The organism is Geobacter metallireducens GS-15 (assembly GCF_000012925.1).
Lineage (GTDB): Bacteria > Desulfobacterota > Desulfuromonadia > Geobacterales > Geobacteraceae > Geobacter > Geobacter metallireducens.
The window spans coordinates 229,400-284,383 of the sequence record NC_007517.1 but is presented as its reverse complement, the minus strand read 5'-3'; the positions used below and the strand labels follow the sequence as shown (position 1 = coordinate 284,383).

The 54,984-nt window shown below is 61.1% G+C and carries 62 protein-coding genes and 2 riboswitches (2 of these 64 only partly in view); of the genes, 17 read left to right on the top strand and 45 right to left on the bottom strand.

Features of this window, described 5'->3' with window-relative positions; translation table 11 throughout:
- Positions 1-187, top strand: the final stretch of a protein-coding gene (locus tag GMET_RS01275; protein ID WP_004513570.1) for a trimeric intracellular cation channel family protein. Its footprint begins 431 nt before the window's first position; 187 of the gene's 618 nt are visible here — the last part of the coding sequence; its start codon lies off the left edge, out of view; the stop codon is at positions 185-187.
- Positions 188-221: 34 nt separating this feature from the next.
- On the opposite strand, the gene GMET_RS01270 is transcribed toward GMET_RS01275, so the two are convergent.
- The 10 genes from GMET_RS01270 to GMET_RS01225 form a co-directional block, all read right to left on the bottom strand.
- Entirely contained in the window at positions 222-1,037 is an 816-nt protein-coding gene (locus GMET_RS01270) for a protoheme IX farnesyltransferase (RefSeq protein ID WP_004513569.1), read from the bottom strand.
- Positions 1,034-1,942: a cytochrome c oxidase subunit II gene (gene coxB / locus GMET_RS01265; RefSeq protein WP_004513568.1), complete on the bottom strand. Its 909-nt coding sequence runs from the start codon at positions 1,940-1,942 to the stop codon at positions 1,034-1,036. The genes GMET_RS01270 and coxB overlap by 4 nt, the downstream gene beginning before the upstream one ends.
- A 9-nt stretch (positions 1,943-1,951) precedes the next feature.
- Positions 1,952-2,248: a cytochrome C oxidase subunit IV family protein gene (locus GMET_RS01260; RefSeq protein WP_004513567.1), complete on the bottom strand. Its 297-nt coding sequence runs from the start codon at positions 2,246-2,248 to the stop codon at positions 1,952-1,954.
- A 192-nt stretch (positions 2,249-2,440) separates the two neighbouring features.
- On the bottom strand, positions 2,441-3,043 hold the full coding sequence (locus tag GMET_RS01255) for a cytochrome c oxidase subunit 3 (RefSeq protein ID WP_004513566.1): 603 nt from the start codon (positions 3,041-3,043) through the stop codon (positions 2,441-2,443).
- The gene (gene ctaD, locus GMET_RS01250) at positions 3,040-4,665 is read right to left on the bottom strand and encodes a cytochrome c oxidase subunit I (protein ID WP_004513565.1); all 1,626 of its coding nucleotides are present in this window, start codon (positions 4,663-4,665) and stop codon (positions 3,040-3,042) included. Before ctaD ends, GMET_RS01255 begins: the two co-directional genes overlap by 4 nt.
- On the bottom strand, positions 4,652-5,476 hold the full coding sequence (locus GMET_RS01245) for an SCO family protein (protein ID WP_238378961.1): 825 nt from the start codon (positions 5,474-5,476) through the stop codon (positions 4,652-4,654). The genes ctaD and GMET_RS01245 overlap by 14 nt, the downstream gene beginning before the upstream one ends.
- Positions 5,477-5,696: 220 nt before the next feature.
- The gene (locus GMET_RS01240; RefSeq protein WP_004513563.1) at positions 5,697-6,569 is read right to left on the bottom strand and encodes a bifunctional 5,10-methylenetetrahydrofolate dehydrogenase/5,10-methenyltetrahydrofolate cyclohydrolase; all 873 of its coding nucleotides are present in this window, start codon (positions 6,567-6,569) and stop codon (positions 5,697-5,699) included.
- A gap of 115 nt (positions 6,570-6,684) precedes the next feature.
- Entirely contained in the window at positions 6,685-7,671 is a 987-nt protein-coding gene (locus GMET_RS01235; protein ID WP_004513562.1) for a serine/threonine protein kinase, read from the bottom strand.
- A 78-nt stretch (positions 7,672-7,749) separates the two neighbouring features.
- Positions 7,750-9,258 carry a B12-binding domain-containing radical SAM protein gene (locus GMET_RS01230; RefSeq protein WP_004513561.1) on the bottom strand — a complete coding sequence of 503 codons (1,509 nt, stop codon included), beginning with the start codon at positions 9,256-9,258 and terminating at the stop codon, positions 7,750-7,752.
- Positions 9,259-9,330: 72 nt separating this feature from the next.
- Complete coding sequence (locus GMET_RS01225; protein WP_004513560.1) at positions 9,331-10,095, bottom strand: DUF4350 domain-containing protein; 765 nt, start codon at positions 10,093-10,095, stop codon at positions 9,331-9,333.
- A 268-nt stretch (positions 10,096-10,363) separates the two neighbouring features.
- Between GMET_RS01225 and GMET_RS01220 the strand changes: the two genes are divergently transcribed.
- The 4 genes from GMET_RS01220 (at position 10,364) to GMET_RS01205 (ending at position 14,409) form a co-directional block, all read left to right on the top strand.
- Positions 10,364-12,022 carry an ArnT family glycosyltransferase gene (locus GMET_RS01220; RefSeq protein WP_011365640.1) on the top strand — a complete coding sequence of 553 codons (1,659 nt, stop codon included), beginning with the start codon at positions 10,364-10,366 and terminating at the stop codon, positions 12,020-12,022.
- A gap of 19 nt (positions 12,023-12,041) precedes the next feature.
- Positions 12,042-12,788 carry a dolichyl-phosphate beta-glucosyltransferase gene (locus GMET_RS01215; RefSeq protein ID WP_004513558.1) on the top strand — a complete coding sequence of 249 codons (747 nt, stop codon included), beginning with the start codon at positions 12,042-12,044 and terminating at the stop codon, positions 12,786-12,788.
- Between the two features lie 101 nt (positions 12,789-12,889).
- Positions 12,890-12,966, top strand: a riboswitch (cyclic di-GMP riboswitch).
- 69 nt (positions 12,967-13,035) lie between these two features.
- On the top strand, positions 13,036-13,986 hold the full coding sequence (locus GMET_RS01210) for a DUF4382 domain-containing protein (protein ID WP_011365638.1): 951 nt from the start codon (positions 13,036-13,038) through the stop codon (positions 13,984-13,986).
- 75 nt (positions 13,987-14,061) lie between these two features.
- The gene (locus GMET_RS01205) at positions 14,062-14,409 is read left to right on the top strand and encodes a transcriptional regulator (RefSeq protein ID WP_004513556.1); all 348 of its coding nucleotides are present in this window, start codon (positions 14,062-14,064) and stop codon (positions 14,407-14,409) included.
- 70 nt (positions 14,410-14,479) lie between these two features.
- Here the strand turns inward: GMET_RS01205 and GMET_RS01200 are convergent, their stop codons facing one another.
- Entirely contained in the window at positions 14,480-15,040 is a 561-nt protein-coding gene (locus tag GMET_RS01200; RefSeq protein ID WP_004513555.1) for a nucleoside deaminase, read from the bottom strand.
- 128 nt (positions 15,041-15,168) lie between these two features.
- A complete protein-coding gene (locus GMET_RS18205) occupies positions 15,169-15,414 on the bottom strand; it encodes a DUF3553 domain-containing protein (RefSeq protein ID WP_011365637.1) in 246 nt (81 codons plus the stop codon).
- Between the two features lie 418 nt (positions 15,415-15,832).
- Between GMET_RS18205 and GMET_RS01195 the strand changes: the two genes are divergently transcribed.
- Entirely contained in the window at positions 15,833-16,033 is a 201-nt protein-coding gene (locus GMET_RS01195) for a cold-shock protein (RefSeq protein ID WP_004513554.1), read from the top strand.
- A gap of 138 nt (positions 16,034-16,171) precedes the next feature.
- Entirely contained in the window at positions 16,172-16,324 is a 153-nt protein-coding gene (locus GMET_RS18710; protein WP_004513553.1) for a hypothetical protein, read from the top strand.
- A 36-nt stretch (positions 16,325-16,360) separates the two neighbouring features.
- Here the strand turns inward: GMET_RS18710 and GMET_RS01190 are convergent, their stop codons facing one another.
- Both GMET_RS01190 and GMET_RS01185 read right to left on the bottom strand, forming a co-directional pair.
- Complete coding sequence (locus GMET_RS01190) at positions 16,361-16,843, bottom strand: GreA/GreB family elongation factor (RefSeq protein WP_004513552.1); 483 nt, start codon at positions 16,841-16,843, stop codon at positions 16,361-16,363.
- Entirely contained in the window at positions 16,840-17,727 is an 888-nt protein-coding gene (locus GMET_RS01185) for a CvfB family protein (protein WP_004513551.1), read from the bottom strand. The genes GMET_RS01190 and GMET_RS01185 overlap by 4 nt, the downstream gene beginning before the upstream one ends.
- A gap of 140 nt (positions 17,728-17,867) precedes the next feature.
- On the opposite strand from GMET_RS01185, the gene GMET_RS18705 reads away from it, so the two are divergent.
- Positions 17,868-18,044 carry a hypothetical protein gene (locus GMET_RS18705; RefSeq protein ID WP_004513550.1) on the top strand — a complete coding sequence of 59 codons (177 nt, stop codon included), beginning with the start codon at positions 17,868-17,870 and terminating at the stop codon, positions 18,042-18,044.
- An 87-nt stretch (positions 18,045-18,131) separates the two neighbouring features.
- Here the strand turns inward: GMET_RS18705 and GMET_RS01180 are convergent, their stop codons facing one another.
- Together GMET_RS01180 and GMET_RS01175 are read right to left on the bottom strand one after the other, a co-directional pair.
- Positions 18,132-18,656, bottom strand: coding sequence for a glycine zipper family protein (locus GMET_RS01180; protein ID WP_004513549.1), 525 nt, complete (start codon positions 18,654-18,656; stop codon positions 18,132-18,134).
- Between the two features lie 4 nt (positions 18,657-18,660).
- Complete coding sequence (locus tag GMET_RS01175) at positions 18,661-19,041, bottom strand: hypothetical protein (RefSeq protein ID WP_004513548.1); 381 nt, start codon at positions 19,039-19,041, stop codon at positions 18,661-18,663.
- A gap of 277 nt (positions 19,042-19,318) precedes the next feature.
- Positions 19,319-19,395, top strand: a riboswitch (cyclic di-GMP riboswitch).
- A 58-nt stretch (positions 19,396-19,453) separates the two neighbouring features.
- Here GMET_RS01175 and GMET_RS01170 point away from each other — a divergent pair.
- Positions 19,454-20,299, top strand: a complete 846-nt coding sequence (locus GMET_RS01170) for a hypothetical protein (protein WP_004513547.1) — start codon at positions 19,454-19,456, stop codon at positions 20,297-20,299.
- Between the two features lie 16 nt (positions 20,300-20,315).
- On the opposite strand, the gene GMET_RS01165 is transcribed toward GMET_RS01170, so the two are convergent.
- Positions 20,316-21,278, bottom strand: a complete 963-nt coding sequence (locus tag GMET_RS01165) for an NADPH:quinone reductase (RefSeq protein ID WP_004513546.1) — start codon at positions 21,276-21,278, stop codon at positions 20,316-20,318.
- A gap of 172 nt (positions 21,279-21,450) precedes the next feature.
- Here GMET_RS01165 and GMET_RS01160 point away from each other — a divergent pair, with 172 nt between their 5' ends.
- Positions 21,451-21,861, top strand: coding sequence for a DoxX family protein (locus GMET_RS01160; protein WP_004513545.1), 411 nt, complete (start codon positions 21,451-21,453; stop codon positions 21,859-21,861).
- Positions 21,862-21,944: 83 nt separating this feature from the next.
- Here the strand turns inward: GMET_RS01160 and GMET_RS01155 are convergent, their stop codons facing one another.
- Positions 21,945-23,198, bottom strand: a complete 1,254-nt coding sequence (locus GMET_RS01155) for an ISL3-like element ISGme6 family transposase (RefSeq protein WP_004514804.1) — start codon at positions 23,196-23,198, stop codon at positions 21,945-21,947.
- Between the two features lie 257 nt (positions 23,199-23,455).
- Between GMET_RS01155 and GMET_RS01150 the strand changes: the two genes are divergently transcribed.
- Together GMET_RS01150 and GMET_RS01145 are read left to right on the top strand one after the other, a co-directional pair.
- Positions 23,456-24,175: a ZIP family metal transporter gene (locus tag GMET_RS01150; RefSeq protein WP_004512819.1), complete on the top strand. Its 720-nt coding sequence runs from the start codon at positions 23,456-23,458 to the stop codon at positions 24,173-24,175.
- Positions 24,176-24,240: 65 nt separating this feature from the next.
- The gene (locus GMET_RS01145) at positions 24,241-24,423 is read left to right on the top strand and encodes a DUF6726 family protein (RefSeq protein WP_004512818.1); all 183 of its coding nucleotides are present in this window, start codon (positions 24,241-24,243) and stop codon (positions 24,421-24,423) included.
- 84 nt (positions 24,424-24,507) lie between these two features.
- Here the strand turns inward: GMET_RS01145 and GMET_RS01140 are convergent, their stop codons facing one another.
- Both GMET_RS01140 and GMET_RS01135 read right to left on the bottom strand, forming a co-directional pair.
- Positions 24,508-25,767 (bottom strand): DUF445 domain-containing protein, encoded by a 1,260-nt coding sequence (locus GMET_RS01140; RefSeq protein WP_011365636.1) that lies wholly within the window; start codon positions 25,765-25,767, stop codon positions 24,508-24,510.
- Between the two features lie 148 nt (positions 25,768-25,915).
- A complete protein-coding gene (locus GMET_RS01135; RefSeq protein WP_004512816.1) occupies positions 25,916-26,572 on the bottom strand; it encodes an HAD family hydrolase in 657 nt (218 codons plus the stop codon).
- 175 nt (positions 26,573-26,747) lie between these two features.
- Between GMET_RS01135 and GMET_RS01130 the strand changes: the two genes are divergently transcribed.
- The gene (locus tag GMET_RS01130) at positions 26,748-27,938 is read left to right on the top strand and encodes an MFS transporter (protein WP_004512815.1); all 1,191 of its coding nucleotides are present in this window, start codon (positions 26,748-26,750) and stop codon (positions 27,936-27,938) included.
- A gap of 66 nt (positions 27,939-28,004) precedes the next feature.
- Here GMET_RS01130 and GMET_RS01125 read toward each other — a convergent pair whose 3' ends face one another.
- Positions 28,005-28,529: a GNAT family N-acetyltransferase gene (locus GMET_RS01125; protein ID WP_004512814.1), complete on the bottom strand. Its 525-nt coding sequence runs from the start codon at positions 28,527-28,529 to the stop codon at positions 28,005-28,007.
- Positions 28,530-28,708: 179 nt separating this feature from the next.
- On the opposite strand from GMET_RS01125, the gene GMET_RS19130 reads away from it, so the two are divergent.
- The 3 genes from GMET_RS19130 to GMET_RS01115 all read left to right on the top strand — a co-directional run bounded on the left by GMET_RS19130 (position 28,709) and on the right by GMET_RS01115 (position 31,246).
- Positions 28,709-29,533, top strand: coding sequence for an MFS transporter (locus GMET_RS19130; RefSeq protein ID WP_004512813.1), 825 nt, complete (start codon positions 28,709-28,711; stop codon positions 29,531-29,533).
- Positions 29,440-29,988: an MFS transporter gene (locus GMET_RS19125; RefSeq protein WP_261974632.1), complete on the top strand. Its 549-nt coding sequence runs from the start codon at positions 29,440-29,442 to the stop codon at positions 29,986-29,988. The genes GMET_RS19130 and GMET_RS19125 overlap by 94 nt, the downstream gene beginning before the upstream one ends.
- Before the next feature lie 322 nt (positions 29,989-30,310).
- Complete coding sequence (locus tag GMET_RS01115) at positions 30,311-31,246, top strand: bifunctional methionine sulfoxide reductase B/A protein (protein WP_004512811.1); 936 nt, start codon at positions 30,311-30,313, stop codon at positions 31,244-31,246.
- Between the two features lie 32 nt (positions 31,247-31,278).
- Here GMET_RS01115 and GMET_RS01110 read toward each other — a convergent pair whose 3' ends face one another.
- The gene (locus GMET_RS01110; RefSeq protein ID WP_004512810.1) at positions 31,279-31,554 is read right to left on the bottom strand and encodes a type II toxin-antitoxin system RelE/ParE family toxin; all 276 of its coding nucleotides are present in this window, start codon (positions 31,552-31,554) and stop codon (positions 31,279-31,281) included.
- A gap of 2 nt (positions 31,555-31,556) precedes the next feature.
- Complete coding sequence (locus tag GMET_RS01105) at positions 31,557-31,826, bottom strand: type II toxin-antitoxin system Phd/YefM family antitoxin (RefSeq protein WP_004512809.1); 270 nt, start codon at positions 31,824-31,826, stop codon at positions 31,557-31,559.
- Between the two features lie 281 nt (positions 31,827-32,107).
- Between GMET_RS01105 and GMET_RS01100 the strand changes: the two genes are divergently transcribed.
- Positions 32,108-33,427, top strand: a complete 1,320-nt coding sequence (locus GMET_RS01100) for a diaminopimelate decarboxylase (RefSeq protein WP_004512808.1) — start codon at positions 32,108-32,110, stop codon at positions 33,425-33,427.
- 145 nt (positions 33,428-33,572) lie between these two features.
- Here the strand turns inward: GMET_RS01100 and GMET_RS01095 are convergent, their stop codons facing one another.
- The 22 genes from GMET_RS01095 to GMET_RS00990 form a co-directional block, all read right to left on the bottom strand.
- On the bottom strand, positions 33,573-34,397 hold the full coding sequence (locus GMET_RS01095) for a hypothetical protein (protein WP_238378960.1): 825 nt from the start codon (positions 34,395-34,397) through the stop codon (positions 33,573-33,575).
- A 495-nt stretch (positions 34,398-34,892) separates the two neighbouring features.
- The gene (locus tag GMET_RS01090; protein WP_004512806.1) at positions 34,893-35,294 is read right to left on the bottom strand and encodes a HEPN domain-containing protein; all 402 of its coding nucleotides are present in this window, start codon (positions 35,292-35,294) and stop codon (positions 34,893-34,895) included.
- Positions 35,284-35,595, bottom strand: a complete 312-nt coding sequence (locus GMET_RS01085) for a nucleotidyltransferase domain-containing protein (protein ID WP_004512805.1) — start codon at positions 35,593-35,595, stop codon at positions 35,284-35,286. The genes GMET_RS01090 and GMET_RS01085 overlap by 11 nt, the downstream gene beginning before the upstream one ends.
- A 42-nt stretch (positions 35,596-35,637) precedes the next feature.
- The gene (locus tag GMET_RS01080; protein ID WP_004512804.1) at positions 35,638-36,000 is read right to left on the bottom strand and encodes a hypothetical protein; all 363 of its coding nucleotides are present in this window, start codon (positions 35,998-36,000) and stop codon (positions 35,638-35,640) included.
- Positions 35,997-36,284 (bottom strand): toxin-antitoxin system TumE family protein, encoded by a 288-nt coding sequence (locus GMET_RS01075; protein WP_004512803.1) that lies wholly within the window; start codon positions 36,282-36,284, stop codon positions 35,997-35,999. Before GMET_RS01075 ends, GMET_RS01080 begins: the two co-directional genes overlap by 4 nt.
- 124 nt (positions 36,285-36,408) lie before the next feature.
- Positions 36,409-37,641, bottom strand: coding sequence for an LL-diaminopimelate aminotransferase (locus GMET_RS01070; RefSeq protein ID WP_004512802.1), 1,233 nt, complete (start codon positions 37,639-37,641; stop codon positions 36,409-36,411).
- A 205-nt stretch (positions 37,642-37,846) separates the two neighbouring features.
- Positions 37,847-38,647, bottom strand: coding sequence for a 4-hydroxy-tetrahydrodipicolinate reductase (dapB, locus tag GMET_RS01065; RefSeq protein ID WP_004512801.1), 801 nt, complete (start codon positions 38,645-38,647; stop codon positions 37,847-37,849).
- 114 nt (positions 38,648-38,761) lie between these two features.
- On the bottom strand, positions 38,762-39,634 hold the full coding sequence (gene dapA / locus GMET_RS01060) for a 4-hydroxy-tetrahydrodipicolinate synthase (protein WP_004512800.1): 873 nt from the start codon (positions 39,632-39,634) through the stop codon (positions 38,762-38,764).
- Between the two features lie 197 nt (positions 39,635-39,831).
- On the bottom strand, positions 39,832-40,584 hold the full coding sequence (gene lptM / locus GMET_RS01055; protein WP_004512799.1) for an LPS translocon maturation chaperone LptM: 753 nt from the start codon (positions 40,582-40,584) through the stop codon (positions 39,832-39,834).
- Positions 40,585-40,643: 59 nt separating this feature from the next.
- A complete protein-coding gene (argH, locus tag GMET_RS01050; protein WP_004512798.1) occupies positions 40,644-42,020 on the bottom strand; it encodes an argininosuccinate lyase in 1,377 nt (458 codons plus the stop codon).
- A 63-nt stretch (positions 42,021-42,083) separates the two neighbouring features.
- Positions 42,084-43,247, bottom strand: coding sequence for a hypothetical protein (locus GMET_RS01045; RefSeq protein WP_004512797.1), 1,164 nt, complete (start codon positions 43,245-43,247; stop codon positions 42,084-42,086).
- A 10-nt stretch (positions 43,248-43,257) separates the two neighbouring features.
- The gene (locus GMET_RS01040; protein WP_004512796.1) at positions 43,258-43,701 is read right to left on the bottom strand and encodes an NUDIX domain-containing protein; all 444 of its coding nucleotides are present in this window, start codon (positions 43,699-43,701) and stop codon (positions 43,258-43,260) included.
- 73 nt (positions 43,702-43,774) lie between these two features.
- Positions 43,775-44,995, bottom strand: a complete 1,221-nt coding sequence (locus GMET_RS01035) for an argininosuccinate synthase (protein WP_004512795.1) — start codon at positions 44,993-44,995, stop codon at positions 43,775-43,777.
- A 32-nt stretch (positions 44,996-45,027) separates the two neighbouring features.
- Positions 45,028-45,939 (bottom strand): ornithine carbamoyltransferase, encoded by a 912-nt coding sequence (gene argF, locus GMET_RS01030; RefSeq protein ID WP_004512794.1) that lies wholly within the window; start codon positions 45,937-45,939, stop codon positions 45,028-45,030.
- Positions 45,936-47,135, bottom strand: a complete 1,200-nt coding sequence (locus GMET_RS01025) for an acetylornithine transaminase (RefSeq protein ID WP_004512793.1) — start codon at positions 47,133-47,135, stop codon at positions 45,936-45,938. Before GMET_RS01025 ends, argF begins: the two co-directional genes overlap by 4 nt.
- Positions 47,136-47,185: 50 nt before the next feature.
- On the bottom strand, positions 47,186-48,064 hold the full coding sequence (gene argB / locus GMET_RS01020; RefSeq protein ID WP_004512792.1) for an acetylglutamate kinase: 879 nt from the start codon (positions 48,062-48,064) through the stop codon (positions 47,186-47,188).
- A gap of 127 nt (positions 48,065-48,191) precedes the next feature.
- Positions 48,192-49,316, bottom strand: coding sequence for a hybrid sensor histidine kinase/response regulator (locus GMET_RS01015; RefSeq protein ID WP_004512791.1), 1,125 nt, complete (start codon positions 49,314-49,316; stop codon positions 48,192-48,194).
- A 33-nt stretch (positions 49,317-49,349) separates the two neighbouring features.
- Positions 49,350-51,980, bottom strand: a complete 2,631-nt coding sequence (gene alaS, locus GMET_RS01010) for an alanine--tRNA ligase (RefSeq protein ID WP_004512790.1) — start codon at positions 51,978-51,980, stop codon at positions 49,350-49,352.
- A 40-nt stretch (positions 51,981-52,020) separates the two neighbouring features.
- Positions 52,021-52,488 (bottom strand): regulatory protein RecX, encoded by a 468-nt coding sequence (locus GMET_RS01005; RefSeq protein ID WP_004512789.1) that lies wholly within the window; start codon positions 52,486-52,488, stop codon positions 52,021-52,023.
- A complete protein-coding gene (locus GMET_RS01000) occupies positions 52,489-53,652 on the bottom strand; it encodes a type IV pilus twitching motility protein PilT (protein WP_004512788.1) in 1,164 nt (387 codons plus the stop codon).
- A 3-nt stretch (positions 53,653-53,655) separates the two neighbouring features.
- A complete protein-coding gene (recA, locus tag GMET_RS00995; RefSeq protein ID WP_004512787.1) occupies positions 53,656-54,675 on the bottom strand; it encodes a recombinase RecA in 1,020 nt (339 codons plus the stop codon).
- 129 nt (positions 54,676-54,804) lie between these two features.
- Positions 54,805-54,984, bottom strand: partial view of a sensor histidine kinase gene (locus GMET_RS00990; protein ID WP_011365633.1) — the end only. The gene runs 1,953 nt beyond the window's last position; the window shows 180 of its 2,133 coding nt (coding positions 1,954-2,133); the start codon falls outside the window, past its right edge; its stop codon occupies positions 54,805-54,807.

Here is a 54,984-nt window from a genome sequence, read left to right as displayed (position 1 = left end):
GCTGCAGAAGGAGGTGTACGCCTCGGCCTGCATCGCCGGCGCGGCTCTTCTCTTCCTGCTGGACCGGATCTCCTTTCCCCGCACCCTGTCCCTTCTCGCCGCCGCCATGACGGTCATCGTGGTGCGGCTCCTGGCCATCCGCTACAACTGGTCCCTCCCCCGGGCCGGGGGCGAGCGAAACGCATGAGCGTCGCGCAATATGATGAAGGAGCTGATGGAATTTACCGCTGGAGATAGAGAGCCAGGACCATCAGAAGCGGGAAGAGGTTAAGGCTGGAGAAGAGGGCACCCTCGGCTCGGGAGAATGCGAGGAGGACCAGGAGGAGAGGGAAAGCGCAAAAACCGGGTGCGGCACTGCCTCCGATGATGCCGAACAGCGGCAGCAGGAGCGTCCCTGCCGCGAATGCCCCGATCCAGACCCTGAAGACGGGTGAGCCGGCCGTAACGCCGGGAGCGAAGAGCGGGAGCCCCGCCCGCCGGTAGTCTTCTGCGTGGCGACACTGGAGCAACCAGAAGTGGGGGATCTGCCAGAGATAGAGAAGGCCTGCCACGAGTACAATCCGGAAATCGACGAGACTCCCGCCGGTTATGGTCCAGCCCACAAGGGGTGGAACAGCTCCGCTCACGGCTCCGGCCAGGAGGGAGCAGGAAGTGCGGCGCTTGAGGGGGGTGTAGATCCCCAGGTACCAGGCCAGGGCGCCGACACCGATGAGGGGGGGGAATATCCCCCCGGTCCCGGCAAGCACAACGAGGCCGGCGATGATGCTGATGCCGCCGATGGCCGTTGCCGCCCGAGGAGAGAGCTCTCCCGTGGGGAGGGGGCGCTGCCGGGTCCGCTCCATGAGGAGATCCAGGTCCCGTTCCATCACCTGGTTGAGGGCCGATCCCCCGGCAGCAAGAAGCGTCACCCCCGCCAGGGATGCGACGATGAGTGACATCGCCGCTCCCTCCGGGGCGAGGAGACACCCCGCCACTGCCGCGATGCCGTTCAGCAGCGCGAGACGGGGTCGAAGCAGCCGACTGGCCTCCGCAATCATTTGAGATCCTTCAGGAAATCCATAATTTCCTCGATATCCTTATCGGAGAGGGCTGAATAGGGGGGCATGACTGGCGGGTATCCCTTGACCACATCGGCCCCCGGCTCGCGGATCGAGCGTTTCACGTACTCCTCGTCCACGGTGATGGTCCGCTCGGCGCCACCGGTCATAACCGTCACGTTCCGCCCCCAGATCCCCTTGAAGCTTGGCCCCACCTTTCGCGACCCGTCCAGGGAATGGCAGCCGAGGCAGCCGTTCTTCTCCAGGAGCGCCCTCCCCCCTCCTTGGTTCTCCTCTTTCTCCGCCTTCGCGAGCCATGCCTGGAACTCCGCCTCGGGAACGGCCACCACCGTGGAAACCATACCGGAATGGCCGAGGCCGCAGTAGACGGAACAGAAAAGATCGTAGGTGCCGGGTTTGTCCGCCACGAACCAGACATGGTTCTTCATTCCCGGCACCACGTCGTGCTTGACCCGGAACGCGGGGACATAGAAGCCGTGGATCACATCCTCGGAGACGAGATGCACCAGCACCGGCTTTCCGACCGGCACATAGAGCGTCGGGCTGGTCTTGCCGTTGGCGTAGGTGAAGCTCCAGGACCACATGCGGGCCGTGGCCGTCACCTCCAGGGCGTCCTTCGGCACATTGCGGAGCGTCAGGTAGCCGGCCCAGCCGTAGTAGAACATCGCCATGACGATGATGGTGGGGAGGGCTGTCCAGATTATCTCAAGCCAGATGTTGCTTGCCGCCTGGGAAGTGGGTTCCGGGGCCCGGGAGCGGCGGTAGCGGATGACGAATCCCACCATGGTGGCGGTGATCCCCAGGAGAAGCACCAGGCTGACCCCGAAGATCCAGATGAAAACGGGGTCCACGGCTCGGGTTGTGGTGTAGAGGTTCGGGTCCACGGCAGTTCCTTATCGGTAGAGCACGTCGGAAAAGGTGAGGCCGATGAAAATCGCCAGGGTGACCAGGGCCACGAAGAGCAGCCAGCGGAGGAGCCTCCCCTCGTAGCGCATGTGCATGAAGAAGGCGATCACCAGCCCCCCCTTGGCGGCGGCAATGGCGAGGGAGCCCCACACATGGCCGATCCCCGGCGCGTTGAGGGCGACCCAGACCGTGAGCGCGGTCAGGGCCAAGAGCGCGATCCAGACCGTTGTCAGCGTTTTGTAGCCGATGACATGCGTAGTAGTGTCATGGGTATCACTCCCCATTGCTTCTCCTCGAATCCGGCCCGTTTGTTGCCCCCGTGAGCCTGCCGCACCCATTGCAATATTCCAGGGCTGCGGATTTTGCACCAGATCGTCGCACCCGCAGGAGAGACCGCGGAGGCGTAGCAGCGCTACGCCGCACAAGGGAGCGACGAGGACGGCGGCGAGATGGCGTAAAAGCCGCAGCCCCCCACACTACAGGACCAGGTAATAGAGGGGGAAGATAAAGATCCAGACCAGGTCCACCAGGTGCCAGTAGAGTGCCCCGTTCTCCAGCCACGCGAAATCCCCGGCATGGATCGTCCCCCGCCCCACCCGCGCCGCCACCACCGCCAGCAGCGTCCCGCCGATCAGGACATGGAGACCGTGGAGGCCGACGGTCAGGTAGTAGAGGCTGTAGAAGACCGATTCCCCCGGCGGTCCCGCTGCCAGCCGGGGCGAGCCGGGATAGATGCCGTGGCCGATTTCGTCGCTCCACTCCAGGTACTTGTTGAAGAGGAAAACGGCGCCGCAGAGGACCGTCCCCCCCAACAAATACAGAACCAGCCTCCGGCCGCTCCGCTGGATGGCGGTGACCGCCATGGCCGCCAGGAGGCTGCTCGTGATGAGAATCACCGTATTGGCCGTCCCGAACCCCAGATGCATCTCCCGCCCCGCGGCGGCAAACTCCCGGTGGTAGCGGGCCAGATAGACCCCGTAAAGAAGGAACAGCCCCCCGAACAGGAACAGCTCGGTAAAGAGGAAGAGCCACATGCCGAGCTTGGCGCCGGCTGGGTCTTTTCGGGTCTGATGACTCATGGGATGCCGGCTCCCCGGTAATCATAGGGGCCGTGAGTGACCACCGGCTCCTCCTCGAAATTCTCCGTGGGTGGGGGCGTCGGGATGCTCCACTCCAAGGTCGCCGCTCCCCACGGATTTTTCCCGACCCGCTCCCCGCTCCTCAGCCCCCGGACCAGGTTCACCAAGAGCAGCACGAGACCGGAGGCCAGGATCCAGCTCCCGATGGTGGAGACCAGGTTGAGGGGGGCGAATTCGGGGAGATAGTCGTAGTAGCGCCGTGGCATCCCCTCCAGCCCCAGCACGATCATGGAGAAGTAGAGGATGTTGAAACCGACGGACATGAGCGCCCAGGCGATAATCGCCGGTTTTTCGGCGTAGCGGCGGCCATAGAACTTGGGGAGCCAGTAGTGCATGGCGGCGAAGAAGGCGAATCCCGAGCCGCCGAAGATGACATAGTGGAAATGCCCCACCACGAACTGGGTGTCGTGGACATGGATGTCGGTTGCCGCCGCCCCCTGGATCAGTCCGGTCAGCCCCCCGATGGAGAAGAGGAAGATGAAGGAGAGGGAGAAGAGCATGGGTGCTTCCAGGGAGATGGACCCCTTGTAGAGGGTGGAGACCCAGTTGAAGACCTTGATGGCCGACGGGATGGCGACGACGAAGGTAAGAAAGGAGAATACCAGGACCGCCGTATCGCTCATGCCGCTGGTGAACATGTGGTGCCCCCAGACCAGGGAACCGGCCGCGGCGATGGCGAGGCTGGAAAAGGCGATCATCTTGTAGCCGAAGACCGGCTTGCGGGCAAAGACCGGGATAATCTCCGAGATCACCCCCATGGCCGGCAGGATCATGATGTAGACCGCGGGATGGGAGTAGATCCAGAAGAGGTGCTGGTACATGAGGGGATCTCCCCCTCGCCCCGGGTCGAAGAGGCCGGTTCCGAGGAGCCGTTCGGCGATGATCAGCACCAGGGTGATGCCGAGGATGGGGGTCGCCAGAATCTGCACCCAGGCGGTGGCGTAGAGGGACCAGACAAAAAGCGGCAGCCGTCCCCAGGTCATCCCCTCGGCCCGCAGGCGGTGGATGGTGGTGACGAAATTGACCCCGGTGGCGATGGACGAGAACCCCACGACGAAGACGCCGAACACCGCCAGGGAGACGTTGGTCCCGGTCCGGCCGCTGAAGGGGAGGTAGAAGGTCCAGCCGGTGTCGGGGGGGCCGCCGCCGGTGAAGAGCGACGTGAGGATGATTGCCGCGCCTGCCATGTAGAGCCACCACGAAAAGAGGTTCAGGCGGGGAAAGGCCACGTCCCGGGCGCCGATCTGGATCGGCATGATGAGGTTGCCGAAGGAGCCCTGGAATCCGGGGATGATGAAGAGAAAGACCATCACCACCCCGTGGACGGTGAAGAGGGCGTTGTAGGTCTGGGGGCCCATGATGGTCCGGCCCGGCGCCATCAGCTCGATGCGGATCAGAAGGCCGAGCACGACGCCCACGAGGAAAAAGCCGAACACCGAGAAGAAGTAGAGGAGACCGATCCGCTTGTGGTCGGTGGAAAAGATCCAGGAGGCGATGCCGCTCCTGCCGGTGTCGTTCCAGAAGCTGGCGGCGGGGGTCATGGTCTGGTCAGTGGGTTTCATGGCCACCTCGGGGAGACGCGGGGCGTTTTTTCCCGGTCAGGAACAGGAAGGCGAGAAAGGCCCCCGTGCTTATGATGACGATGGTGGCGCTCACCCGCAGCAGGTTGAAGACGTAGGTCTTCGCCTGGGGGTCGAAGGTGAAGCAGTACCCCACCACCTGGCGGATCGTCGCCCCCACCTTCCCGCTCCGGGCTTCCAGCAGCGCCAGGGAGAGGTCCTTGGGGAGAAAAGTCGTCCCGTAGAGGTACCGGACGATAGTCCCGTCCCGGGCGACAATAATACTCGCCACCGGGTGGATGAAATCCCTCCCCCGGCGCTCGAACCGGAAGCCGGCCGCATCGGTCAGCCGACGGATGTTCTTCGCATCCCCGGTCAGGAACCGCCACCCGTTCTCCGGGAAGGGGGCGTTCATGGATGCCAGATACGTCCGCTTGTACTTGGTGGCCAGCTCCGGCGTCTCGGTTTCATCGAAACTGACCGAGATTACCCGGTACTCCTCCCCCGGCCTCTGCCTGACATCCTTCAGGACGCTGGCGAGCCCCCCCTGGAGGAAATTGCAGACGTTGGTGCAACTGTAGTAGACGGGAAGGATGATGGTGGGGACGGTCACCAGAGCCGCCAGACGGACCGGCGCGCCGGTCTCGTCCCGAAACGTGAGGTCGAGGGGGATTTTCTCTCCCAGTCGTTCGGTGAGGCCGAACTTTGCCGCGTCACCCGCTCCGGCATCCGTGCCAAAGGGGCCGTGCTTGTGGAGATCCTCCTCCGTGTGGGCCGTTGCAGGAGCGGGGAGAAGTGCGAACGCCACCAGCATTATAGAGAGGAAGCATCGAAAGGCGGTCCATCGTGGACCGTGTAACCATGCCATGGGCCACCACCCTGTGACCGAGATCGTGTGTCCCTATACCTTACCGTTCTTCGCCCGGTTCGCAACCTTGCCCGGCAACAGTCGCCGCACAAAAATGAAAACGGCGGCCAGGGGCCGCCGTTCACGGGGGATGTCACGTTAGGGTTCCGGCGGGCGCCGGATATCCTCAGACCAGGTCGAAATTGTTCTGGTAGGCCATGAGGGTGTTGATCATGAGGGCGGCCACCGTCATGCGCCCCACGCCGCCGGGGACCGGGGTGATCCAGGAGCACTTCTTCTTCACGTTCTCGAAGTCCACGTCCCCCACAATCTTGCCGTCCTCCAGCCGGTTGATCCCCACGTCGATGACAACCACCCCCTCCTTCACCATGTCCTCGGTGACGAAGCCGGGGATGCCGACGGCCACGATGACGATGTCGGCCCGGCGCGTTTCGTCCAACAGGAGCTCCCGGGGGGTCTCGATGTGGGTCAGGGTCACGGTGGCGTTGCCGATGTCGAAGTCGTTGGAGAGCATGATGGAGATGGGCTTTCCCACGATGTTGGAGCGGCCGATGACCACGCAGTGCTTCCCCCAGACCGGGATCTCGTAGAACTGCAGCAGCTTGCAGATGCCGTAGGCGGTGGCGGGGCGGAACGCCTTCTGCCCCAGGGTCATGCGGCCGAAGTTCGTGGGGTGGAACCCGTCGATGTCCTTCTCGGGGGCAATGGCGTTGATGATGTGCTGCTGGTTGATGTGCCGGGGGAGGGGGAGCTGCACGATGAGGCCGTCGGTGGTGGGGTCGGCGTTGATCCCGCGGATCTTCTCCAGAAGCTCCGCCTCGGTGATGGTGTCCGGGAAGCGCAGGAGCGTCCCCTCGAACCCGGCATTCCCGCACGACTTGATCTTGGACTTCACGTAGGACTCGCTCGGTGCGTGCTCCCCCACGAGAATGACCGTCATGTGGGGCTTCCGGAGGCCCGACTCTTCATACCCTGCCACTTTCCTGGCGATGTCGGCAACCAGGCTCTCGGCACACTTCTTCCCGTCCAGTAATTTCATGGCAACTCATGCTCCTTTATCTATTTTCCGCATACAAATCGGGAGGTTCAAGGCTCATCTCTTTTGTAACACAGAATCAGGGATGTCACAACCGGCGACACCCCAAAGGGATGGTTCAGGGAAGCTCCAGGGGGGGCTCCGTCAGGGCCGCAACCTGCTCCCGCAGCTCGATGATCTGGTCGTTCCAGTAGCGGGGGGTGTTGAACCAGGGGAAGGTGGCGGGAAAGATGGGGTCTTCCCAGCGGCGGGCGAGCCAGGCGCTGTAGTGGAGAACCCGCAGGGCCCGCAGGGGCTCGATGAGCCTGAGTTCCCGGGAGTCGAACTCGTTGAACTCCGTGTACCCCTCCAGCAGAGAATCCAGTTGGGCGAGCTTTCGAGGGCGGTCGCCGGAGAGCATCATCCAGAGGTCCTGCACGGCCGGCGCCATGCGGGCGTCGTCGAAGTCCACGAAGTGAGGGGCGTCGCCGCGCCAGAGGATGTTCCCGGCGTGGCAGTCGCCGTGGGTCCGCAGGTACCGGACCGCCCCCATCTCGGCGAAGGTGGCGTCGACCGTCTCCAGGAGCATGCCGGTCACGGCCGCGTAGCTCTCCCGCAGGTCGGGGGGAATGAAGCGGTCCCGGATCAGGGCCACGCTTTCGCGGCCGAAGCTCTGGCTGTCCAGGGTGGGACGGTGGGCGAAGGGAGTAACGGCGCCGATGCGGTGCATCCGCCCCAGCATCCGCCCGAGGACCAGGAGGTTGTCCAGGTTGTCGAACTCCGGCGCCCGTCCCCCCTGGCGGGGATAGAGGGCGAAGCGGAACCCGCCGTGGTGGAAGAGTGTGTGGCCGGCGGCGTTGCGCCAGGGGGCCACCACGGGAAGCTCGTGGCCCGCCAGTTCGGCGCAGAACTCGTGCTCCTCCACGATCTGCTCGTCGGTCCAGCGACCGGGGCGGTAGAACTTGGCCACGAGGGGTTCCCCCTCCTCGATCCCCACCTGATAGACCCGGTTCTCGTAGCTGTTCAGGGCCAGGGTGCGGCAATCGCAGGCGAACCCCTGGCTCTCCACGGCATCCATGATGAAGGCGGGGGTAAGGGTGCTGAAGGGGTGGGTGCGGTGGGGCATGGGGCTGTCACTTCCTGAACATGGCGATTAATGGAACCACCGGCACCATACCACCAATCGCCCACGCAACCAAGGGATTCACCCGCCTGCGAAAAACGGCGCGTGGTTTGAGGTGAAAAGAGGCGGATCCCGGCGGAGAATTTCCGCCACGGCGGGGTGGCGGGTGAACTCCCGGTCCAGGAAACGTCGCACCTCCCTGCGGCCCCACCCCCGGGGGTGGCGGAACCCGGTGTAGAGGGGAAGGTCTCCCCCGTAGAAGGGCTCGGTCCCGTGGTCGATGGCCTCATCTCCAAACGCCGGCATATTGAAGACCGCCAGGTTGAGAAAGGTTATGGCCTCCCGGTGGCGAACCACAAAATCCAGGGTTCGCCGGGCGTCCTCCTCCGCCTCGGCCGGCGTGCCGAAGAGGAGGTAGCCGTAAACGGCGATTCCCGCAAGCCGCAGGTTCTCCAGCACCCGCCCTGCCGTCCCCAGATCGATCCCCTTGTGGAGCCGGTCCAGAACCCCCTGGTCCCCCGACTCCAGCCCCAACTTGAGCATGACGCACCCCGAACGCCTGAGTGCCCGGCAGAAATCGTAATCAGCCAGGGTGTCGTCAATCCGTGCAAAGCCGTACCACGGCGCGCCGGGCGGGGTGTTCGCAAGGCTGCGTAACAGTGAGGGGCTGACCGCGTTGTCCAACAGATGGATGAGGGCCGGCCGGTACCGGTCGGCAAGAGTCCGCAGCTCGTCGAGGGCCTGGGAGGCCGGGATGGGACGGTACGGGTTCCCCTCGGCCCGCTCGGGACAAAAGGAGCAGCGGTTCCACCAGCAGCCGCTGGCGGCGCTGTAGGGGAGGACGAGGCCAGGGGAGAGGTAGCCGGCAAGGGGGAGGAGGTCGTAGGCCGGCAGTGGCGGCTGCCGGCATTCCGGACGGGCGCCGAGGAGGGCCAGGAGGGGCTCTTCCCCCGGCCCGGCGATCATGTGGTCCACGAGACCGCCGAAGGGGTTGCGCCAGGCGGGGCGCCGCAGCCACGAGGTCACGAGCCCGCCGCCGAGCACCACCGTGAGATCCGGAAACCGCTGCCGGATAAAGCCGATGAGGGCAAAGGTGGTGACCGCCTGGCTCAGGTAGTTGAGAGAGATACCTACGACCCGGATGTCGTCCAGCAACTCCGGGAGGCGCCTGCTGAACCAGGGGAAGAAGGGATTGCGCTCCGGCTCCGCCGCTGCCCTGAGGAGACCGGCGCTGGAGACCGGCGAAAAGTCGGCCTGCTCATAGTCCGCGAGCCCCACCGTGGCCCCATTCTCTTTCCCTGCCACGGCCAGGAGGCGGTTCAGGTCCATAACCGCCCGTACGTAACGGTCGGGGGAACGGTAGGTTTGCCGCTCCCGCAGCGCGGCCAAGTGGCCTCCCCTCCCCTTCACAGCCCGACGGGTCCAGGTGTCGGTCCCTGGCTCGGGCTGCTCCATGAGCCAGAGGAGCCCCTCCAAGTTGGCATCGAGCACGCGGCACGGGAGGCCATTGACGCGAAGCGCCCCGGCAAGGCGGGCAATGCCGGCGGGGGGCTCGCCGGGTTTGGCAACAGGGGGATGGATGAGGAGCATGGCTCCATTATGGGGGAAACTGAAGAGAGAGGCAAGGCGGCCCGTGAAGACCGCCCGGGCTAATACCGCTGATTACCTTCCTGCCAGCCAGTGGGCCAGGTTACGGGCCAGGCGGGTGTTGTTTTCGTCCAGGTACCGGTTCTGGAAGATGGCGTCGTCGCCAAAGATGAGGATGCGACCGGAGCCGATGCTCCCTTCCGCAACCACCGTGAAGCGGTCCGCCGCATCACCGGCTGACAGTTTGCGGTTCCCGTCCAGGTCGACCCAGGCTTCGGCGCTGGTCCGGGCAAGGGAGGTCAGGCCGTTCAAGGCCCAGCCGCCATAGAGGCTGAACTGCTCCAGCCCGCTGAAGAGGGGATGGGTCGCCAGGTCCCGCACCCGGAAGGTGATGTCGTTATCGTCAATGACGTTCTGGCGCTCGTGGAGGACGCTGTTGGAGAAGTCACCCCCCACCCGGTGGATGAGCCCGGCAAGGGGGTGCCCGATGTGGAGCATGAGGGCAACCCGTCCCCCGCGCTCCAGGAAGCGGATCACCGCATCCACCTCCTCCGACGCCAGGGGCTCAAAGGGACCGGAGATCACCAACGCCGCCGCCTTGGCAAGTGATTCGTCGGTGAGACGCTCCCGACCGGTGGTTACCTGCAGCCCCTCCTCCCCAAGGGTAGCCGCCAGGCCAGAAAGGTGCAATTCACCTTTCTGCTCAACGAGAAAACGCTGGCCGTGCCCCTGGTCAACCACCACCAGCGGCCCGGCCCCCCAGGAGACAATCGCCGAAGAAAAAATCATGCAAACTGCGGCACCGACCGACAGGACCGCTCTTTTCACTGATGCGAACATGGTTACCCTCCACAAAAGGACTATTTAGGTCTTATTTGTACCATTTTAGTTTTTCGCAATGCAAGCACTATCTTACACGATGCTCAAAGATTGGCAGGAGATATAATTGCGTGCTCCCCGGCAGGCTGCCGAGAAGGGTTCCCGTCACTTTTGCGGAAACCACGATGATTGCCGGCAGACTGAACCCCTTTCCCTTTCGGATTGCCTGTGATAAAGGAATCACAGGAACCGGATGGTGTTTAATGAAAGGATAAGGGGCATTGGGGCAATGACAGGGGATAAGCGGACTTTCCAGCTGCCGGGCATAGGCAGGATAAAATCGGTCGACGCGGCACTTGTACTGCTGCTGATTGCACTTGCCGCTGCGTACAGCGTTTACGGCTTGCGGCAGTACGATGTCGTATCGGCCGACGGCGCCGGTTATGCCAGCTCGGGGAAAGCCTTTTTCAAAACCGGTGATCCCCGCTGTTTCGGGACGCTATTCCCGCCGCTGTATCCGTTTCTCGTGGGCCTGTTCAATCTGGCACTCGACAATCTCGAAACCTCGGCCAGGATGGTTTCCGTCTTTTTCAACGCCCTTACCCTGATCCCCCTCTATGGCCTCGCCCTGGACCTCTGGGGGAGGCGCGCCGCCCTGTGCGCGTCCATCCTGTTCATCACCCTCCCCTTTCTGCACGGCATGTCCGGCATCGACATCACTGAACCCACGTACACCTTCTTTGCCCTTGCCGCGGCGTGGGCATTCAGAAGATGCCTTGCCGCCCGCGGCAAAGGCACAGCTTTCGCCGCCGGAGCGCTCCTCGGAATCGCCTACCTGGCGCGCCCCGAAGGATTCATTGTCGCCGCGGCATTTGCCGGCATCCTGCTCCTACTGCTTTTTCTTCCCCCCCGGAAAGGGTGGATGGGGCAGGCCCTGCTTCTGGCGGTTTTCTGGTGCGGATTCCTGGTGCCGGCCGCACCGTACATGAATTACCTCCACAACGTGACCGGTGCCTGGCAGTTGAGCGGCAAGACGGGCCTGAACTCCAGCATTATTCGCGAATACCGGGGCGAAACCCCTCCCGACCAGCACATGCGACTCAACGAGCAGGGGCAGGAGGTAGGGGGAGGCAATTCGACGCTGCTTGACCTGATGAAGGAATCCCCGGATATTTTCTGGGGCAATATCCGCGATAATCTCCACGCCCTCCCCCGGGAACTTGCCGGCACCTTTCCGTGGTTCCTGTTTGTGCTGTCATGCATCGGGTACCTGTGGCTCCCCCGCTATGAACCGGAGGATGGGGGAGAGCGCGCGGCACCCGCCCGCCAGGGGCTCATGGACCGCCTGCTCCTGGCTTCCGTCTGCTCGCCCCTGGCCCTGTATGTGGTGTATTTTGTGCAGCCCCGGGGATTTTACGCCTATGTGCCGGTCTTCCTCATGGCAACGGGGGGCGGCCTCGCCCGGATCGATTCATGGGTCCGCCGGATTACCCCCCTGGAAACGGGAATCGTCCTCCCCATCGTTGCGGTTCTCGGGCTTTGGTACGTCTACAGCGGCATCCCCGCGCCAAAGCCCCCCTACCACTACACCCAGGACGGCGCCCGGTATGACGACAAGCAGGTCGGGCTCCGGCTAAGAAGCATCATTCCCCCGGGGGCGACAATCATAACCCGTTCCGGCAGGATCGGTTTCTACTCCCAGCGCGCCTACCTGATGCCTCCCCAGGGAAGCCTCGCTGAAATAATCGCCTTTGCCGACAAGAATCATGCGGACTACCTCATTGCGACAATCCAGCTCCTCTCCATGCGCCCCCAGCTGGAGATACTCTATCAGCCCCTTTTCGGGACGGGCGGCAATGCCCCGCCTCTTCCCGGCATTGAAGCGGTCTACATCGGCCAGGAGCCGGGCGGACTCCCCTATATTGTCTACCGGTTTGTCCGGCAGTGACATCTTGTCTGGTGGCCCCGTGAAAACTCCATTCCTGTCATTCATCATACCTGCCTACAACGAAGAGCAACGCCTCCCATCCTACCTGGAACGGGTAATCGGGTTTTTCGCGGGGCAGTCCTATTCATTCGAGATAGTTGTCGTGGATGACGGCAGCTCCGACGGGACGGCGGCGCTGGTGAAAGCGCTCATGGCGCAGCATTCCTGCCTGCGGCTGGAAGCGCTCGACCGGAACAGGGGGAAGGGGTTTGCGGTAAAAACCGGGATGAGCGCCGCGAAGGGCCAACTCCGCGTTTTTGCCGATGCCGATGGGGCAACGCCCGTCGAAGAGATCCGACGGCTGCTCGATGCCCGTGAGCAAGGGGCCGACATTGCCATCGGCTCACGGGCCATGAGGTCCGACGAGTGCATCGTACAGGGAAGGGTACACCGCAAAATCATGGGAACGGTTTTCAACGGGCTCATACGAGCCCTTGCAGTACGGGGCATTCACGATTCCCAGTGCGGCTTCAAGCTCTTCACGGCCTCTGCCGCCGAAGACATTTTCCCGCGGCAAAGGATTACCGGTTTCGGGTTTGACGTGGAACTCCTCTTCTTGGCCCGGCGTTTGGGGTATGTGGTCGTTGAGGTGCCGGTAAACTGGTCTGATGTGGAGGGGACAAAGGTTCGCCTGGTACGGGATTCCTTCCGGATGCTCGGCGAAGTGCTGCGGATACGGTTCACCAACCTTACCGGAGGCTATGGAGACATCCCCGGCAAAACATAACTAATCATTTCATCATCGTATCCTCCTCCCCCTATATCCCGCGAACGCAGCTTGACTTCACCCGGACGGCCGGTATACTTTCCATTACAAATCAACGTGATACACGACAATACTAAACCATCCGCGAGGATGGGGCGGAAAGCCCACAGGGTCTCACCGAGACAGCCGGGTTGCCGAAATGTCACCACATTTTCGACAGCCCGGTTTTTTTGTGCTATGGCACTGAAAAATCGGGGAAAGGAGATTCATGATGGTACAGATGAGATCCGCTCTGAAAACAATGGTGTTCTTTGCTGTCGCGACGCTGGCTCTGGTCCAGTTCCAGGGGTGCAGTGGCGGGGGAGGCGGAGGAGGGACAGCCTCAACCGGTACACTGAAGGTTGCCTTGACCGACAAACTGAGTGACGATTTTGCTGAAGTGAGGATAAAAATCAAAGCTGTCAAAATCGTACCGGTCGAATATGACCAGAATGCATCCGACGACGACCCCCTGCTAATCACCATTCCGCTTGCTGAACCATCCCCCAGCTTCAACGTTCTCGACCTTGCCTATGTCCAGGAACTGCTCGGCACGGTAACCCTTCCCGTGGGAACCTACAGCCAGGTCCGCCTGATCCTTGAACCAAACGTCAATGGGCAGAACCCGGTCAATTACGTTACCCTCAAATCCGACCCGAACACAAAGATTCCCCTCAAGACGCCCAGCGCACAACAATCGGGACTCAAGGTGCTTGGCAGGTTTGTGGTTGAACCGGGGGTGATCAACGCCATCGCCATCGACTTCGATCCCAACACCGCCATTGTTGAACGCGGCAACACCCCGCAAAACGAAAAATATATCCTGAAACCTACGGGAATACGGATAATCCAGATGGAGGATGTGATTCCAGCCTATGGGTCAATTTCCGGCACGGTCGTTTCCCCGTTCGCAGACTGGTCGAGCGCCACGGTGTCGGTGAAACGCCGCGGCGCCATCAACGACGTGAATCCCATCGCCGCCGGCACGATCTTCAGCAACTACACGAGCGGCACGTGGCAGGCCCCCTTTGCGGTATTTGTTCCGCCCAGCACCGCGACAGTCGCCTACAAGGCATTCGTCGCCGCCAACGGTTTCCAGCTCTATTCGTCCGCCGCCGTTTCCGTCGCATCCAAGGCAACCACCGACCTCGGCGCCATTCATCTGACCCCGACACCCTGACGCCCGATACGGGGGAGGCCATGAAAGCCTCCCCCGTTCTTTCCCCCATCAGAGGAGGTTCCCGTGGGAGGCCCCATGAAACAGATACCGCGGAAACCAGCCGTACCGCGCCCTGCCCAGGAAACGGCCCGCCACGCCGTCATGGAGCTGATTCGCGATCACCCCCTCTCCGCCAGAGAGATTTCGAGCCAGGCACATTTGGCGGAAAAGGAGGTCTATAGCCACCTGGAGCATATCCGTCTCAGCATCCACGCCAGTGGAGGATACCTGGAGGTCACCCCTGCCGAATGCCGCGCCTGCGGCTTCGTATTCGCCAAACGCGACCGCCTCACCTCCCCCGGCAAATGCCCCGTCTGCCGCGACGAGTTCATCTTCGAACCGCTCTTCGCCATCCGCCAGCGACAGGGGCACGGCCAGGAGTGAGAATACCTCCTGATTCTTCAGGATCCTATCCGAGCTGATCCGACAATCCGAAGCAACTCGCGGGCAATGGCTACCGCCGGTTGTAGAGGATACCCCCCCGCTCCCGGTAGAGTTCCAGCACCCTCTTCCCTTCTTCACGCATGAAACCCCTTTCAATCTCGATTCCACGCTCCTTCAGGTAGCAGTACGACTCAGGATACACCGGCCCCTCATCGAAGCCGATTGCCCGGGCGTCGTCGGCCGCAGCGGCACACACCAGTCTCTCCACCCCACTCCAGAGGATCCCCCCGAGGCACATGGCGCACGGTTCACAGGAGGAGAACAGCTCGAAACGTCCCCTGACTGCCAGGGTATAGGTCCCCAACACCGCTTCGGCCGCCATGATGGCCACCATCTCGGCATGGAGTACGGAGTTCATGCCTGCAACCACGAGGTTCACCCCCACACTCACCAGCTCGCCGCTTTCCCGGTTGAATATGGCCGCACCGAACGGGCCTCCGGTCCCCTCTTCCACATTGCTCCGAGCAAGACTGATGGCAAAGGCCATTTTCTCGGCATCCCCTGCAAAAATGCCCGAATTCCCCACGGACGTCCGGGCCCATTCGGGCAACGGCATCGACAGATGCAGCATCAGGTTACCCCCTTCACCCCAAAGGGCTTTCGGTCCATATCAACGATCTGCACAGAGACAGAAAAGGCGACCTATTGGTCGCCTTTTTGAATTAAGTATATATCTATTCCTAGAATAAACTCTCGTAATTATATCTTCTTTTTGCTTGCCCTGGGTGCCCGGGAAGGTTTTGCCACAACAGGAACTTCAACAGGAGGCAAATAAGAGCCAGGAGCAGCAGGCTCCAACGTACTGAAGTGAGATACTGCAATTTTCCGTTTTATACCGTCGCTGAACTGTATCATCGCCAAGGTGGATGTTATTTCCAGAACCTTACCGGCGCCCCATTCCTGGCCTCTCGGGTGACTTACAATGTTTCCGACTTTGATTGTCATTGTCTCATACCGCTTTCTTTTTGTAGAGGTGAATGAGTCATAATTCTCAACTCACAAACCTGCCCTTACGAATAAAACCCGAAAAATCACCAACACAGTCTATAACTTGTTTCTATAATATACGACAAGATTCTGAATTAGCAAGGAATCTTGACGTTAATTTATTACTTTGATATTGACACGATCATGAACAACGCTGACAACAGTCACTATTTGCGCAGTTGCACGATTATGGCAACTCGCTAATGAGAGGCATGATTACAAATTGCACCTCAGACTTGGCGCATTAAATTAATGAGGCCCATGTCCAGATAAATATAATAGATTGACTTCATCAGAACAAAGCTGTTACTGTCGAAAAAACATCCGGCATGATGCCGGACAAAAACAACAGGAAGTATCAGGAGAAAGTAAGCACATGGTAAACGGAACAGTAAAGTGGTTCAACGACAGCAAGGGTTTTGGATTTCTCGAGCAGGATAACGGTGAGGATGTGTTCTGTCACTTCTCCGCCATCGCGGGTGACGGATTCAAATCCCTTACTGAAGGCGATAGGGTAACGTTTGAAGTAACCAAGGGGCCGAAAGGTCTCCAGGCCGCGAACGTAACCAGAGTATAACAACCCTCCAGCAGACCTCAAAAGCCCCGGGAAAACCTCGGGGCTTTTTTGTTTCGGCAATTGCCGGCACCCCAAGGAATAGACACCTCGGGATCATGTCCCTCACGCCCCCTATCCCATGCGCGCAGGAGTGAATCGATGGCAAAACCCAATTTTCAGTTTCAGAAACGGCAGAAGGAATTAGAGCGGAAGAAAAAGAACGACGAAAAGCTTCAGCGCAAACTGGCAAGAAAAGACTCCCTCCCTGAAGAAGTCTCCGGACAATCCACCGAAGAGGAAGAGGCGAAATAACGAACGACAGCCAACTGATTGGCCGGACTTCAATCCTCAGCAGACCTCGACGACCGTGAAGGTTTTTCGCGTCCCCCCCATGCCCGCTTGCAACTGATCCCCGACTACTTTGCCGAGCAGGACGCGGCCCAAGGGTGACTGCGGGGTTATGACTACGATCTCCCCCTCGCCGTCGGCGATTTTGAGTCCACCCGCTTCCGGACCGAGAAAGACACGCCGTGCTTCCCCATCCTCATCCTCCAGGATAACCAGGGCCGTCAACCGGATCGGCGTTTCGTCGTCGAATTCGCGCAGTGCCAGCACCCGATAGCTCTCCAGCGCCATCCGGATCTCCTGGGCACGGTTCGCCTGCCCCTGGGCAACGTATGATGCCTCCAGCGCCGTGGTGTCGTACTTGTTGTCGGGTATGCACTCCTCGTGGGTCGCTGCCTCGTGGGCGAACCGGGCTGCGGTGGCGAGGACAGCAAGATCGGCATCGAGGGCCGCCGTAATCTGGTTCAGCAACTGCTCTTTTGTCATGGCAACGGACGGTCCCTTTCCGGGGACTGGCTGTTGGCCGTACCTTTCCCCGTCAGCCTAATTCCCTCATCGTTCAAGGTCACCAGACCGTCCTTGTAGAGACCCCCCACCGCCTTCTTGAAGCTCTTCTTGCTCATGCCCAGAGCCTTCTCGATGGCTGCCGGTGAGCTCCGGTCATGAAGGGGCAAGGTGCCGCCATGGGCAGCCAACGCCGCGAGGATGGCATCCCGTGCGTCCGACACCGCCTCGGCCCCCACCTTGCGGAGGGTGACATCGAGCCTGCCGTCTTCGCGCAGTCGCTTCACATAACCGGACAGCGGCATGCCGACAATGGCCCCGGCCGGCAGTTCGTCCCGGTAGAGGAGGGCGGGATACCGGTGATTGACAATGACCTTGGCGCCCAGGTCGGTGAACTGCCAGACGAGCAGGTCCACCGCATCCCCTTCACGCAGGTCGGGCCGCCCGCGGTCAAGGCAGTCGTCGATACGGGCATTGGCAAAAGGGCGCCCCTGCGGGTCGAGATCGACCTTCACGAGGTAGCTCCTGGCGACCTGCATCCGCTCGGGCTGGAGGCGATACGGCGCCAGCAGATCCTTTGCCAGGCCCCAGTCGAGGAACGCCCCGTGGGAACCGACCGACTTGACCGTCAGCAGCGCAAACTCACCGGCCTGGGCCAGCGGGAGACGGCACGTGGCCTGCAACTCTCCAACCCCGTCCTGATAGAGAAATACGTCCACCGGGTCACCGGGGGACGATTGGGGCGCCTCCCGCCGGGGCAGGTGCGCCAGGCGCCCGCCGGCCTCCAGCCAGACGCCTTGCTTGTCAACGCGGACGACCTTCAGGGTGTGCAGACGACAGAGTCCAGGCTGTTCAGTGTATTCCATGCTATCCTCCACGGATGTCTCAGTGCTTGTTCCACGCAGGATAGCATGGGACTCCGGGACGTTGTAAGGCTAATCTTTCCCCTCGGTAAACCTCTTCCCCGGTGGTATAATAAATTCAAGAAGAAGGGAGGCGAAGGATCATGAGAACCGAGAGATGTGATATCAAGGTTTGGAGCGGTGCCTGTGAACACGGCTCTTTCAGCGACAAAGAAGAAAAGTATCTCTGCGAAGCATGTGAGACGATTCCCAAGCTCGACCATGAAGTAAGGAGAGACGGTTTTGTCCATGTGAGCGGTGACGCTGACATGTTGAGCTAGGGAGGAAGATGGTTCGGACACAAAAGGCCATACCCTGAAACGGGTCTGGCCTTTTGCATCTGCATGCCGACAGGGGAAAACGGGAGATCAGGGAACGTAGTCAGGCGGCACGGAATACCTGTCGGGAGATGATGGCGACGGGGCGACCCTCTTCAGCCGGTACCGGTGCACCCGGCCGGGAACCTGGTTCCCCTTGGCATACATGCACTGCACGTACGCGTAATCATATTTCTGCTGCGCCTCCCATCCATACGCCTCCCCAGCGCCGGAACCAGACGCCGTCCCCACGAGCAACCCGCTGCCGGCGCCAATGGCCGCGCCCGCAGCCGGATGGCCGGCCGCGGCTCCGAGGAGCGCACCGGCGCCGGCGCCTATCGCCGTTCCCACGGCGGCACTTTGGGCGGTATTCTGGTTGACCGTCTCCTGGGCGGAGAGGCCGATCTGTTGCCCGGCCCACTGCCGGCAGGTCGCGTCTTCCACCTGGAACTGCTCGAAGGGTTTTCCCGGGGCCGGCAGTACCAGTACGCTCGGACCGGACGGCACCGTCGCACACCCCCCCAGCACCATCAATGCCGCCACTGTCGCATATCTTTGCAACCAATTGACTACCATGGCATCACTCCTCCTCTTCCTCCGGTGGATTTTCAGGAGGAACAACCTTCATCCACCCCTTTGGGCACTTTTTCACATCGGGATAGTATCCCTTCGCTTCCTTGCAATAATACCAGTAACGGGGTTCCTCCGCCTCGGGCGCGGGGGCCGGTTCGACGTAGAGATCGGATGGGGGCTGCACGATTACCGGCGGCGGATAATAGGGATAATAGCCGTAGCCGTACGGTCCCCACCATCCCGGCCACCACGCCCCCGGCCCCACATGCACGCCGAACCTCACCCCTCCTCCATGATGCCCGTAATAACCGCCCCGCGCATGGGCAGGCAGGACATTCACCATGAGCGCAACCGTCAACGCGAAGATACCGCACGCGATCCTGTACATACAAGCCTCCTTCCATCGTCGTGATTTACGCCTCGCCTCCGATTACCCATCGAGGGTTCCACGAAGACGTTATTATTATAAACGCTCGACAGATTATCGTGTTGACAAAAAATGACAACGACCATGGTCCCCCTGCGAGGGTGTATGTTCCCGATCTACCGGCAAAATCAAAATCCAGCATGCTCGGGAGGGGGAAAAGTTTGCTCCTGTCAGGTTGACATGCCGAGTGGGAGGGGGTAAAAAGGATAGCTCAACGAATCAAATCAGGTTTCAGAATAGACGACAATACTAAACCATCCGCGAGGATGGGGCGGAAAGCCCATAGGGTCTCACCGAGACAGCCGGGTTGCCGAAATATTTTTTCGGCGACCCGGCTTTTTCGTTTTCTGGAACCACGCAGGAGGTACAAATCATGAACAAGAAAATCCACAACATGGCGGTATTTATCGAATTCCTCGTCGGGTCCGGCTTGGCGATCTTTTTCCACTGGGTACTCCGCCACGAGGAGGTCGCCTACGTCACCTTTGCCGTGGGCGTGCTCCTCTCCCTCGCCACCTGGCTGCTGCGGGAAGATGTGGAGAAATCACGGGACGCCCTCATCGAGCAGTACCGGGAGGCCCACGAGATCCCTGCGGCCATCGCCCGGATTTGCGATGCCGAATGCCATGCCCGGGCCACCGAGTTGATGGCCTCGACCCGGCGGACGCTCCTCATGCTCGAAAAGGGGTACATCCCCCTGGACGATACCGAGTTCTATCTGGAAGGGGCCAAACTCTCCGACGCGGCAACCCACTCCGTCAAGGCGGTGGACCCCATGACCCCCGGGTGGGGAAACCGCGGCACCCTCCTCAACTTCTACCAGGCCAATCTCCGCGCCCTGGGGCAGGGAGTGGCCATCACCCGAATCTTCGTCGTCAACCGCGACGATCTTGCCGACCCTGAAGTGCAAAAGGTGCTCCTCGCGCAGCATGGTGACGGCGTCAACGTGCGGGTCGCCTTCCGCGACGAACTCCCCGCCGCCACCGACATCAACGGCCGGGACACCACCGGCTCCTGCAACTTTGCCATCTACGACGACCAGGTGGTGACCGATGTCTTCGCCCAGCCAGGGAAATATTACGGGCGCAAGACAGCCCAGCACGCGGAAGTGGAGCGGTATCAGCGGCTCTATGAACTGATCGGGCATAGTGCCCATCCCCTTGCGCTCGACGAAGGGAACCTCACGATCTCCTCGGAGGTGTATGCCATCGCCTCGTGAGTGCCGTCTGCCCCACTCACGGAAGCAGCACGATCTTGCCGAAGGTGCTCGACTCCATGACCGCGTGATGGGCCTCAGCCGCGGCGGCAAGGGGGAGCTCCCGGCTCACCACCGGCCTGAGGGTGCCGTTGGCCAGCCCCTCGACAAATGCCGCATGCATGCCGGCCAGTTCCTTGTCGCTGGCGTTGTAGAGGGTCATGCCAAGGATCGCGGCTTCCTTTCCCATGGCGGTGCGGGGATCGATCTCCACCCGGCCGCGGCTGCCAACCACCACCACCCGGCCCCCCTTTGCCAGCACCCCAAGGTCACGGTCCAGGTTCACGTTGGCGAGCATCTCCACGATAACGTCCACCCCCTTGCCGCAGGGGAACTCCTGCAGCCTGTCCAGATACCCCTCGACACGGTGGTTCAGGACATGGTGGGCACCCTGGGCCCTCACCAGCGCCTCGCCCTTCTCCGTGCCGGCGGTACCGATCACCCACATGCCGGCCCTCCGGGCGAGCTGCACCGCCGCAATCCCCACGCCGCCGCTCGCGCCATGGATCAGCACCGTTTCCCCTGCCACCGCATGGGCACGCTGGAACAGCGCCCGGAATGCGGCGCCATAGGGGACGCCGATGGCCGCGCCCTGGGCGAAGCTGACCCCGTCGGGAAGCGGATGGGTCTGGAATTCCTTGCAGAGGACCTCCTCCGCATAGGTACCGCTCAGGGACCAGGCGACATAGACCCGCTGTCCCACGTGCCGGTGCTTGACTTCCGAACCGACGGCACTGATGACGCCGGCCCCGTCGAGGCCGGGCGTGTAGGGAAGTTTCAGGTCAGGGCGGTACTGGCCGGAGCGGATATAGGCATCAACCGGGTTCACCCCCACGGCGTGCAGCCTGACCACGACCTCTGCCGGTCCCGGGGTCAGGGGGGCCACGTCTTCTAGCCCCATCACTTCCGGTTCGCCAAATTCACGCACTCGAATAGCTTTCATGATGATCACCGATTCCTTTATCTCTTTTGGCTCCTTTTGATTCCCATTATATCACCGCCAGCAGTGACCGGCAGAGATGCTGGTAAGCAAGCCGCATTTCCGAGGGTTGCGGCAGACACAAAAGAGACTAAAATAGTCTTAAAGCACACGCTGCCGATAAGGAGGTCTCACCATGAAATCGTTCATGTCACTATACAGTTCCTACTGCTACGCGCTGATGAGGATCGTTACCGGTTTTCTGTTCCTGTGGCACGGCTCCCAGAAGCTGTTCGCCTTCCCAATCGGAATGCCGGGTGACGTTCCCGCATTCCTCACCTACGTTGCCGGCCCCATCGAACTGATCGGGGGATTCCTCGTGATGATCGGCCTGTTCACCCACTGGGCAGCCTTCATAACCAGCGGGGAGATGGCCGTTGCCTACTGGATGGTGCACGGGACCACGGCGCTCCTGCCGATCCAGAACAAGGGGGAGCTTGCCGTGCTCTACTGCTTCGCGTTCCTGTTCATCGCCTCGCAGGGGGGCGGCATCTGGAGCATTGACTCCTCGATGCACGGTGCCAGAAGGAAGGCTCCCGGCCGCTAGGCCGGCAGTGCGAACGCTCCGCAGTTCACACCTCTGAGAGGAGAGCAATCAGGGAGAGGCTACTCTTCAGAGAAACAGGCTCTTTAGCAGAATCTGTGGTGACACAGGGGTTCTGGCAAGTCGCCAAGTGTGTGATATAGCGCCACTTGCAGGCACTTGATGGTTCGGAAACCGTACGCTTTTCTGATAGTCAGTTTTGCTTTGAGGTTCAGACCCTCTACCGCGCCGCTGGAAAGTCGGCCTTTTGCCTTGAACCAGTTGAGAATCATCGGTTTGTGGTTGCGTAACATCCTGGCAACCTTCTTCATCGGTTCCAGGTCAGTTTGCATTGTCCTGATGACCCAGTCGTCGAGGAACTTGCCAGCAAAGTCAGACCGCTGGTAGTCCCAGAACTGCTGAAAGTCCTCGCGCAGCAGATATGCCTTGATTGATGAGAGGTTGAGCTTGAGCAAATCTCCCAATCGTGACGTCTGCTTCTCGGACAGATTTTCCGGCCGTTTCAGCAGCAACCAACGGCCCTTTTCCAGGACGTTCTCCTGCTTGGCGGCCTTGAACTCCTTGGCTTCGGTGCGCCGAACCTCGTCAATCGCTTCGTTAAACTTCCGCATGATGTGGAAGCGGTCGAGGATGTTCACGGCATTGGGTGCCCGCTTGGCGATAACCTTGAGATACGGTGCCCACATGTCGCTGCAGACATACTTGAGCTTGGCGCTGCGTTCTTTGCCGAATTCCCGAAAGAAGCGCAGTAGCGTTCTTATCCGACGTTGCGGACCACACCAGAGAAGACGCCTGACGCCGGCATTGAGCTGATAGACCATCGTAAGATACTGATGGCCCTTGAAGACGGCAATTTCATCAACACCGATTTCCGTAACGCCATCAAGGTTTCTGTTTGCCAGGCCGTAATCGACAGCATACTGCACCGCCCGAAAGATGCTGTCCCAACTGGTCTTAAAGATTTCGGCAACTTCCTTCCAGGAGAGTCGCCGAGCCCACCGGGCAAGATAGACCTGGTACGAGATCGTCATTTGCTCTTTGCCATACCCCCAGGGGAGGGATTCAACCTTTACCCCATGGATTGGGCACAGAACCCGACGGGGAGCGTAGCGAAAGAAGACCTTGAACGCCCAGATCGGCACATACTCGAACAGTCGGGCCGGTTGCGTGTCGTATGTCTTGCCTCGCTTGCCACATTCCGGGCATTCGGGCTTGCTGTTGCGACGAGCCTTGATGTCAATGACCAGTGCTTCTGAGCCGCCGACTTTCGCCAGTCGGCAATCTCCGTAAATGAAGGACTTGAAACGCTCGAACTTGTTCAGTACAGTCTTGATAAGCATTGCTTCTCCCGTGTCGGACTTGATCGTTTCTCGCAAAAACAATCTTATCCTTCACGGAGGGGCAATGCCCTTATTTTTTCAGCCAACTACCCACAGATTCTGCGGACGAGGCGAGAAACAATCCTTCCTATTCTTTTCCCCGCAATGCGACAACCTTGAACGCACGCTCCGTGAATGCTTATTGTTTTCGGCGTGACATGCGTGTATCAATCGGTTTCATGCGTTCAATGATGTCTCACCCCTCAAAGAGGTGCCCCGTGACCCTGCATAATCTTCTCCTCATCTCGATTCCGGCCGTTGTCGCCCTGTGCGGGGGGTTCCTTGCCGCATTCTGGAAACCGAACCATCAGAGTCGGAGCCTCATTCAGCATTTCGCTGCCGGCGTGGTTCTGGCGGCCCTGGCAGTGGAACTCCTGCCGGAGATCGGGCGGGAACACGCGCCCGGCCCGGTGCTGATCGGGGCCTTCGCCCTGGGGAGCCTTTTCATGTACGGCCTGAAGTTCTGGACCGAGCACCTCGAACATCAGGATCAGCTGGCCGGGATACGGGCAGGCATCGGGCGGGGGCTCCTGCTGGCAACCTTCATCGACGTGGCGGTGGATGGTTTCATCATCGGCGCCGGGTTCGCCGCCGGGGGGGAGACCGGGCCGATACTTGCCATCGGCCTGTCGGTGGAACTGCTTTTTTTGGGATTGGCCCTCACCTCCGACCAGGTCAGCGATCGGCAGATCGTCCTTGTCTCAGGGGGGCTCGGGGTAACGGTACTGCTCTGCGCGGTTCTCGGGAACATCCTTCTTGCGGGTGCCTCGCACACGGCAATCGGCGCAGCCCTTGCCTTCAGCGCCGCCGCGCTTCTCTACCTCGTCACCGAGGAGTTGCTGATGGAAGCCCATGTGGTGCAGGAGAAGCCGATTTCCACCCTCGTCCTCTTCGCCGGTTTTCTCACCTTCTGGAGCATTCAGCTCATGGGGGTATAATCTAGTCGCATATATATCCAGTCGGGAGAGGAGACTCCCGACCCTACCGTCAAGGAGGAGTCGCGATGATACGAATGATGATAATTATGGGGATGCTTCTCATGCTGCAGGGGTGTGTGCTGACGAAGCTGGTATCGGTTCCCATGCGGGTGACCGGTGCGGTGATTTCAATCATTCCGGTAGCGGGCAATGCGGTCCACGACGGGATCGACAGCGCTGCCGACGTGGTCGATGACGTGCCGATCTGATTATTCGCAGAACGGACATGCATGGCGCACATGCGGTGGGCGGTCTGGCACCTGTTCAATTGAGCATAACGTCGTAGCTGCCACTTACAGCAGCAGCGAGATGGCGTGCAGCAGCAGGCCGATCACCCCTCCCACCAGGGTGCCGTTCATCCGGATGAACTGCAGATCGGAACCGATGCTCAGCTCGATCTCGTTGGTATAGTCTTCGTGTTCCCACTGCTGCATGGTGCCGGTTATGTGGCCGGCAATCGCCGTGCGCAGCGTATCCCCGTAGTGCAGCACCAGCGTTTCCAGGTGTGCGTTCAGGGACTCCTGCAGTTCCTTGTTGTGCGCCAGGGTCGTACCGAGGCCGGCAACCGCCGCCGCAACTTTCTCCCGCACCTGCGACTCGGGCTGCTGCAGATCGTTCTTCAGCCAGTTCTTGAGGTCGCTGCCGATACTCTGCGCGTAATCGCTGATGGCCTGGTTATGGACAACGTCGCGCTTGATCGCCTCGATCTTGTCGCGCAGCACCGGGTCGGTCTTCAGCCGGGCGATGAAGCCGGTCACGGCGGTGTCAAAGCGGTACCGGACCTCATGGCCGGGGTCGGCATTGACCTCCTGGATGAAGGCGTTGATCCTCTTGACGATCTTCTCCCCCGCCCCCCGGGCGAACTTGTCCCGGTTGGGAAGAAACGCCATCAGCAGCGGATATTCCTTGGCGCACATGTCGTCGATGGCCGTGGCCAGCCGCGCCTGGGCCTCCTCGCCGGCCAGCCACCCGGCACAGCGTTGCAACAGGTCATCGAGCACGACCTGGTGGCGATTGTCCTTACGCAGGGCATCGAGAACCGTTCCGGCGGAGGTCGAGACATCAAAGCTGTCAATCCGGTTACTCAGCGCGGCTCTCAGCAATCGCTGCACCCGCTCGTCATCGATAAAATCCAGGGAGTCGGCGCAGAGCCGGGTCACCCCCCTGGCCATGCCGGCGGCATTGTCCCGCGCCATCAGGTAGACGGCCAGGTGCTCGGCCGGGTTGTAGGCCCTCATTTTGGCGATCAGCGTGTCGGTGGCAAGGAACTTGTCACGGATGAAGCCGGCCAGGTTCCCGGCAATGGCGTCCTTCTTGTTCTTGATGATCGCCGTATGGGGAATCGGCACCCCCAGCGGGTGGCGAAACAGGGCCACCACCGCAAACCAGTCTGCCAGGGCGCCCACCATGGCCGCCTCCGCGAACGCGGCCACCCACTCCCAGGCGCCATGTCCCTTCTGCAGGCGGGCGATTACAAACAGGATCGCCGCGCCAATCATCAATCCCGTTGCTATGGTCTTGTTTCTGATCAATGCTTGCTTTCTGGTGTCCACACACGTTCTCCGGATCATTTTTTCGCGCCAGCCCATGACGAACGAAAGCCGCTTCATGAGGTGGAAGCGGCTTCCCGTCAGGCAGTTGATTTATGACATGGCGGCGGTGTTTTTGTCAACGCTTGGTGGAGGCGGCGCCGCGGTGGTATTACGATCCTTGCGCCTCGTCGAGCTTCAGAAGCGCCGGCAGTTCGCGGACGCCGTCCAGAAGCCAGCGGGCGGCCCCGAAATCGCCCCCCCGGTTCATGTCGCCGGGGATCGCGGCAACGACGAGCCCGGCCCGGGCGGCGGAGGTTACACCCCGCTCCGAATCCTCAATTGCCAGACAGCGACCGGGGTCGAGCCCGACCCGGGAGCAGGCGGTCCGGTATGGCTCGGGATCGGGCTTGGACGCGCCGTAGTCCTCGCGGGTGAGGATGAAATCGAAGTAGTCGAGGAGTCCGCTCTGCCGGTGCATCTGCAGGAAGTTCTCCCGGCGGCAGCTGGTGACGATCGCCATGGGGAGCCGGCCGTGGAGCCGCGCCAGGGTTTCCCGCACCCCGGACATCACCCGGGCCTCCTCCCCCAGAAGCCGGTAATAGATCCCGTCCCGCACCCGGCGCAGCGCCGTAGCCTCCTCGTCACCCAGCCCCGCGCCGGCGGCCAAGCCAAGCACGCTCTCCCCCTGGCGCAGGGAGATCCGGCGAAAGTCGTCAAGGGTAAGCGTCACCCCCGCCTGGGCCAACGCCTCGGCATTGGCCTGATAGTAGAGGTGCTCGGTCTCCATCAACACCCCGTCGTTGTCCCAGAAAATCCCCTCAAACATCTTCGTGCCCGCCTCGCCTTCCGTCCATGGGTAAACGTACGTTCCACGTTCAGCCGTCCCAACCATTGTGGTGTAAAGTCGTGCAAAACTGCAAGAGGGGAATCGACAACGGCAGCCCGTCGGCTGCCTCACGTTCCCGCTTCATAATTGGTCCGGAATGCTTCATAATGCCGCCATGACTTCGCTCCGGCGCAACATTCCCCTCCTCTACGGCTTTTCCTTCCTCCAGATGACCCTGTTCCCCATGGCAGTCATCACCCTCTTCTGGAAGGACCACATCGGGCTCTCGCTGTCCCAGATCCTGCTCCTCCAGAGCATCTTCGCCGTGGCGATGGTGGTGATGGAGTACCCCTCCGGCTACATCAGCGACCGGGTCGGCTACCGCACCGCCCTGACCCTGGCGTCGGTTCTCGGCATAGCCGGCTGGGGGGTCTACACGGTCGCCTCGTCGTTCCGGGATGTCCTCATCGCCGAGACCCTCCTCGGCATCTCCACCTCGTTCATCAGCGGCACGGACAGCGCGCTCCTCTACGAATCCCTCAAGGAGACGGGGGATGAAGCGGCATACGGCCGGTTCGAGGGGCGCTCCACCTTCTTCGGCCAGACCGGCGAGGCCGCCGGGGCGCTCTTCGCCGGGGTGCTCTACGCCCGTTATCCGCTCCTCCCCTTTGTGCTCCAGGTTGCGGTCTGGGTCCTGGCGCTCCTCCTCACCCGCGGCATGGCCGAACCGCCCCGCGAGCGGCACCACCAGGTCAACCACCTGAAGGAGTCCCTTGCCTCGGCGCGTTACGTCTTCATCGAGAACCGGCGCCTCCGGGTGACGGTCCTCCTCAGCATCGCCCTCGGGCTCTCCTCCTTCTACCCCGTCTGGCTGATCCAGCCCTACATGCGGAACGCCGGGGTTCCCCTCGCCTCCTTTGGCCCAATCTGGGCCGGGGCCAACCTCACCGTGGCCATCTTTGCCGTATTCAGCCACCGGCTGCGGGAGCAGCTCCGCGATCGCGGCATGATCTTCCTGCTGATAATCCTCGTCTGGGGCGGATACCTGGGGCTGGGGCTTGCGGCGGGAGTGTGGGGATTTCTCTTCTACTACCTGCTGACGGCCATGCGGGGGATGCGGGGGCCGTTCCTGCTGCACGTGGCTCAGGCCGAGATCCCGTCGGCCAACCGGGCAGGGATGCTCTCGCTCCAGTCCCTCTGCTTCCGGCTGCTGTTCGCCGTCACCGCCCCGCTCCTTGGCCGATTTGCCGATGCCCACGGGGTGGGGAACAGCTTCCGGCTCCTCTTCTTCGCCTACCTGCTGGTGCTGCCCCCGCTGGTCTGGTTGTTCTTGAGACAGCGGCACGGCGTCGGTTCCCATCCATAAAGGCGGCAAACTGGCCGCCTTTTAATTAATGCGTGACGGTCCCCGGAATCCGGACCTTCCCGACGATCACCGTCTCCCACGCTTCCTGCTCCGGGTAGTTCCAGTCGGTGCGGCAGCGGTTGTGAACTCGGGCTCATAGCCCACCACGAAACTGGTGGCGGTGGCGTTGCGCATGCTCAGGAAATGCGCGTTGTTCTTGTCGAAGGGGCAGATGGGCACACGGCACGGCTCAAAGCCGAACCGGCTGTAATAGCCTGGCTCACCCAGAACGAAGAGGGGCTGGCTGCTGATCGCCTCCTGTCGCAGAGCGAACCTGAGCAGCTCCGACCCCACCCCCCGCCCTTGGAATTCCGGGGCCACGGCCATGGGGGCCAGGTGCAGCCCGCAGATGTCGCGGCCATGGTAGGCGTTGGTAAAGGCGATGTAGGCGATGGCCTTCCCGGTATGGATGCACACCCATTCATGGATAACTCTGCCGTTATCATGGAGTTTCTGCACCAGTGCGGCTTCATAGTCACTGCTGGGAAAGGCGCCGCGCAGGAGCGCGTAGACCTTTGGGCGATTTTCGGTCGTCAATCTCTGTATTTTCATTTCCCTACCACTATCCTCCCTCGAGCTTCTCGACGACTTCGTTTATCAGTAAAGAATCCCATGCACAAAAATACGCTAGCGAGTCTCCGGGCGTCAATATGACTCGACAAACTATCCTCCCCCTATATACGCCCCATACCTCTCCTGACTCCGTGGGGCAGCCCTCAAGCAGATGACTGGTGGAAAAGACGCCCAACCGCTGGGGGATCGCAATCATCTGCACGCTGCTCATGGTCTGCCTCGGGACCGTGTACGCCTGGAGCTTCTTCCAGAAGCCGTTCTGCGACACCCACTGGACCAACAGCCAGGTGGCATGGGTCTTCAGCCTCGCCATCTGCTTCCTGGGCCTTGCCGCCGCAGCCGGGGGGATGATGCTGCCGAGGATTGGACCAACGAAGCTCGCCCTGGCGGGCGGGGCGCTGTTCGGGGCCGGCTATCTCCTGGCGGCCCTGGCGCTCGGCATGCATTCCCTTCCGCTGCTGTATATCGGCTACGGGGTGGTCGGAGGGACCGGACTCGGGCTCGGCTACGTCACCCCTGTCGCCACGGTGGCCCGATGGTTTCCTGACCGCAAGGGGTTTGCCACCGGCATGGTGGTCATGGGGTTCGGGTTTGGCGCCCTGCTGATGTCCAAGGTCATCGCACCTCTGCTCCTGGCGCAAATGGGCGGGGACATGGTGACGGTGTTTGCCGTCATGGGGGTGCTGTTCCTGCTGGTGACCGTTCCTGCCGCGACCTTTGTCAGGTACCCTCCAACGGGGTGGGTGCCGCCGGAATATGCCCTGCCGCGGGATCAGGCCGGAAGCGGCCCGGACGACGGTGGGAGGGGAGCCCGCGCCTGCATTCTCTCCGGGGAATTTGCGCTTCTCTGGGGGATCTTTTTCTGCAACATCACCGCGGGCTCGCTCTCATCGGCTTCCAGTCGCCGCTCTTTCAGGAAATCTGCGGCGAGGCCAGTCCGGGGCTGGGAAAAGAGGCCCTGGCGCGGTACGGCGCCACCCTGATTGCGACCAGTTCACTGTTCAACGGGGTCGGCAGGTTTTTCTGGGGGGGACTCTCGGACCGGATCGGCCGGCCCGAGACCTTCAGGCTGATCCTCGGCTCGCAGTTCCTGGCGTTCGTGCTTCTGATGCGCACCGACTCTCCCTGGCACTTCGCCCTGCTGGTCTGCTACGTGCTCCTCTGCGACGGCGGCGGTTTCGGAACCATGCCCGCGTTCGTGCTCGACATGTTCGGCGCTCGGGTCATGCCTGCCGTCTACGGCGCGATCCTCACCGCCTGGTCCGCCGCCGGCATCGCGGGCCCCCAACTGGTGGCCCTGATCAAGGACCGGTACCCGGCGGAGCTCTATCCGGGCCGGGCATCCGTCTACAGCTTCGCCATGGGATGCGGGTTTCTCCTGGTCGGGTTCGCCTTGTCGTTTCTGACAAGGTCGCGCAGAGGAAAACCCGTTGCGTAGGTTTCAGACGGCAGGATTTCTCGAATTTCTCCATCAGCTCGGTCGCTGGCCGCGAATCATGCGATGCAGGAGGCTGCCCACCGATAGGCTGCCGTCTTGCTGTAGACAATCAAATTGACAACGTCTCCAAAGCCCATCCCGGAAAGAGTGGCGCTACGGAGCTGGGATATGCCTCGATAATTGTCTATAATCTTAACATCGGGGGAAAAAGATGAAAACACGAGCATTGACGATTCTGGTATTTGTTGTTGCCTGCCTGATACTGGCAGTTGTTGCCAGGCCCCCCCGCTTCGGCGGCCGAACAGCAGAAAAGGAGACGACGATGACAGCGAGGAAATACTCTGACGAAGAGCTGAAGCAGCGCCTCACTCCGCTGCAGTACCGCGTGACGAGGAAATCGGGGACCGAGCCCCCCTTCGACAATACCTACTGGAACGAGCACCGCGAAGGGCTCTATGTGGACATCGTCAGCGGTGAGCCGCTCTTCTCATCCAGGGACAAGTTCGATTCCGGCACCGGCTGGCCCAGCTTCACCCGGCCGGTCGCCCCGAACAGCGTGAAGGAGGAGACCGACATCGGCTTCGGCACGGTCCGGACCGAGGTCCGCTCCAAAGAAGCCGACTCCCACCTGGGGCATCTCTTCACCGACGGGCCGCGGGACAAGGGGGGGCTGCGTTACTGCGTCAACTCCGCGGCGCTCCGCTTCATCCCGGTGGACGACCTGGAGAAGGAAGGGTATGGCTCGTATCTCCCCCTCTTCGGCCGGAAGGCGCCGGCAGCGGCAGTAAAGCAGGTGGCGACCCTGGCCGGAGGCTGTTTCTGGGGAATGCAGGACCTGCTGCGCAAGCAGCCGGGGGTGATCGCCACGGAGGTGGGCTACACCGGCGGCAGCGTGCCCAACGCCACCTACGAAAACCACGAGGGGCACGCCGAAGCGGTGCGGATCGAATTCGACCCGACGAAGACCAGCTACGAGGCCCTGTTGCGGTTCTTCTTCCGGATGCACGACCCGACCACCTTGAACCGCCAGGGGAACGACATCGGCAGCAGCTACCGGAGCGCCATCTTCTACCATGACGCCGAGCAGAAGCGGATCGCGGAAAAGGTCAAGGCCGAGGTGGACGCCAGCGGCAAGTGGAAGCGGCCTGTCGTCACCGAGATCGTCCCGGCCGGCCCCTGGTGGCGGGCCGAGGAGTATCATCAGGATTACCTGGTGAAGAACCCGGGAGGGTATACCTGCCACTGGGTACGGGAGTAGGGAGCAGGTACGATTACGTCATTACGGACTGACTACCGGTACACCTCGTCATGGCTGCCAATGTCGAGAAGAATGATTTCTTTTTCGGCGATCAGCAGGGTCAGGGTGATTCGGTAGGAATAGGTCAGCCTGACGGCATGACAGCCGGCAAGCTTGCCGGAAAGCTGGTGCAGCCCGAGGCCTGGCTGAAATGGATCCAGCTTGAGCGCCTCGAAGATGGCAGCGAAGCGGGGTCTCAAGTCGGGGTGTTTATTGAAGAATTTTCGCGCTTGACGGAGGAACTGTTCCGATGTGGTGACGCTGTACACGGTTACTCCCCCTCAGCGTCGAGCGCCTGCAACAGCTCGTCGGCCGAGGCAAACCGCCGCACCCGTCCCGCCTTCACATCCTCAAGCGATGCCCTCACCCTGGCCAGATACGCCTCTTCGGCCTCGGCCACCAGCTCACGGTAGCGCTCCTCGGAGAGAATTACATACTCGGGCCGGTTGTTGCGAATCACGTGGACGTCACCCGATTCGATCAAGCCGTCAACCGCCGCAATGCCGCGGCGCTTCAGCTCTTGGGCGGGAATTGTATTCATATTGGCACTCCTTTCGGCACCTTATTGAGTACTTACAGTGTGCCACAGCCTGTAACAGGCAGCAAGAAGTTTCTCCAGATTCGTCAAAGACACCGTTTGGCCGCCTTTTGAACTTGTTCTGCCCGTAATCCTCGCGTGCCCCATGGCGTTTTCTGAACGCCTGTGAAAGAGCTGTTGCGCCGCAACCATGGAAAATGCTAGAAAAGTAAATTAACATTTACATGCCGCCGTGACGGCATCTTGGAACCAAACATCACCATCACATCCATGAGGTTGATCGAATGACAATGACTTCTTTTGGTCCGACCGGACTCGACGCAACGCTTATCCCGAAGATCGCCGGGGAATGGGGAACCCCTATTTACCTCCACGATCAGCAGTACATCGAGAACAGCTGCGACCAGCTGCTTGCCATGCCCAATGCCTACGGCCTGCACGTCCGCTACGCCATCAAGGCCAACTCTGACCGCACCGTCCTGCGCATTGTCACCGGCAAGGGGCTGGACCTGGACTGCTCATCCCTGGACGAGGCCGCCCGGGCCCATGCCGCCGGCATCCCCTACAGCCGCATGATGCTCACCACCCAGGAGGTCCCCACCGGCGAGGAGCGGACCGAACTGGAAGCCATGATCAAGGTCGGCCTCAAGTACAATGTCTGCTCCACGCTGCAGTACCAGCTCATCGCCGACTTTGCCGCCCAGAACAAGATCGACCTTTCCATGAGGGTCCATCCGGGCGCCGCCGGCGGCGGCGAGAGCGCCACCCGCGACACCGGCAGCGAGTACTCCTGCTTCGGCGTCCACCTGCGCGACGTCCCGACCGTGAAGGCCCTGGCCGACGAGAAAGGGCTCCGCTTCACCCAGGTCCACGTCCATATCGGCTCCGGCGGCGCCCCGGAGAAGTGGCAAGAGAACATCGACCGGGAGCTCGGCTTCATCAAAACCTACTTCCCGGATGCAGTCACCGTCAGCTTCGGCGGCGGCCTCAAGGTGGCCCGCATGCCGGGCGAGAAGCAGGCCGACATCGCCACCCTGGGAGCCTATGCAAAGCAGCGGATCGAAGAGTTCAAGGCCGCCACCGGCCGCGAACTGATGATGGAGATCGAGCCGGGGACCTTTGTGGTGGCCAACTCGGGGCACATCGTCACTCGCATCATCGACAAGAAGTTCACCAACGAGATGAACTTCCTCATCGTCGACGGCGGCATGGAGCTACTGACCCGGCCGCTCCTCTACGGCTCCGAGCATCCCATCGCCATCGTCCGCCAGGACGGGACGCTCCTCTCCAGCGAGTACGACCAGACCCCCACGGCGGGGCTGAAGCCCTTCGGCATCGTCGGCCGCTGCTGCGAAAGCGGCGACTCGGTCCGCCTGGACAAGGAGGGGAACATCGTGCCGGTCATGATCGTTGAGCCGGAGATCGGCGACTACGTCGTCATCGGCGGCACCGGCGCCTACTCCGAGAGCATGTCGCCGGAGAACTACAACTCCCACCGCAAGCCGGGAGCCGTCATGAGGACCAAAACCGGCGAACTGGTGCTCATCCGGAAGAAGCAGGTACGGGAGCAACTGACCCAGAACGAACTGGACGTGACGCTGTAATTCATTGTCACATATGCTCAGGAAACAGAAAAGGCGGCCATTTGGCCGCCTTTCGAATTATGCATAATGTCCTCGGAATTCCCTGCCAATTAAGTAAGGTGTCCCCCGAATTCGAGTGCGGGAGCACGGCGCTCGAACTAGGTCATCAAGTCCGACGGCCCGGAAACGACTGATTCACTGTTCCATATGGCTCCCACAAAAACATTCCGTTTTCCGTATTGCCCGACCGCGAGATGTTCATGAGATTTGCCAGGGAAATGTCGCCGCAATCATCGTTGAAGTCCTTGCCGATTTTCCTGAGCAGAAAAATGATCCCCGCAGGATAGGACTCGAACCTGACGGGAATGTTTTGGGGCGGGCTGCAGGATTCCGGCGAAAATCCCTCGGGCATGTTCACCGCTTCTTCCCTCTGGGACGTATTGATGGCGATCCATCTTGAGTCGATCTTCACCAGCACGAATTGATGACCGTTTATGGTCTTCTCCATGTCCTGCTTTTCCAGGGCACGATTATAGTCATCGGCTTTGCTGGACACCACATAGCGCAGGTCTTCCGGCTTTTCCACCAGCCCGAGGGCCTTGACGACGGCGATGAATGCCCGGGCATAGTGTGTACAGCCGAAACCGGCCCTGGTTTTGATAATTTCATCGGCCGTGGGGGCAAAAAAGACGTCGGCAGGATGTTCGTTCATGTACTTTCCATGCCAGCGCTGCAGCATCTCTTTTTGCTCCGGAGAAAACTTCCAGGTGTAGAGAAATCCCAGCTTGACCTTGTCGAGAAGGTTGTAGATGAAGTAGGCATCGGGTGCTATCCGGTTGACGTCCACGCCCATTTTCGGGTCCTTGAGCACATCCACCACTTTCAGCAGTTGCGACAGACGGTCTTTGTCCGGACTGGCGTCAAGGACCGGCTTTACCGTATTGACGGCATAATCCATGACCGCCGGGGTGACGGCAAGGCGCGGTTCCATATTCTGGGCCGCTCCACCACTGGGCCCACCGGCCCCATGGACTGTTCGGGACAATAAAAACGACATGGAAAGAAAAAGAATGGCAAAACGAAATCTAAAGCGCATCCATACCATTTCAATCGACCCTCCCCTGATGCTTCTTGATAGAAGCACAAATTTCCTCCTTGCCCATGATCCCGATGATTCCGGGGACATCCCGGATTCCGGGGATTCGGGGGCGGGGATTCCGGCACGGGGATTCCGGGGGGATTCCGGGGACACCTTACTTATTTCCCTCCGGTCAGGGTCCGGGGTCAGGCTTCCAAGATGCCAAGTTACATCTCATCCCCGCCCTCTCGCACTCTGCCAAACACAACCTCGTCCCAGATTGATTGGCCTCCTCACTCCGGGCTATCTCGCTGGCACCGGTCACCTCAAGACTGAAGGGTTCGGGCACTCCCTCAATCACCCAACCCGGACCTCCCGAGCCGCTTGGGGCGGAATTCCGGGGACAGTTTATTTAACTCCAGCATCCCCAGAACCGCACAAAATCTCCTGCACTGCCTCACGAATCAACGTCGCAGCCTTGAGCGACTCCGTAGCATCATCCTCATCAGCCGTCATTCCCGGATACCTGACCTCAACCGCCATTGCCGACAGTATTCTGGCGAAGCGCAGAATCCGCTCCAATCCTGGATATTCCCCGAACAACAAATTGACCAGCGCCTCAAGATCATGGATGCGTGGTACGCGCACGCCCGTCTCCACCATAATGGCCTTCAGATATTTCTCGGCACACTGCTGGGCGTGAAAACAGACCTCATCGAAATTCGGCGCGTCATCAACCGAGGCCTCACGTTGCGCCGTGGCAAGGTCCGCATCAGCCTTGCTCGTCAATTCGGCAGTCTCAGGCTTCATACAGCACCGTGCCGCGGTCGACAATTTCGGTCAGCAGCATATCGTGCTTGGCCAAACGTTCCCGGAGCTGCTCCGGTGTACGCACCATCAAATCAAGCGGGATAGTGGCTCTGATGCGCTCCCTGATCTCAACGGCAAAACGCCACGGTTTCCCCTCGAAATCCGCAATTACCAGAAGATCGACATCCGAATCGTCCGACGGCGTACCCCAAGAATGGGAACCGAACAGGATAATTTTCCGGGGTGCGAACTCCCTGCGAATCTGATTGGAAATATTTTGAATATCAACTGAAGTAGCCATATGAATCTCCTGAAATTCCCGGCACAGCTTGTTTAACTCCCCTCACGCCGCCAAGCGGAAGGTCGCATCGATCTCGTCCCAGGGGACGAAGAACCGGCTCTCCTCGTCCTTCTCCACCAGTCCCAGCCGCTCCAGCGTCTTCACATCATCAAAGACATTGCGGTATTGCCGGTGAAGTTTCTTTGCCAGGGCGTTGATACTCACATGCCCCACGGAGTGCAGGGTGTTGAGCAGCTCGAACCGCTTCGGAGTGAGATACTTGAGAAGCGTCGGCAGATCCTCGAAATAGAGACTTTCGACCGGCTGCTCCGGCCTCCAGCCTGTATCCAGCTTGCGGGCGAATTCTCTCGCTTCGGCAAAGAATTCATCGTCAGATTTGATTCCAACCTTTATATCCCGTTTCATTTTTTCATCGCCTCCCTGACGTCTTTTTCGAAATCGGCAAACAACACTTCCAGGCTTGTGAACTGGTACGGCTGCTCCTCATCCGCAACGTGTCGATGGTCGCCCTTCCCCCGCTCGTTGTCATATCTGACCAGGCATGTGCCGGTTTCCAGGCTGCCGCAAAAGAGCCGGTACTTGAAAGGATGGCTTGACCCACTCAAGGGGGCGTCAAGCTCCCAGACCACCAGTTCGATGATCAGCCCCTCCTTGACCTTCTTGTCCCTAAAGACAAGGACCGCACCCACAACACTACCTCCTGAACATATGTCCTACAATAACATAGTCAAGCATTGCGTCAACGGGAAAAATTTCCCAGCTCCTGACCACAATATAAAAAGGGCGCCGCAACGGGCGCCCTTTCGATTCATCCTACTTCAGATTCTTCTTTATCCTCTCCACCGCCTCAATCACATTCTCGCGATGGCCGAAGGCCGAGAGCCGGAAGAACCCTTCGCCGCTGGGGCCGAAGCCGCTTCCCGGCGTCCCCACGACGTTGCACTCAGTGAGAAGTTTGTCGAAGAAGTCCCAGCTGCTCATGCCGCCCGGCGTTTTCAGCCAGATGTAGGGGGCGTTGACCCCGCCGTAGACTGTAAGGCCGGCGGCGGCGAGGCCTTCGCGGATGATCCGGGCGTTCTCCATGTAGTAGTCGATGATCTCTTTGTTCTGCTTCCATCCCTCGTCGGAGTAGACGGCGGCGGCGGCCTTCTGGACCGGGTAGGAGGCGCCGTTGAACTTGGTGGTGGTGCGGCGGAGCCAGAGCTTGTTGAAGCTGTACTTCTCCCCCGTCGGCGTGGTGCCCATCACCTCTTCCGGAACGACCACGAGGCCGCAGCGGACACCGGTGAAACCGGCGGTCTTGGAGAAGGAGCGGAATTCGATGGCGCACTTCTTGGCCCCTTCGATCTCGTAGATGGAGTGTGGGATTGCGGGATCGGTGATGAAGGCCTCATAGGCGGCGTCGAAGAAGATGACGGCATCGTTGGCGTTGGCGTAGTCGACCCACTTTTTCAGCTCGGCCTTGGTGGCCACGGTGCCGGTGGGATTATTGGGGAAGCAGAGGTAGATGATGTCCACTTTTTCCGTGGGGAGCGACGGGATGAAGCCGTTCGCCTCGGTGCAGGGCATGTAGACGATCCCCTTGTAGTACCCCTTCTCGTCGGCATCGCCGGTGCGGCCGATCATGACGTTGGTGTCGTTGTAGACCGGGTAGACCGGATCGCCGATGGCAACGACGTTGTCGAGGGCGAAGATGTCGAGGATGTTGGCGCAGTCGCACTTGGAGCCGTCGGAGATGAACATCTCCTCGGTCTTGAGGGAAACGCCCAGGGGCTTGTAGGACTTCTCGATGATGGCGTTGATGAGCCAGTCGTACCCCTGCTCCGGGCCATAGCCGGCGAAGTTGTCGATGGTGGCCAGATCGTCCACGGCGTCGTGGAACGCCTTGATGATGGCCGGGGCCAGGGGGCGGGTCACGTCGCCGATGCCGAGCCGGATGACCTTGGCCTCGGGGTTGGCGGCGGAAAACTCCCGCACGCGGCGGCCGATCTCGGGAAAGAGGTAGCCGGCCTTCAGTTTCAGGTAGTTGTCGTTGATTTTTGCCATCTTCGGTAATTCCTCCAGATTCGTTTTTATAAAGGAAATGCCGCATGGAGCGGCAAATCGGGTTCAAGGTTTTCGGTTTAACCTACGGGATGTCGATTTTTCGCCAAGGTCAAGGCGTCAAGGAAGAGCACGGAGACGTAGCAGCGCTACGTCGCACACGCGATGACGCAGAAAACGCCGAGATTGGCAAAAAGCGGCATTCCTCCTACCGAAGGCCCAGGACATCCTGCATGTCGTAGAGCCCCGGCGCCTTCCCCACCACCCACTGGGCGGCGCGAACGGAGCCACGGGAGAACATGTCACGGGTCATGGCCCGGTGGCTGATCTCGATCCGCTCGCCCATGCCGATGAAGTAGACGGTGTGTTCGCCGACAATGTCGCCGCCGCGCACGGTCTGCATGCCGATCTCTTCCTTCGTCCGCTCGCCGCAGATCCCCTCGCGGTGGTAATTGGCCACCTTGTTGTAGTCGCGGCCCAGGGCCTCGGCCACCACCTCTCCCATGCGGACGGCGGTGCCGGAGGGGGCGTCCTTCTTCTTGTTGTGGTGCAGCTCCACGATCTCCACGTCGAAGTCGTCACCCAGGGTCTTGGCCACGTCCTTCAGGATCTTGAAGCAGACGTTGACCCCGACGCTCATGTTGGGGGCCAGCACCGCGGGGATATCTTTCGCCAGTTCGGCGGCCAGGGCGCGCTCCTCGGGGGTAAAGCCGGTAGAACCGATGACGATGGCCTTTTTCTTGAGGGCGCAGGCCTCCAGGTTCTTGAGGGAAACCTTGGGGGTGGTGAAGTCGATGAGGACGTCGCACCCATCAACAACGGCATTCAGGTCATCGGAAATGGCGACGCCCAGGGCGCCGCAGCCGGCGATAAGCCCGGCATCCTGTCCCACCAGCTCGTGGCCCGGCCGCTCCAGGGCGCCGGAAACTGTGCATCCCGCCTCTTTGGCAGCAACGATAATCCTCTGGCCCATGCGCCCGGCGGCGCCGCAGACAGCGATTTTCACCATAAAAAACCTCACTTCCGCCACAGGGACACGGAGACACAGAGAAAAACCTCAGCGTCAATGCCTGGCAAACACAGCTTTCTCCGTTTCTCTGTGCCTCTGTGGCGGACTTTGAATTTAGATTAGTTCGTACTCTTTCATGATGGCCGCAAGCTTCTCTTTGTTGGCCGCACCCATGGGGCAAAGCGGGAGCCGCACCTCGTCGGAGCACTTGCCCATAAGGCCGAGGGCGGTTTTCACCGGAATCGGGTTCGACTCGATGAACATGGCATTGCCGATCTTGAGGGTTTGCAGGTGGAGCTGACGGGCCTTCTCCATGTCCCCGGCGTAAAAGGCATCTGTCAGTTCGGCCACGGTCTTGGGCATGATGTTGGCCAGCACCGAGATGACCCCCTTGGCGCCGCAGGCCATCATGGGAAAGGTGATGAAGTCGTCGCCGCAGAGAACGTCGATCTTATCGCCGCAAAGCGCCAGAATCTCAGATGCCTGCTGGAGCGAGCCGGTGGCCTCCTTGATGGCGACGATGTTTTTGTGGGGCGCCAGCCGGGCCACGGTTTCGGGGAGCATGTTGACGCCGGTGCGTCCCGGCACGTTGTAAAGGATCTGGGGTATGGCCACGGCATCGGCGATGGCGGTGTAGTGGCGAACGAGCCCCTCCTGGGTCGGCTTGTTGTAGTAAGGGGTGACGAGCAGCACGCCGTCGGCCCCGACCTCCTTGGCCTTCTGGGAAAGCTCGATGGCCTCGGCGGTGGAGTTGGAGCCGGTGCCGGCAATGACCGGAACCCGCTTGTTGACCTGCTCGATGACGGTCTTCACCACATCCATGTGCTCGTCGTAGTCCAGGGTCGAAGCCTCGCCGGTGGTGCCGCAGGGGACGATGGCGTCGGTACCGTTGGAGATCTGGAATTCGACCAGTTCCCGCAGTTTCTCAAAATCCACCTGGCCGTTATTGAACGGGGTGACGATGGCGACGATGCTTCCCTTGAACATATGAAACCTCCTATGTGGGGGCGATCTTTGTGATAGCCCGTTTTGCAAAAAATCTGTCAGTAATCCTCAGCTTGCCCAATGTATAAAAAGGTGTTTCATTGCCACACCGAAACAAAAGTGGGTATTTTTACCATGGAAGCCGTTAAAAAGTCAAAAGATTAGAAGCTTACCGGCTATGGCAGTTCCTCTCGTTCCCTTCACTCCGGTTCAGCCAGCATCCCCCTGACTTCGTTGGAAACAGCGCTTTCAACCGGCATGCCGTCGATGTCAACGACCTCCCGCACCGTGTAAACATAGGTGACACCCCGTTCCAGCCGAAGATCTTCATACTGGCGTTCTACGACCGGCGTCGGCGTAAGGAGGACCAGGGTGGAAACAGCTTCGCCGCGGCAGCGATAGACATAGGCCCCCACCGGTTTGCCGACGGTCCCGGAGGGGGGCTCCCATTGCAGCACCACACTGGTGGGTCCGGCAGCCGCAGAGAGGTGCGGAGCGGGCGGGGCGGTAACCTTTGCGCGGCGCGCCCGGTTGGAGGCGGCGCTCTCGGAGCCGTCCCTGCGGAAGGAAACCACCTTGTACTGGTAGGTCACGCCGTCTGTCAGATTGCGGTCGGCAAAGACGTAACGGTTGTTATAGAATCGCACATCCTGCGGATATTCCAGGTCCACGGTCTTCACGACGGTATAGGCCGTGGGGCACTCCTCGCAATCCTGATCGGGGGGAAGTACCGGACGGCGAAAGACCCTGAAGCCGGCCAGCTCCTTCAGCGGGCGTCCCGCCTCATCCTTGGAGGGAGCGGGCCAGGAAACATAGAACGCATCCTCCTTCTGCTCAACCGACAGGGCGCTCACCGGCGCCGGCGCGAAGCTTTCGGGGGGAACCAGCGGCCCCTTCTTGCCGCATGCCGCAAGGAGGAGCAACCCTACTATCACAAGATATCTGGCTATCATCTGTCCGTCCGTGGGGGCGGGGGATGCCCCGCCCGCTCGTTGATGGTTATCCCAAGGGATTATCTGCCCGCCTTGACCCGCGCGATCTCGGCCTTCACCCGCTCCAACGCAGTACCGCCGGTGGCGGACCGGGCATTTACCGATGCCTCGAGGGTGATGCAGCCGAAGATATCTTCCCCGATTTTATCGGAGAATCCTTGCCATTCCCCAAGAGTCAGGTCCGGCAGGTCCTTGCCGTTGGAGAGGCAGTAAGCCACGGTCTTGCCCACCACCTCATGGGCATCGCGGAACGGCATCCCCTTGCGGACAAGGTAATCGGCCACATCAGTGGCGGTGGAAAACCCCTTGGCCGCTGCGGCGCGCATATTCCCGGTGTTGATCCGCATCTCGCCAACCATGTCGGCAAATATCTTCAGGCTCCCCTTCACGGTGTCGATGGTGTCGAAGAGGGGCTCCTTGTCCTCTTGCATATCCTTGTTGTAGGCAAGGGGAAGGGCCTTCATGACCGTGAGGAGCGCCATGAGGTTGCCGTAGACCCGGCCGGTCTTGCCGCGGACCAGCTCCGGCACGTCCGGGTTCTTCTTCTGGGGCATGATGGAGGAGCCGGTGCAGAAGGAGTCGGAAAGGTCCACGAACTTAAACTCGCTGGTGGACCAGAGAATCAACTCCTCGGAGAAGCGGGAGAGGTGCATCATCAGTATCGACGAGGCAGCCATAAACTCCAGGGCGAAGTCCCGGTCCGAAACCGAGTCGAGGGAATTGCGGGTCACTTCGGGGAAGTCCAGAATCTCGGCCACATGCTCCCGGTCGATGGGGAAAGTGGTTCCCGCCAGGGCTCCGGCCCCCAGGGGAAGGACGTTCATACGCCGCAGGCAGTCCTCCATCCGCCCCTTGTCCCGGCTGAACATCTCCACATAGGCCATCATGTGGTGGGAGAAGAGAATCGGCTGGGCGGTCTGGAGGTGGGTATACCCAGGCATGATGACCCCCAAGTTCTTTTCGGCCTGGGAAATGAGGGAATCCACCAGCAGGTCGAGGTAGGCCGAAACCTCCACGATCTCGTCCCGCAGATAGAGGCGGATGTCGAGGGCCACCTGGTCGTTGCGGGAACGGCCGGTGTGGAGGCGCTTGCCGGCCTCGCCGATTTTCTCGGAGAGACGGGCCTCGATGTTCATGTGGATGTCTTCCAGGGCCACCGAGAACTTGAACTGCCCCCCCTGGATCTGGCGCAGAATCTCCTGGAGGCCGGCCGTGATCTTCTCCACATCCTCCATGGGGATAATACCCTGCTTGCCGAGCATGCGGGCGTGGGCGATGGAGCCGCGGATATCCTGGTGGTAGAGCCGCTTGTCGAAATCGATGGAAGCGGTGAACTCCTCGACGAATTTGTCGGTGGGTTCGGAAAAGCGGCCGCCCCAGAGTTTTTCGTGTGTCATGGTTATCTCCTTCAATTCAGAGCGTTTTTGCTGATATTTTCAGGAACGAGGTTTTTAATTCCCTCATCCTTCCTGCCCGATCTCGAACTCGGCCACCATCTCGTCCCCGCTCACCCGAACCCAGCCGCCGTCCGGGGACGGGCGCATGATGGTGTGCACCTTGAGGGGAACCCGCGTGGTGCGGGGGTCAAGCTCGTGGTGAAGCGGCAGGTTGAAGTAGTAGAGGCGCGTCCCCGTGCCGAACCGGAGCCGGCAGACCGGCGCGCCGCCGAAGTCGTCGGTGGAAAACTCCGAAAGCTGCACCCGCGCCAGGCGATGCCGCCGGTTGATAACAACGGACGAGCAACCGAACCCCCGGTCTTCAGGGGCATCCTCGATTCGCGTTTCGTCAGAGGTATTGCCGAAGACGGTCACCGTCTCCCGCACCCCCGGCGTATCCTCCAGGTACTCGCCGTAGAAGCCGGAAAGGACGTCCCGGTAGGCCCGGTGTTCCGGCTTCGGGTTGCACTGGACCACGAAAATGGTGTCCAGGGTCTGGCGGGTGGAGAAATAGAGCTGGTTCGCGTGGTCGATGATCTGCCGGATATTGGAGCTGTAAAGATCGCGGTAGAGATAGTCGAGGCAGATCAGGACCATGAAATTGAAGCATGAGGGGCGGCTCCGGAACAGGTAAAAGTGGCGCCCCCGGTAGAGATCGTGGAACTTGTCCAGGAACTCCTCCCCATGGAAGGGATGGCTCTTTGCCTCCAGGAAGACGCGCAGTTTCCCCGTCGCCTCCTTCACCGCCACGCAGCACCAGTTCACCGGCATTTCCAGCACGTCGCCGGAGTCAATGTCCCGGTCCACCAGCTCGATGGCCTCGGCGTTGTCCTCCCGAAACCGCTCCAGCATCTCCCGGTAGGCCTTGAGGCTCACGTGCTCCACCCCGAACATGGTCACCGAATTGGGGCGAAAGGTGCCGTCGATGATCCTGAGCATCTCGTCGAAGCGGACAACGGGGACATGGGTCTCGGGAAGCATGAGGAAGTGGAGCTTTTTCAGGTTCCCCTCCCCCCCCGCCACCAGGTCCAGGATCGACCGGACCGCTTCCCACTGGCGGTCGGGCTCCATGACAGCAAACCCCTTCTCTGCCCGGCGGATCCGGTTCGGCACCTGGGCGATCATGCAGTGGAGGTGGTGCCCCAGCGCATATTCAAGATTCACCTTTTTGTCGATGATCTGGACCATGGAGACCTCGTCACGTCTCGCAGCTGCAGAGTTCCGGGAAAATTTTCCCAAGGATGAATCTGGCCCCCTGGGGCATCTTGTAGTTTATCAATTCCCCGCGGGGAACCCAGCGGGCCTCCTCCACCTCGTCCAGATTGTGGTTGATGTCACAGTAGAGGGGGTGGCAGAGATAGTAGAGGATGATGAAGTGGTAGTTGTCCTCACCCGGCGTCACGTGCTCGAAAACGTCGACCAGGTCCTCCACCTCCACCTGAAGCCCCACCTCTTCCATAACCTCCCGCTGGAGGGCCTTGATAATCGGCTCGCCCAGATCGATCTTCCCCCCCGGCATGACCCATTCGCCCTTGAAGGGGCTCACGTTCCGCTTGGTGAGGAGCACCTGCCCGTCATCGTCCACGATGACCGCCACGACAGAGGTGACTATGTGGTCTTTCTTGAAAGTCTTCTTGGTCATGGGATAGACGAAGGGACACGGCGAACCGTGTCCCTGATGTCATGATTCAGAGATTGCGAAAAGGCGCGTTTTCCTACTTTTTCCCCTGCATGAGCGCCCTGATCCGCAGCCGCAGGGAGTTGATCTTGATGAAGCCGGTGGCGTCGGCCTGGTTGAATACCTGATCCTTCTCGAAGGTGGCGAAATCCAGGTTGAAGAGGGAGTTGGTCTCGGACTTGCGGCCTACGGTGCGGCAATGCCCCTTGTAGAGCTTCACCCGGGCCACGCCGTTCACGCACTTCTGGGAGTCGTCAATCAGGGTCTGGAGCATTTCCCGCTCCGGGGAGAACCAGTAGCCGGAATAGACCTGGCGGGCGTACTCGGGGATAAGGGAGTCGCGGATTCTCATGACTTCGCGGTCCATGGTGATCTGCTCCACCGCCGAGTGGGCCTCGCGCAGGATGGTGCCGCCGGGGGTCTCGTACACGCCCCGTGACTTCATCCCCACGGAACGGTTCTCCAGCAGGTCCACCCGGCCGATGCCGTGCTCGCCGCCGATGTAGTTCAGGTGGGCCAGAAGCTGGGCCGGGCTCATCTTCTCGCCGTCAACGGCCACGGCGTTGCCGTTCTTGAACTCGATCTCCACGAACTGGGGCTTGTTGGGGGCCTTCTCCGGCGCCTTGGTGAGCACGTACATGTTCTCGGGGGGCTCGGCCCAGGTATCCTCCAGGATACCCCCTTCGAAGGAGATGTGAAGCATGTTGCGGTCCGAGGACCAGGGACGCTTCTTGGTGACCGGGATCGGAATCCCGTTTTTCTTGGCGTAGTTCACCAGGGCCTGGCGGCTGTTGAGCTTCCACTCCCGCCACGGGACCACAACCGTGATGGCCGGGTCAAAGTGGTAGTAGGCCAGCTCGAAACGGACCTGATCGTTCCCCTTGCCGGTGGCGCCATGGGATACGGCGTCGGCTCCCTCGATCTTCGCGATCTCCATCTGGCGCTTGGCGATGAGTGGCCGGGCGATGGAGGTGCCCAGGAGGTAGTGACCCTCGTAGATGGCGTTGGCGCGGAACATGGGGAATACGAAGTCCCTGACGAACTCTTCCTTCAGATCGTCGATATAGACCTTGTCGGCGCCGGTAGCGAAGGCTTTGTCGCGGATCGGGGCAAGCTCGTCGCCCTGGCCCAGGTCGGCGGAGAAGGCTATGACCTCGCAGCCGTACTCGTTCTTGAGCCACTTGAGGATGATGGAGGTGTCGAGCCCGCCCGAGTAGGCGAGGACGATCTTTTTCACGTCTTTGTGCACTTTGGCCATGTAAGTCTCCTTTTGGATCGGAATGGGATCAGTTACTTCAACAACGAAGCCATGATGGCTTTCTGTACGTGGAGCCGGTTCTCTGCCTCGTCCCAGACGGCGGAACGGGGGCCTTCGATGACGCTGTCGGTGATCTCCTCACCCCGGTGGGCCGGGAGGCAGTGGAGAACCATGCAGTCGGGCTTAGCCAGGGCAACCAGGTCGTCGTCGAGACAGTAGCCCTTGAACGCCACCTCGCGCACCTTCTGTTCCTGCTCCTGCCCCATGCTGGCCCAGACGTCGGTGTTGACGACATCGGCGTCGCGCACGGCCTCTTTTGGATCCCGGGTGATAGTAATGGACGACGTGGCTTTCTTCTGGGCCCAGTCCCAGACAGTGCGGTCAGGCTCATACCCCTCCGGGCAGGCCAGAGCCAGGTCGAAGCCGAGGATGGCGGCGGCCTCGATCCAGGTATTGGCCATGTTGTTGCCGTCGCCGACCCAGGCGAATTTCAGCCCGTCGTATTTCCCCTTGTGCTCGATGACCGTAAAGAGATCGGCCATGATCTGGCAGGGATGGAACAGGTCGGTGAGGCCGTTTATGACCGGCACCGACGAATAGCGGGCAAACTCCTCCACAATCTCCTGGCCGTAAGTGCGGATCATGACGCCGTCACAGTAGCGGGCCATGACGCGGGCGGTGTCCCTTACGGGCTCGCCCCGCCCCATCTGGGACGTGGCCGAGGAGATGAAAAGCGGATGGGCTCCCAGCTGATGAACCCCCACCTCAAAGGAAATACGAGTCCTGGTGGACGACTTTTCGAAAATGAGGGCGACGCTTTTTCCCTCCAGTATCCGGTGGGGAATCCCCTTTTTCTGCTCTTCCTTCAGCTCCCGTGTCAGGGCGAAGAGGGCGTCGAGGGCTTCTTTGGTATACTGGTTGAGGGCAAGAAAATGCCGGGTCATTGCTTAATCTCCTCCAGAATGCCGTCAAGCACGGCGATCATTTCATTCACTTCCTGCTTGGTCACGATGAGCGGCGGCACGAACCGGAGCACCTTGTCCTGGGCCACGTTAAGGAGGACGCCACGCTCAAGCCCCTTGAGCACGATCTCGCCGGCCGGAGCGGAGAGCTCCATCCCTATCATGAGACCGATCCCCCGAACGTCGGTGATGAACGCATACTTCTCCTTGAGCCGCTCCAACTCGCCCACGAGGTATTCCCCCATTTCTTCGGCCCGGTTCAGGAGCCCCTCCTCCAGCACCGCCCGGACGGCGGCCACACCGGCGGCGGTGACCAGGGGGTTTCCCCCGAAGGTGGAACCGTGGGTGCCGGGCGAAAAGGAGGCGGCCACTTCATCTTTCGCCAGCATGGAACCGATGGGAGCGCCGCCGGCCAGGGCCTTGGCCAGGGTCATGATGTCGGGGGTCACATCAAAGTGCTCATGGGCGAAGAGCTTACCGGTCCGGCCGATCCCCACCTGCACCTCGTCGAATATGAGAAGGAGCCCGTGACGATCGCAGATTTCCCGCACCTTCCGGAAGTAGTCGGCGGAAGGGATAACCACGCCACCCTCTCCCTGGATCGGCTCCAGCATCACCGCGCAGGTTTTCGGCGTAACCGCCGCCTCCAGGGCGTCGGCATCGTCAAAGGGGACATAGGTGAATCCGTGTAGGAGCGGATCGAAGAACTTCTGCACCTTCTCCTGTCCCGTGGCGGAGATGGTGGCCATGGTCCGACCGTGGAAAGAAGCAATAGCCGTTATAATCTCATAACGCTCGACATCGCCGGTCTTTTCCCGGGCATACTTGCGGGCGAGCTTGATGGCGGCCTCGTTGGCCTCGGCGCCGCTGTTGCAGAAGAAGGCCTTGTCGGCAAAGGAGTTGCTGCAGAGCAGCTCCGCCAGCTCGATCTGGGTGGGAATATTGTAGTAGTTGGAGCAATGGATCATCTCGGCGGCCTGTTTCTGAAGCGCCGCCACCACCTTAGGGTGGCAGTGTCCCAGGTTGTTCACCGCCACACCGGCGAGAAAGTCCAGATACTCCTTCCCGTCCGCGTCCCAGACCCGGCACCCTTCGCCACGCACCGGCACCAGGGGGTACCGGCCATAGGTCTTCATGATGTATTTGTCGCCCTTTGCTATCCAATCAGCAGATTTCATTCGCATTTCCTCCAAATTTTCGTCCCGTGGCACTGTTTTCCACCCCATGCCTATCGTCGGATCTCGGTCCCGACGCCAACGTCAGTGAAAATTTCGAGGAGAACCGCGTGGAGAACCCGGCCGTCGATGATGGAGGCCTTCTTGACCCCCTCCTCGATGGCGTCGACACAGCAGGTGACCTTGGGGATCATCCCGCCGGTGATGACGCCACCGTCGATGAGTCGCGGAACGTCATCCAGGACGATGCCGGGGATCAGCTCTCCCGCCTTGTCCTTGACCCCCTCCACGTCGGTGAGAAGGATCAGTTTCTCGGCCTTGAGTGCCCCAGCCACCCGGCCCGCCACGAGATCCGCGTTCACGTTGTAGCTTTCGCCATCCTCCCCTACGCCCACCGGGGCGATGACCGGAATGAACTTGCCGTGCTCCAGGGTCTGGATCAGTTCCTGGTTCACCTTGACCACGTCCCCTACGAAGCCGATGTCCACCTTCTCCAGGGAACCGTCGCCCTGCTTCACCTCCTGGAGAAGCTTCCGACAGAGAAGGAGACTGCCGTCCTTGCCGGAGAGACCCACGGCCCGGCCGCCATGCTGGTTCAGGTACCCCACCACTTCCTTGTTGACCTGACCGGTGAGAACCATCTCCACCACCTGCATGGTGGCGGCGTCGGTGACACGCATCCCCCGCACGAATTCGGAGACGATACCGTAGCGTTTGAGGGTCTCGTTGATCTGGGGGCCTCCGCCGTGAACCACGACGGTGTTGATGCCGAGGGATTTGAGAAGGATGACGTCGAGGGCGAAGGACTTTTTCAGGGCCTCGTCGGACATGGCGTGGCCGCCGTACTTGATGACGATGGTCTTGCCGGAGAAGCGCCGGATGTAGGGGAGCGCCTCCATGAGGGTGTTGGCCTTTTCGATGAGATGCTGCACGCGGTTGAACCTCCCGTTCGTCGGAAAGTGGTGCCGGAAGGGGCTCAAGAAAGGTGCAACTATAGCAGATAGGGGGAAATAATCAATACGAAAGGCGGGTTTGCCCACCTCCGGAGTGTGAGGAAACTCAGGGCGTAATGGACGAATGGAGGGGAAGAAGGACCGTAACGCGGGTTCCCTTTTCGGGCTCGCTTTCCACGGTGATGGTGCCGCCGTGAAGCTTGACAAACTCCCGTGCGTAGAAAAGGCCGAGGCCGAAACCGCGAATCTGGCCGGCGCCCTCAAGGTCCACCTGATAGAACTTCTCGAAGATCTTCGGCAGCTCTTCCTTCGGGATCCCGATGCCTTCATCCTCCACGGTCAGGCGGCAGGCAACGTTGTCCTCACGCAGGGAGAAGGAGACAGTCCCCGTTTCGCGGGAAAACTTAAAGGCGTTGTCGATCACCTGGCCGATGGCAAAGGCGATTTTCTCCCGATCGAGGGACAGGGGGGAGAGCTGCTCCAGATCGAAGGACGCAACGACGCCCGGCTTGGCAGTCGCCTCCTTGGAAGAGGCAACCAGGGGACGAATGATTTCAGGGAGGCTGCACGGCTCCAGGTGAAGCTCTTCCCCGGCGGCCAAGAAGCGGCTGAATACCAGGAGCTCGGCGACAAGGTTCTCAAGGTATCTGGACTGGCCGCAGATGAGTTTCAGGTTCTCGCGCGAATCAGGGTCGTCCGGGTCGCAAACCCCGCTCGCCAGGTTCTGGAGAAAGAGGGAGATGGCGGTAATGGGGGTGCGAAACTTGTGCGAGATGAGGGAGAGGAAGTTGCTCTTGAGTCGATCCATGCTCTTGAGGTTGGCGAGTTCCTCCTTAAGGGCCTTCTTGTCCAGGGCCTTGTCCACCGCCGTCTTGAGCTGAAGGATGTTCAGGGGTTTGGTGATGAAGTCGTCGGCATCGGCCTTGAGGGCGTTGAGAATGATCTCCTTCTCGGCATAGCCGGTCATGACGATGACCACGATGGTGGGCTCCAGATCTTTCAGGCGGCGCAACAGCTCGATGCCGTTGATCTTCGGCATCATCACGTCGGTGAGGATGACGTCGACCCCCCCCTTCTCGAAGAGCCGCAACGCCTCCTCGCCGTCGGCCGCCTGGAGCACCCGGTACCCCTTGAGTGCCCGGGCGCAGAGGTCACGGATCACCGCCTCGTCGTCAACGACGAGGATCGTCTTGACATCCCGCTCAGCCTGGAATTTCGCCACAACGTCCATGGTGTACCACCCTCTCCCTGCCCGGCCGCCCGATCAGCCGATGAGCCCGTACACCTTACCGAGGGCCTCGGCCAGCATGTCGGGCTGGCTCCCCCCCGCCTGGGCCAGCTCCGGCTTGCCGCCGCCGCTCCCGCCGATGACCGGCGCCAGCTGCCGGATGATGTCGCCGGCCCTGATGCGGCCCGCCAGATCTTTCGTCACCGCCACGAGGAGGTTGGCCCTGCCGTCCTTCTCGCACCCAAGGGCCACAACCCCGGAACCGAGACGGTCCTTGAGGGTATCGGCCAACTCCCTCAACTTTTTCGGATCGTCCACCTCCACTTTCGTGGCCAGGACCTTCACACCGTTCACCTCCCGGACATCCGCCAAGAGATCCCCGGATTTGGCCGCATTGAGCTGACCCTGGAGCGTCTCGATCTCCCGCTGCATCTCCCGCTGGCGGGCGAGAAGTTTCTGGAGCCGGTCGATATTGTCTCCCCCCTCGGCCTTCATGAGGGCCGCGATCTGCCGCTTCTCATCCTCCAGCTCCTGGATGTGGCGCAGCGCCCCCATGCCGGTCAGGGCCTCTATGCGGCGCACCCCGGCGGCAATTCCCGCCTCGGAGAGAATCTTGAAGGAGCCGATGTCGCCGGCGGCCCGGACGTGGGTGCCGCCGCAGAGCTCGGCGCTCACCTCCCCCACCTTGACCACCCGTACCCGATCGCCGTACTTCTCGCCGAACAGGGCCGTGGCTCCGCTCTCCATGGCTTCCTCAACAGCCATCTCCCGGGCATGGACCGTATCGTTCTCCATTATGAAGGTATTGACGATCTCCTCCACCCGGCGGATTTCCTCCGGGGTCATGGCGGCAAAGTGGGTGAAGTCGAAACGGAGCCGGTCCGGCGCCACGAGGGAGCCGGCCTGCTTCACGTGTTCGCCGAGCACCCGGCGGAGCGCCGTCTGGAGGAGGTGAGTGGCGGTGTGGTTTCTGGCCGTGGCGTCGCGATCCACGGACGCAACCTTCAGGTCGCACGCCTCGCCGGTCTTGATGGTCCCCTCGACGACGGTTCCCCGGTGGACGATGAGGTCGGGATAGGGGCGGATCGTGCCGGTCACCCGCACGTGGGCCGAGCCGGTGGAGATGGTGCCGGTATCTCCGGCCTGGCCGCCGGACTCGCCGTAGAAGGGGGTCCTGTCGGTGATGATTTCCACATCTTCGCCGGCCTTCGCCTCGGCCACCTCGGAGCCACCACGGAGGATGCTGCCGATCGCTGCGTAGCTGCACTTCTCGTCATAACCCACAAAGACGCTTCTGACCCCACGGTTGTGGAGTTCCTTGTGGACGGCGGCAATCCCTTCTTCGCCGGAACCTTTCCAGTGCTCCCGGGCCTGCTCCCGCTGGCGTCCCATGCAGGCCTCGAAGCCCGGCTCGTCGATGGTGAACCCTTCGGCGCGGACGATGTCGGCCGTGAGGTCAGTGGGAAAACCGAATGTGTCGTAAAGGCGGAAGAGGGTTTCGCCGGGGATCACCGTCTTCCCCTCCCCCTTCAACTGGGCCACGGCGTCGTTCAGGATGGCGAGGCCCCGGTCGAGGGTTTCGGCGAAGCGCTCCTCCTCGGCCCGGATCACCTTTTTGATGTATTCTTCCCGCTCCAGAAGCTCCGGGTATGAGCCCCCCATCATCTCGTTCACGGCATCCACGGTCCGGTAGAGGACCGGCTCGGCAAAGCCGAGCATCTTGGCGTGGCGGGCTGCCCGGCGCATGATCCGGCGCAGCACGTAGCCCCGCCCCTCGTTGGAGGGAAGGACACCGTCGCAGATGAGGAAGGTGGTGGCCCGGGCGTGATCGGCGATGACCCGCATGGAGACGTCGTCCTTCTCATTCTCCCGGTACCGTTTTCCCGAAAGCCGCTCCACATGCCTGATGACCCCCTGGAGGAGGTCAGTGTCGTAGTTGGATTTAACCCCCTGCATGACGGTGCAGATCCGCTCAAGACCCATGCCGGTATCGACGGAGGGTTTGGGGAGCGGGGTCATGGTGCCGTCGGCGGAGCGGTTGAACTGCATGAAGACGTTGTTCCAGATCTCCATGTAGCGGTCGCAGTCACACCCGACGGTACAGTCGGGGGAGCCGCACCCTACCTCGGGACCATTGTCCCAGAAGATCTCGGAGCAGGGGCCGCAGGGGCCGGTGTCTCCCATGGACCAGAAGTTGTCCTTCTCGCCGAAGCGGAAAATCCGCTCGCGGGGAACCCCCTCCTGGTGGTGCCAGATGTCGGCGGCCTCGTCGTCATCGGTGTAGACCGTCACGTAGAGGCGGTCCTTGTCAAGCCCCAGGTCCTTGGTGAGGAACTCCCAGGCAAAGGCAATGGCCTCCTTCTTGAAGTAGTCGCCGAAGGAGAAATTGCCGAGCATCTCGAAGAAGGTATGGTGCCGGGCGGTGCGCCCCACGTTCTCCAGGTCGTTGTGCTTCCCCCCGGCCCGCACGCACTTCTGGGAACTGGTTGCCCGGGTGTACCCCCGGTCCTCCATGCCGAGGAAGCAGTCCTTGAACTGGTTCATGCCGGCATTGGCAAAAAGGAGCGTCGGGTCATTGTGGGGGATGAGGAGGGAGCTGGGGACCACGGTGTGTCCGCGGTCCTCGAAAAATTTCAGGAATCTGGCGCGTAGTTCGTTTCCGGTCATCGGTTCCTCTGTATTCTGGATTGAATTGAAAAGATAAATGTTATTCGTCGGCGGAAACCCGCAGGGCATCCAGGATGGCCGAAAGGGGATAGCCGCGACGCTGGAACCAGCCGACCACCCGCCGTTTCTCCCGTAAATCCGCCTCCCTTGGGTCGAAGGATGAGAACTTGCCGGCCAGCATCTCCCTTATGTCATCCCGCAGATCGCGCCCTTCGGTGGCCCTGGCCAGGGCCTCGGCCGCAAGCTCCCTGGGGATTCCGCGCCGGATGAGTTCCCGGCTGAGCCGCGGTCCCGCCATCCTGCCGCCGGCCATGGCCGTTTCCGCTATCCGCTCGGCCAGGCGCCGGTCGTTGAGATACCCCAACTCCCGCAGGCGGGCCACGACTGATGCAATCTCTCTTTCGTCGATCCCCTTGCGCCGCAGCTTCAGGGCCAACTCCGCCTCGCTGTGGTCACGCCGGGAGAGAATATCAAGGGCGCGGCTGAACCCGCTCCGCTCCTCCCCCATCTAAAACTTCTCGATCCCCTCGGTGGGCGTATCTCCAGCAGCCGCGGGGGGGGCTTCGTCGTGGACAAAGTTGTCCCACGTGCTGTCGGACGTGGAAGAGATGCCCGACACCTTGAGGGCGAAATCATCCGGGTTGGTGGACTGCCGGAGCGCTTCCTCGTAGGTGATGAGCTTGCCGGTGTAGAGCTGCATGAGGGACTGGTCAAATGTCTGCATCCCGTAGGTGGTGAACCCTTGGGCGATGGCCTCGGGGAGGAGCTTCGTCTTGTCCTTGTCGTCGATATATTCCTTGATGCGGGCGGTGCCGATCATGACCTCCACGGCCGGAACCCGCCCCTTGCCGTCGGCCCGGGGGACCAGCCGCTGGGATATGACCCCCTTGATGACCCCGGAGAGTTGGAGCCTGACCTGGCGCTGGTGGAAGGGAGGGAAGACGGAGATGATCCGGTTGATGGTTTCGGCGGCGTCCAGGGTATGGAGGGTGGACATGACCAGGTGCCCGGTCTCGGCGGCGTGCATGGCGGTCTCGATGGTTTCCAGGTCCCGCATCTCCCCCACGAGAACCACGTCCGGGTCCTGGCGTAGGGCTCCCTTCAGGGCAGTGGAGAAGGAAAGGGTATCGAACCCCACCTCCCGCTGGGAGAGGATGCTCTTCTTGTCCCGATGCAGGAACTCCACCGGGTCTTCGACGGTGATGATGTTGCAGGTCCGGTGCTCGTTGATGTAGTCGATCATGGCGGCCAGGGTCGTGGACTTGCCGCTTCCCGTGGTGCCGGTGACGAGGATGAGCCCACGTTCCTCCAGTGCAAGCTTCTTGATGACCGGCGGAAGGGTCAGGTTCTCAATGGAGGGGATGCCGAAGGGGATGGACCGGAAGACCATGGCCACGGTCCCCCGCTGGGAATAGATACTCACCCGGAAGCGGCCGAGTCCCGGCACCCCGTAGGCCACGTCGCACTCGTAGTGCTCCTCGAAGATCCCCTTTTGTCGCTCATTCATGATGGCAAAGGCCATGGCGCGAACCTGGTCCGGGGCAAGACGCTGTGCATTGGGAATGGGCCGCAGCCGTCCATCGATCCGGACAACCGGGGGGAGCCCCGTCTTGATGTGGATATCAGACGCTTTAGCCTTGACCGCTATGGCAAGAATATCATTGAGTTCCATGGGCTACGCCGCCTCTTCCTTCCCCCCTTTGCGGGGAATGCCGGCCGTTTCGTAAATCTTGTCCTCGATTTCGGCCACCATCTCCGGATGCTCCTTGAGGAAATTCCGGGAGTTCTCGCGTCCCTGGCCGATCCGGTCGGAGCCGTAGGAAAACCAGGCACCGCTCTTGTCGATGATCTTGCGGTCAACGGCCAGGTCCAGGAGGTCCCCCAGGCGGGATATCCCCTCGCCGTAGTAGATGTCGAACTCCACCTCCCTGAAGGGGGGAGCCACCTTGTTCTTCACCACCTTCACCTTGGTGCGGGAGCCGATCACCGCATCCCCCTGCTTGAGGGTGGCGATCTTGCGGATGTCGAGGCGGACCGAAGCGTAGAACTTGAGGGCGTTGCCGCCGGTGGTGGTCTCGGGGCTGCCGAACATGACGCCGATCTTCATCCGGATCTGGTTGATGAAGATGACGCAGCAGTTGGACTTGGAGATGATGCCGGTGAGCTTGCGCAGGGCCTGGGACATGAGGCGGGCCTGGAGCCCCACGTGGGAGTCCCCCATCTCCCCCTCGATCTCGGCCTTGGGAACGAGGGCCGCCACCGAGTCGATGACGAGGACGTCCACGGCGCCGCTCCGCACGAGCATCTCGGCGATCTCAAGGGCCTGCTCCCCCGTGTCGGGCTGGGAGACCAGGAGGTCGTCGGTCCGAACACCCAGCTTGCGGGCATAGCCGATGTCCAGGGCGTGCTCGGCATCCACGAAGGCCGCGATGCCGCCCAGCTTCTGGGCCTCGGCGGCGATGTGGAGGGCGAGGGTCGTCTTGCCCGACGACTCGGGGCCGTAGATCTCGATGACCCGTCCCCGGGGAACCCCGCCCACCCCCAGGGCGATATCCAGGGAGAGGGCGCCGGTGGGGATGGCGTCGATGTCCGGCAGGGCCTCGTCAGCACCCAGCCGCATGATGGCGCCCTTGCCGAACTGCTTCTCTATCTGGCTCAGTGCCAGCTCAATCGCCTTCTCGCGTTCCTGGGTCACGGAATTCCTCCTCTGGGGTCGTCGGCAGGGCGAAAAATCGCCACTGACCGGTATAGTTGAACAGAGATAGCACAGGTGTTTCGTCTTTTTCAACGGGTATCTTCGGGACCTGCGCCACCGCCGCGGCGGCTATCCGCCCCCCTCATCGGGAAGGTCGTCATGGGAACGGGACATGCCGGCTCCGGAGAGGGGGAGTTGGGGCTGGCAGGCACTCTCCTCCAGGGGGAGAAGCACGAAGAAGGCGCTGCCGAGACGGCCATCGGAACTTTCTCCCGGACTCTCGACCCAGACCATGCCCCCATGGGCTTC

Excerpts from the sequence above, each read along its gene's own strand:
- GMET_RS01270 (WP_004513569.1), bottom strand. The coding sequence starts at position 1,037 with ATGATTGCGGAGGCCAGTCGGCTGCTTCGACCCCGTCTCGCGCTGCTG.
- GMET_RS01260 (WP_004513567.1), bottom strand. The coding sequence starts at position 2,248 with ATGGGGAGTGATACCCATGACACTACTACGCATGTCATCGGCTACAAA.
- GMET_RS01255 (WP_004513566.1), bottom strand. The coding sequence starts at position 3,043 with ATGAGTCATCAGACCCGAAAAGACCCAGCCGGCGCCAAGCTCGGCATG.
- ctaD (WP_004513565.1), bottom strand. The coding sequence starts at position 4,665 with ATGAAACCCACTGACCAGACCATGACCCCCGCCGCCAGCTTCTGGAAC.
- GMET_RS01245 (WP_238378961.1), bottom strand. The coding sequence starts at position 5,476 with ATGCTGGTGGCGTTCGCACTTCTCCCCGCTCCTGCAACGGCCCACACG.
- GMET_RS01240 (WP_004513563.1), bottom strand. The coding sequence starts at position 6,569 with ATGAAATTACTGGACGGGAAGAAGTGTGCCGAGAGCCTGGTTGCCGAC.
- GMET_RS01235 (WP_004513562.1), bottom strand. The coding sequence starts at position 7,671 with ATGCCCCACCGCACCCACCCCTTCAGCACCCTTACCCCCGCCTTCATC.
- GMET_RS01230 (WP_004513561.1), bottom strand. The coding sequence starts at position 9,258 with ATGCTCCTCATCCATCCCCCTGTTGCCAAACCCGGCGAGCCCCCCGCC.
- GMET_RS01225 (WP_004513560.1), bottom strand. The coding sequence starts at position 10,095 with ATGTTCGCATCAGTGAAAAGAGCGGTCCTGTCGGTCGGTGCCGCAGTT.
- GMET_RS01220 (WP_011365640.1), top strand. The coding sequence starts at position 10,364 with ATGACAGGGGATAAGCGGACTTTCCAGCTGCCGGGCATAGGCAGGATA.
- GMET_RS01210 (WP_011365638.1), top strand. The coding sequence starts at position 13,036 with ATGATGGTACAGATGAGATCCGCTCTGAAAACAATGGTGTTCTTTGCT.
- GMET_RS01205 (WP_004513556.1), top strand. The coding sequence starts at position 14,062 with ATGAAACAGATACCGCGGAAACCAGCCGTACCGCGCCCTGCCCAGGAA.
- GMET_RS01200 (WP_004513555.1), bottom strand. The coding sequence starts at position 15,040 with ATGCTGCATCTGTCGATGCCGTTGCCCGAATGGGCCCGGACGTCCGTG.
- GMET_RS18205 (WP_011365637.1), bottom strand. The coding sequence starts at position 15,414 with ATGACAATCAAAGTCGGAAACATTGTAAGTCACCCGAGAGGCCAGGAA.
- GMET_RS01195 (WP_004513554.1), top strand. The coding sequence starts at position 15,833 with ATGGTAAACGGAACAGTAAAGTGGTTCAACGACAGCAAGGGTTTTGGA.
- GMET_RS18710 (WP_004513553.1), top strand. The coding sequence starts at position 16,172 with ATGGCAAAACCCAATTTTCAGTTTCAGAAACGGCAGAAGGAATTAGAG.
- GMET_RS01190 (WP_004513552.1), bottom strand. The coding sequence starts at position 16,843 with ATGACAAAAGAGCAGTTGCTGAACCAGATTACGGCGGCCCTCGATGCC.
- GMET_RS01185 (WP_004513551.1), bottom strand. The coding sequence starts at position 17,727 with ATGGAATACACTGAACAGCCTGGACTCTGTCGTCTGCACACCCTGAAG.
- GMET_RS18705 (WP_004513550.1), top strand. The coding sequence starts at position 17,868 with ATGAGAACCGAGAGATGTGATATCAAGGTTTGGAGCGGTGCCTGTGAA.
- GMET_RS01180 (WP_004513549.1), bottom strand. The coding sequence starts at position 18,656 with ATGGTAGTCAATTGGTTGCAAAGATATGCGACAGTGGCGGCATTGATG.
- GMET_RS01175 (WP_004513548.1), bottom strand. The coding sequence starts at position 19,041 with ATGTACAGGATCGCGTGCGGTATCTTCGCGTTGACGGTTGCGCTCATG.
- GMET_RS01170 (WP_004513547.1), top strand. The coding sequence starts at position 19,454 with ATGAACAAGAAAATCCACAACATGGCGGTATTTATCGAATTCCTCGTC.
- GMET_RS01165 (WP_004513546.1), bottom strand. The coding sequence starts at position 21,278 with ATGAAAGCTATTCGAGTGCGTGAATTTGGCGAACCGGAAGTGATGGGG.
- GMET_RS01160 (WP_004513545.1), top strand. The coding sequence starts at position 21,451 with ATGAAATCGTTCATGTCACTATACAGTTCCTACTGCTACGCGCTGATG.
- GMET_RS01155 (WP_004514804.1), bottom strand. The coding sequence starts at position 23,198 with ATGCTTATCAAGACTGTACTGAACAAGTTCGAGCGTTTCAAGTCCTTC.
- GMET_RS01145 (WP_004512818.1), top strand. The coding sequence starts at position 24,241 with ATGATACGAATGATGATAATTATGGGGATGCTTCTCATGCTGCAGGGG.
- GMET_RS01135 (WP_004512816.1), bottom strand. The coding sequence starts at position 26,572 with ATGTTTGAGGGGATTTTCTGGGACAACGACGGGGTGTTGATGGAGACC.
- GMET_RS01130 (WP_004512815.1), top strand. The coding sequence starts at position 26,748 with ATGACTTCGCTCCGGCGCAACATTCCCCTCCTCTACGGCTTTTCCTTC.
- GMET_RS01125 (WP_004512814.1), bottom strand. The coding sequence starts at position 28,529 with ATGAAAATACAGAGATTGACGACCGAAAATCGCCCAAAGGTCTACGCG.
- GMET_RS01115 (WP_004512811.1), top strand. The coding sequence starts at position 30,311 with ATGACAGCGAGGAAATACTCTGACGAAGAGCTGAAGCAGCGCCTCACT.
- GMET_RS01105 (WP_004512809.1), bottom strand. The coding sequence starts at position 31,826 with ATGAATACAATTCCCGCCCAAGAGCTGAAGCGCCGCGGCATTGCGGCG.
- GMET_RS01100 (WP_004512808.1), top strand. The coding sequence starts at position 32,108 with ATGACAATGACTTCTTTTGGTCCGACCGGACTCGACGCAACGCTTATC.
- GMET_RS01095 (WP_238378960.1), bottom strand. The coding sequence starts at position 34,397 with ATGGAACCGCGCCTTGCCGTCACCCCGGCGGTCATGGATTATGCCGTC.
- GMET_RS01090 (WP_004512806.1), bottom strand. The coding sequence starts at position 35,294 with ATGAAGCCTGAGACTGCCGAATTGACGAGCAAGGCTGATGCGGACCTT.
- GMET_RS01085 (WP_004512805.1), bottom strand. The coding sequence starts at position 35,595 with ATGGCTACTTCAGTTGATATTCAAAATATTTCCAATCAGATTCGCAGG.
- GMET_RS01080 (WP_004512804.1), bottom strand. The coding sequence starts at position 36,000 with ATGAAACGGGATATAAAGGTTGGAATCAAATCTGACGATGAATTCTTT.
- GMET_RS01070 (WP_004512802.1), bottom strand. The coding sequence starts at position 37,641 with ATGGCAAAAATCAACGACAACTACCTGAAACTGAAGGCCGGCTACCTC.
- dapB (WP_004512801.1), bottom strand. The coding sequence starts at position 38,647 with ATGGTGAAAATCGCTGTCTGCGGCGCCGCCGGGCGCATGGGCCAGAGG.
- dapA (WP_004512800.1), bottom strand. The coding sequence starts at position 39,634 with ATGTTCAAGGGAAGCATCGTCGCCATCGTCACCCCGTTCAATAACGGC.
- lptM (WP_004512799.1), bottom strand. The coding sequence starts at position 40,584 with ATGATAGCCAGATATCTTGTGATAGTAGGGTTGCTCCTCCTTGCGGCA.
- argH (WP_004512798.1), bottom strand. The coding sequence starts at position 42,020 with ATGACACACGAAAAACTCTGGGGCGGCCGCTTTTCCGAACCCACCGAC.
- GMET_RS01045 (WP_004512797.1), bottom strand. The coding sequence starts at position 43,247 with ATGGTCCAGATCATCGACAAAAAGGTGAATCTTGAATATGCGCTGGGG.
- GMET_RS01040 (WP_004512796.1), bottom strand. The coding sequence starts at position 43,701 with ATGACCAAGAAGACTTTCAAGAAAGACCACATAGTCACCTCTGTCGTG.
- GMET_RS01035 (WP_004512795.1), bottom strand. The coding sequence starts at position 44,995 with ATGGCCAAAGTGCACAAAGACGTGAAAAAGATCGTCCTCGCCTACTCG.
- argF (WP_004512794.1), bottom strand. The coding sequence starts at position 45,939 with ATGACCCGGCATTTTCTTGCCCTCAACCAGTATACCAAAGAAGCCCTC.
- GMET_RS01025 (WP_004512793.1), bottom strand. The coding sequence starts at position 47,135 with ATGAAATCTGCTGATTGGATAGCAAAGGGCGACAAATACATCATGAAG.
- GMET_RS01015 (WP_004512791.1), bottom strand. The coding sequence starts at position 49,316 with ATGGACGTTGTGGCGAAATTCCAGGCTGAGCGGGATGTCAAGACGATC.
- alaS (WP_004512790.1), bottom strand. The coding sequence starts at position 51,980 with ATGACCGGAAACGAACTACGCGCCAGATTCCTGAAATTTTTCGAGGAC.
- GMET_RS01005 (WP_004512789.1), bottom strand. The coding sequence starts at position 52,488 with ATGGGGGAGGAGCGGAGCGGGTTCAGCCGCGCCCTTGATATTCTCTCC.
- GMET_RS01000 (WP_004512788.1), bottom strand. The coding sequence starts at position 53,652 with ATGGAACTCAATGATATTCTTGCCATAGCGGTCAAGGCTAAAGCGTCT.